The organism is Gordonia sp. NPDC003429, from assembly GCF_053588575.1.
On sequence record NZ_JBSFQF010000008.1, the window covers coordinates 176,494 to 217,978 of the forward strand.

The following is a 41,485-nucleotide window of genomic DNA, read 5'->3' on the forward strand; positions in this document are numbered from 1 at the left end:
GGCGAGCCCCTCGGATGAGTACTGATCCCACCGCTCTGCCCGACACCGAGCTCCACCCGGGCGCGACGTCGCCGTCCCGGTCGGACACCACCACCCTCGCGGAGTTCCTCGACCTCGCCGCCGATCACCGCGTGGTACCCGTCACCCGCAAGGTGCTCGCCGACTCCGAGACACCGTTGTCGGCGTACCGCAAGCTTGCCGGCGACCGGGCCGGCACCTTCCTGCTGGAGTCCGCGGAGAACGGTCGGTCCTGGTCACGCTGGTCGTTCATCGGTGCCGGGGCGCCGTCGGCACTCACCGTGGTCGACGGCAAGGCCGCCTGGTGGGGCACCGTCCCCGCCGGAGCACCCGTCGACGGGGATCCGCTCACCGTGCTGGCCGAGTCGCTGCGCCTGCTGGCCACCGATCCACTGCCCGGCATGCCGCCGCTGACCGGCGGGTTCGTCGGGTTCATGGCCTACGACATGGTGCGCAGGCTCGAACGCCTCCCCGAGACCACCGTCGACGATCTGCGTCTGCCCGATCTGATGATGTTGCTGGCCACCGACCTCGCCGCCGTCGATCACCACGAGGGCACCATCACGCTCATCGCGAACGCCGTCAACTGGGACGGGTCAGATGCCCGCGCCGAACAGGCCTACGCCGACGCCGTCGACCGCCTCGACCGGATGACCGACGCGCTTGCCGCGCCGGCACCGTCGACGGTGTCGCGCTTCGACCGGCCGGCGCCGGAATTCGCCGTCCAGCGCACGCGCGAGGAGTACGGCGAGATCGTCTCCGCTCTGGTCGGCGAGATCGAAGCGGGTGAGGCATTCCAGGTGGTGCCGTCGATGCGCTTCGAGATGGCCACCGACGCCGACCCGCTCGAGGTGTACCGGGTGCTGCGGGCCTCCAATCCCAGCCCGTACATGTATCTGCTGCGGATGCCCGGTGTCAGCGGGCGCGAGCCGTTCACCGTCGTCGGGTCCAGTCCCGAGGCGCTGGTGACCGTGCACGATCGGGTGGCCACCACCCATCCCATTGCCGGCACCCGCTGGCGTGGCGCCACCGAGGAGGAGGATCAACTCCTCGCCAAGGGCCTCGTGGAGGACGAGAAGGAAAACGCCGAGCACCTGATGCTCGTCGACCTCGGACGTAACGACCTGGGCCGCGTGTGTGCTCCCGGCACGGTCAAGGTGAGCGACTATCGCCATGTCGAGCGGTACAGCCACGTGATGCATCTGGTGTCCACGGTGTCGGGCACGCTGCGGTCGGACAAACACGCGCTCGACGCGATCACCGCATGCTTTCCGGCGGGGACGCTCACCGGGGCCCCCAAGGTGCGCGCGATGGAGCTGATCGAACAACACGAGATGACGCGTCGCGGACTCTACGGCGGCATCGTCGGCTATCTCGACTTCGCCGGTGACGCCGACACCGCGATCGCCATCCGCACCGCGCTGATGTCCGACGGCACCGCATACGTGCAGGCCGGCGGCGGTGTGGTGGCCGACAGCGAACCCGATTACGAGTACAACGAGGCACGCAACAAGGCCACCGCCGTCCTCAACGCGGTGGCCGCTGCGGCCACGATGCGCCTTGTCGGCGACCACACCGCCACGGCCGGGCCGGAGGCGACGCGATGACCACTCCCGACCCCGCTGAGCGTGCCCAGAATCCGGTCGAGCGTGCCCAGAATCCGGTCGAGCGTGCCCAGAATCCGGTCGAGCGTGCCCAGAATCCGGTCGAGCGTGCCCAGAATCCGGTCGAGCGGTGGACCACGCGTCGCGTGAAGACACTCGCCGCGGTACTGATGGCGGCGGCAGCGCTGTTCTTCTGGACCGCGTCGCGTCTCACCTGGGCGCGGGTGCTCGCCGCCGACGGCCTCTCGCCCGCACGCACCTTCGACGTCAAGGGTGCCGACTGGAGCCCGTGGCTCACTCCGCTCGCGCTGGTGATGCTCGCGGCCATCCTCGCCGCGATGTCGTTGCGCGGGTGGGGCCTGCGGCTGGTGGCGGTGCTCATCGCCGCCGCCGGGGTGCTGGCCGCCGTGCCTGCGCTGTCGCTGGTGATGGGCGGCACCAACGACCTCTACGCGGCCCGCGCCGCAGGGCTTGCCGACCGCTACGTTGTGCAGCTCGTCACCACGGTGAACTGGGCCGCCGCAGTGGTCCTCGCGGGCTCGGTGTGCGCGGTGGCCGCGGGCGTGCTGCTCGTCCGGGTGGCCTCCGGTGCCGGGATGTCGTCGAAGTACAAGACACCCGCGGCGCGACGTGAAGAACTCGAACGGCAGGTTTTCGCCGAGCACGAACGGAAGAAGCTCGACGACGACCGTCGCGCTGCCTCCGACGATGCAACCACCGACCCCGACGCTCCCTCCGATGATGCGCCGAACGAACGCATGATGTGGGACGCGCTGGACACCGGGATCGATCCCACCGACCAACGGTGAACCGATGAGCCTGCGCCAAGCACAACCCGATCCGCATCGGCCGGAGACGGCCGTCTACCCTGAGACCACGACGACGAAAGGGAATCAGCTGCCGTGAGCACGCCCACCGTCCTCGATTCGATCATCGAGGGAGTGAAAGCCGACGTCGCCGCGCGCGAAGCCGTTGTCGATTACGCGGAGATCAAGGCGGCGTCCCTGGCGGCGCCCGCGCCCAAGGATGCCATGGCGGCTCTCCGGCTACCCGGGATCGGAGTCATCGCCGAGGTCAAACGCGCCAGCCCGTCCAAGGGTGAGCTCGCCGACATCCCCGACCCCGCCGACCTCGCCCGCGCTTACGAATCCGGTGGCGCGCGCATCATCAGCGTGCTGACCGAGCAACGTCGTTTCCACGGTTCACTCGACGATCTCGACACCGTCCGCGCCGCCGTCACCATCCCGGTGTTGCGCAAGGACTTCATCGTCGGGCCGTATCAGATCCACGAGGCACGCGCCCACGGTGCCGACGTCATCCTGCTCATCGTCGCCGCCCTGGAACAGAACGTGCTGGCGTCGTTGCTCGACCGTACCGAGAGCCTGGGCATGACCGCGCTCGTCGAGGTGCACACCGAGGATGAGGCGAACCGCGCGCTGGAGGCGGGAGCCTCGGTGATCGGCGTCAACAACCGCAATCTGAAGACCCTCGAGGTGGATCGTGACACCTTCGCGCGGATCGCGCCGGGATTGCCCACCGAGGTGATCCGAATCGCCGAATCGGGTGTGCGCGGCACCGCCGACCTGCTCGCCTTCGCCGGCGCCGGCGCCGACGCCGTCCTCGTCGGTGAGGGGCTGGTCACCAGCGGCGATCCCCGCGCCGCGGTCTCCGAGCTGGTGACCGCGGGCACCCACCCGTCCTGTCCGAAACCCGTTCGCTGACAGGCCCGTTCGGCACGCGCCGAGCACTCCTGTGCGGACGACGATGTCAGTGAGAAGTCTAGTGACCACCGAACACCACACCGCCGCACCGGCCGCCGACGCGCTGCCCACCGCAAGCGTCGGACTCACCACCCGCACCTCCAACGAGCCCGACGCGGGCGGCCACTTCGGCGTCTACGGCGGTCGGCACGTGCCCGAGGCGTTGATGGCCGTGATCGACGAGGTCACCACCGGTTACGAGAAGATGCGCACCGACGAGGACTACCTCGCCGAACTCGACCGCTTGCAACGCGACTACGTCGGACGCCCGTCCCCGCTCTACGAGGCCACCCGGCTTCGTGAATATGCCGGGGGCGCAAGGATTTTCCTCAAGCGCGAGGACCTCAACCACACTGGTTCACACAAGATCAACAATGTTCTCGGACAACTGCTGCTCGCCCGTCGGATGGGTAAACACCGCATCATCGCCGAGACCGGGGCCGGTCAGCACGGTGTCGCCACCGCAACCGGCTGTGCGCTGTTCGGCATGGAGTGCATCATCTACATGGGGCGCGTCGACACCGACCGTCAGGCACTCAACGTCGCGCGGATGCGACTTCTCGGGGCCGAGGTCATCGCCGTCGACACCGGGTCGGCAACCCTCAAGGACGCCATCAATGAGGCGATGCGCGACTGGGTCACCAACGCGCACAACACGTATTACTGCTTCGGCACCGCCGCCGGACCGCATCCCTTCCCGACGATGGTCCGGGATCTCCAGCGGGTGGTGGGCCTCGAGGCGCGGGCGCAGATCCTCGATCAGGCCGGCCGACTGCCCGACGCGGTCACCGCATGCGTGGGTGGTGGGTCCAACGCCATCGGCATCTTCCACCCGTTCATCGACGACGCCGGGGTGAAGCTGGTGGGCTTCGAGGCCGCGGGCGACGGTGTGGAGACGGGGCGGCACGCGGCCACCTTCACCGGCGGCACCCCGGGCGCCTTTCAGGGCGCCTACTCTTACCTCCTTCAGGACGAGGACGGGCAGACGATCGAATCCCATTCGATCTCTGCTGGTCTGGACTACCCGGGGGTCGGACCCGAGCACGCTCACCTCAAAGACACCGGCCGGGCCGAGTACCGACCGGTGACCGACACCGAGGCCATGGACGCCCTGGCTTTGCTCAGCCGGCGTGAGGGCATCATCCCCGCCATCGAGTCCGCGCACGCGTTGGCCGGCGCGCTCTCCCTCGGCCAGGAACTCGGCGACGGCGCGATCGTCGTCGTCAGCCTGTCGGGTCGCGGCGACAAGGATGTCGATACCGCCGCCCGGTGGTTCCACCTATTCGACCCCCCGCCGTCGGACACCGAGGTCGGCGTGACGGCAGGGGAGGAGATCCGATGACCACCCCGACCCGCGCACACGCCGGACAGTCGCAGCTCGGCCCCCTGTTCGAACAATGCCGCGCCGACGGCCGCGCCGCACTCATCGGCTACCTCCCGGTCGGCTATCCGACCGTGCAGAAGTCGGTGGAGTCGTTCCGCACGATGGTGGCCGCGGGCTGCGACATCATCGAGGTGGGGGTGCCCTACTCCGACCCGGTGATGGATGGTCCCACCATCCAGGAGGCCGCCGACATCGCCCTCACCAACGGCGTGCGGGTACGCGACGTGTTCACCGCGGTGGAGGCCATCGCATCCGCGGGCGGCAAGGCCGTGGTGATGAGCTACTGGAACCCGGTGCTGCAGTACGGCGTGGAACGCTTCGCCGCCGACCTGGCCTCCGCCGGCGGATCGGGTCTGATCACCCCGAATCTGATCCCCGAGGAGGGCGGGGCGTGGCATGAGGCGTCCGATGCCCATCACCTCGACCGCATCTACCTCGTCGCGCCGTCGTCGACAACCGAACGCATCGCACTGACCGTCGACGCATCACGCGGCTTCGTCTATGCGGCGTCGACCATGGGTGTCACCGGCGCGCGGGATGCGGTGTCGGATGCCGCACCCGATTTGTGTGCCCGGGTGCGCGCCTACTCCGACATCCCGATCGGCGTCGGCCTCGGCGTGCGCAACCGCGAACAAGCTGCGCAGATCGCCTCCTACGCCGACGGCGTCATCGTCGGATCGGCGCTGGTCACCGCGGCGCATGCGGGGCAGGACCACCTCGCCGGACTGGTCACCGAGCTCGCCGAAGGCGTTCGTGCGCCGCGACCCGACCTCTGATCCCGGCCACAGCGGAGTCGGTTAGGGTGGCACCGTGACAGCGCCGACGACGACGATGCTCGCCTACATCCCGAGTCCACCCCAGGGTGTCTGGTATCTCGGTCCGGTCCCGATCCGCGCCTACGCACTGTGCATCATCGTCGGCATCATCGTCGCCGTCTGGTGGGGAAACCGCCGGTGGGTGGCGCGCGGCGGACAGCCCGGCGAAGTGCTCGACGTTGCCATCTGGGCGGTTCCGTTCGGCCTCGTCGGCGGACGGCTCTATCACGTTCTCACCGACTGGCAGATCTACTTCGGCGACGGCGGCAAGACCCCGATCGAGGCGCTCTACGTCTGGGACGGGGGTCTCGGTATCTGGGGAGCGGTGATCCTCGGAGGCGTGGGTGCCTGGATCGGAGCCCGGCAACGCGGCATCAAACTCCCGCCGTTCGCCGACGCGATCGCCCCACCCATCCTGCTGGCCCAGGCGATCGGCCGGCTCGGCAACTACTTCAACCAGGAGCTCTACGGCCGTCCCACCAATCTCCCGTGGGGTCTGGAGATCTACGATCGCGTCGACGCGCAGGGCATCGTGGGCCCCTCCCAGATCACCGGACACTCCACCGGCAACGTGGTGGCGGTCGTTCATCCCACGTTCCTCTACGAGATGTTGTGGAACATCGCCGTCGTCATCGTGCTGGTGCTCGTCGACCGACGCTTCCGCATCGGGCACGGTCGGCTCTTCGCGCTCTACGTATCCGGCTATTGCGCGGGTCGCTTCGCGATCGAACTGATGCGCTCGGACCCTGCATTCACCCACATTGCCGGCGTGCGGATCAACGTGTTCACCGCGGCGTTGCTGTTCGTGTGCGGCGCTGTCTATTTCATCGTGGCGCCCAAGGGTCGCGAAACCGGCCTCGAGGTCTATCACCGTGAGCGGGCCGAGGAACTCGAGGCGCTCGGGATGACCGGCTACCAACCCGACAGTGATCTCGACCGGGACGAACCGGTTCGCACCGCGAGCGCCGATGAGAACAGCGACGATGAGAACAGCGACGATGAGATCACAGACGACGGGGTCGACATCGACACCGACCAGTCGGACGACGAGGAGGAACCGGTGAGCGAATCAGAGCAAGCCCACTCCGAGGCCAAGGGACCTGAGGTCACCGACGCCGAGCCGGATGATTCCGACATCGTCGAGGGCACCGGCGAGTCCGCCGACGCCACTGCCTGGACCCCGGGTGCCGAGCAGGAGGGTGAGGTTGCGGAGTCGGAGTTGCTCGCCGACACCGACGACGCTTCTACCGTGGCCTCCGACGAACCGGAGACCGCGGCCGAGGATGCCGAGGGTGTCACCGAGGTGATCGAGGATGAGGCGGTCGACGAGGGCGACACGGATGCGGCCGGGGTCGACGAGGACGAGCCGGAGTTGGCCGACGGGCAGGCCACCGAGGCCGGGGGACCGGTCGACGTCGTCGACACCGACCCGGACGATTCCGACATCGTCGAGGGCACCGACGAGTCCGCCGACGCCACCGCCTGGACCCCGGGTGCCGAGCAGGAGGGTGAGGTTGCGGAGTCGGAGTTGCTCGCCGACACCGACGTTGCTTCTACCGTGGCCTCCGACGAACCGGAGACCGCGGCCGAGGATGCCGAGGGTGTCACCGAGGTGATCGAGGATGAGGCGGTCGACGAGGGCGACACGGATGCGGCCGGGGTCGACGAGGACGAGCCGGAGTTGGCCGACGGGCAGGCCACCGAGGCCGGGGGACCGGTCGACGTCGTCGACACCGACCCGGACGATTCCGACATCGTCGAGGGCACCGACGAGTCCGCCGACGCCACCGCCTGGACCCCGCGCGGAGAGGCGCCGAAGCACGATTCGTAGTCGCGTCGGCTAGAGTGAAAGCTCGCGGTTCGCACCAGTCCCACCGTGCAGCCATTACATGACTCCACCGGGCCAATGTTGTCCCTGAGGACTTCGGCATTTGATTCGGCAGAATCGAGTGGAGGTAGTGATGTTGTTTTCTGCGCTTCCCGCCAAGCAGGGCCTGTACGACCCGGAGGCCGAGGTCGACTCGTGCGGTGTCGCCATGGTCACCCACATCCACGGCCGACGATCGCATTCGATCGTCGCCGACGGTTTGCTCGCGCTGGAGAACCTCGAACACCGGGGTGCGGCGGGCGCGGAGGTCAACAGCGGTGACGGCGCGGGCATCCTGATCCAACTTCCCGACGAATTGTTGCGCGCAACAGTCGATTTCGAGCTGCCGGCACCCACCGCGGCAGGGGAGAACACCTACGCCGCCGGCACCTGCTTCCTGCCCACCGACCCGGGTCTGCGTCACGCGGCGATGGACCGGGTGGCCGCCCTCGCCGAGACCGAGGGAATCACCATCCTCGGGTGGCGGGAACTGCCTGTCGACACCGAGGGCGCCGACATCGGCGAGACGGCGGTGGGCTGCATGCCGTTCATGGCCCAACTGTTCGTCACCGTCGACCCCGGACCGGGCGCCGACCGCATCGGCGGCATCGCCCTCGATCGCTTCATCTACCCCTTCCGCAAGCAGGCCGAACGCGTCACCCCGGAGATCGACGAGGCGGGCACCGGACTGTACTTCCCGTCACTGTCGAGCCGCACCATCGTCTACAAAGGCATGCTGACCACGATGCAGCTGCCGCTCTACTACCCCGACCTGCGAGACGACCGCTGCATGAGCGCCATCGCGATCGTGCACTCCCGCTTCTCCACCAACACCTTTCCGTCGTGGCCGCTCGCGCACCCGTTCCGTTTCCTCGCCCACAACGGCGAGATCAACACCGTGCGCGGCAATCGCAACCGGATGCGTGCGCGTGAGGCCCTGCTCGACACCGATCTGATCCCCGGCGACCTCGCCCGCGCCTTCCCGATCTGCACCCCCGAGGCGTCGGATTCGGCATCGCTCGACGAGGTCCTGGAAATGGTCCATCTCGGTGGCCGTAGTGTGCCGCACGCGGTGATGCTGATGGTGCCCGAGGCCTGGGAGAACGTGCCGTCGATGGACCCGAAGCGTCGCGCGTTCCTGCAGTTCAACGCGTCGCTGATGGAGGCATGGGACGGTCCGGCGTGTGTCACGTTCACCGACGGCACAGTGGTCGGTGCGGTGCTCGATCGCAACGGACTGCGGCCCGGCCGCTGGTGGCAGACCCGGGACGGCCGGGTGATCCTCGCCTCCGAGGCCGGTGTTCTGGACGTGGCCGTCGACGACGTCGTCTCCAAGGGGCGCCTGGAACCCGGACGCATGTTCCTCGTGGACACCGCGCAGGGCCGCATCATTCCCGACGAGGAGGTCAAGGGCGAGCTGATGAACGCCGAGGCCTACGGCGAATGGCTGCACGCCGGGCTCCTCGACATCGCCACGCTGCCCAATCGCCCCGTCTACCAGCCCAACCACGACACCGTGGTGCGCCGACAGGTGTCCTTCGGTTACACCGAGGAGGATCTGCGGGTGCTGCTGACACCCATGGCGGCTTCGGGATACGAACCTCTCGGTTCCATGGGCACCGACACCCCCGTCGCGGTGATGTCACAGCGGTCGCGGCTGCTCTACGACTACTTCGTCGAACTGTTCGCGCAGGTGACCAATCCGCCGTTGGATGCGATCCGCGAGGAGATCGTCACCTCGATGGCGCGCGTGATGGGTCCCGAACAGAACCTGCTGGCACCCACCGCCGCGTCGTGCCGTCAGATCCTGTTGCACTGGCCGGTCATCGACAACGACGACCTCGCCAAACTCGTGCACATCAACGACGACGGCGACAACCCCGGACTGTCGGCGAAGGTGCTGCACGGACTCTACGAGGTGAACCGCGGCGGTGAGGGACTCGCCGACGCGCTCGAGGATCTCCGCAGGCGCTCGAGCCAGGCCATCGCCGAAGGGCACACCACGCTGGTCATCTCCGACCGGCACACCGACCGGGAGCACGCGCCCATCCCGTCGCTGCTCGCGATCTCCGCGGTCCACCATCATCTGGTGCGCACCAAGGAACGCACCAAGGTCGCGCTGATCGTGGAGTCCGGTGACGCCCGCGAGGTGCACCACATCGCACTGCTCATCGGCTTCGGTGCCGCCGCGGTGAACCCCTATCTGGCGCTGGAGACCATCGAGGATCTCATCGGCGAGGGCGAACTCATCGGCGTCACGCCGTCGAAGGCCAAGCGCAACTACATCGAGGCCCTCGGCAAGGGTGTGCTCAAGGTGATGAGCAAGATGGGTATTTCCACCATCAGCTCCTACACCGCGTCGCAGGCGTTCGAGGCGGTGGGACTCTCGTCGGCCGTGGTCAAGGAGTACTTCACCCGCACGGTGTCCCGGATCGAGGGCGTGGGACTCGACGAACTGGCCGAAGAGGTCCGACTGCGTCATCACCGCGCGTTCCCCGAGAATCCCACCGAGCAGGTCTACCGCCGCCTCGAGGTGGGCGGCGAGTACCAGTACCGGCGCGAGGGCGAATTGCACATGTTCACCCCGGAGACCGTGTTCCTGCTGCAGCACGCCACCAAGACCGGGCGCGACGAGGTGTTCGCCCAATACACCGAGAAGGTCGACGCACAGTCGCGTAAGGGTGGCACGCTGCGCGGATTGTTCGATCTCGATCTGTCCCAACGCGATCCGGTACCGCTCGACGAGGTGGAACCGATCGAGGAGATCATGAAGCGCTTCAACACCGGCGCCATGAGCTACGGGTCGATCTCCGCCGAGGCGCACGAGACCATCGCCATCGCGATGAACCGGATCGGCGGCCGATCCAACTCCGGTGAGGGCGGCGAGGACGTCGACCGTCTCTACGACCCGGAACGACGCAGCGCGGTCAAACAGGTCGCATCCGGCCGGTTCGGCGTCACCAGTGACTACCTGATCAACGCCACCGACATCCAGATCAAGATGGCCCAGGGCGCCAAGCCGGGCGAGGGCGGGCAGCTGCCGGCGTACAAGGTGTATCCGTGGATCGCCAAGACACGGCATTCCACGCCGGGTGTCGCGCTGATCTCCCCGCCGCCGCACCACGACATCTACTCCATCGAGGATCTCGCGCAGCTCATCCACGACCTCAAGAACGCCAACTCCGACGCCCGCATCCACGTGAAACTGGTCAGTGCGGTCGGTGTGGGCACGGTCGCCACGGGTGTCTCGAAGGCGCACGCCGACGTGGTGCTCATCTCCGGATACGACGGCGGCACCGGTGCCTCACCGCTGACGTCGCTCAAACACGCCGGCACACCCTGGGAGATCGGCCTGGCCGACGCCCAGCAGACGTTGATGCTCAACGGATTACGCGACCGCATCACGGTGCAGTGCGACGGTGCTCTGCGCACCGGCCGCGACGTGATCATGGCCGCACTGCTCGGCGCCGAGGAGTACGGATTCTCCACCGCACCCCTGATCGTGTCCGGATGCATCATGATGCGCGTGTGTCACCTCGACACCTGCCCGGTGGGTGTGGCCACCCAGAATCCGGTGCTGCGCTCGCGGTTCACCGGCCAGGCCGAACACATCGTCAACTTCTTCCGTTTCATCGCCGAGGACGTGCGAAAGTATCTGGCGCAGCTGGGATATCGCACCCTGGACGAGGCGATCGGACAGTCGCAGCGACTGCACACCGACACCGCGGTGGCGCACTGGAAGAGCAAGGGTCTTGATCTGAGCCCCATCTTCCGCCGCATCGAGGACAAGGGCCCCACCCGCAGGCTGCGTGGCCAGGACCACGGCTTGGAGCGGGCGCTCGACCAGACCCTCGTCCAACTCGCCGAGGGTGCCCTCGAGGATGCCCACCCGGTGACGTTGGAGCTGCCGGTCCGCAACGTCAACCGCACGGTCGGCACCCTGCTCGGTTCCGAGGTCACCCGGCGCTACGGCGCCGACGGGCTCGCCGAGGACACGATCACGGTGAAGCTCACCGGGTCCGCGGGTCAGTCGCTGGGCGCCTTCCTGCCCCCGGGCGTGACGATCCGGCTGACCGGCGACACCAACGACTATGTGGGCAAGGGACTGTGCGGTGGCAAGATCGTCGTCGCACCCGACCCGGACGCCTGGTTCATCGCCGAAGACCAGGTCATCGCCGGCAACACCATCCTCTACGGCGCGACGTCGGGCGAGGTGTATCTGCGTGGCCGCGTAGGAGAACGGTTCTCGGTGCGCAACTCCGGTGCCACCGCCGTCGTCGAGGGCGTCGGCGACCACGCCTGCGAGTACATGACCGGCGGCCGGGTGGTGATCCTCGGCGACACCGGACGCAACATGGCCGCCGGCATGTCCGGCGGTATCGCCTACGTCTACGACCTCGACGCGTCCAAGGTCAACAAGGCGATGGTCGAACTGCTGCGGCCCGACCCCGACGATCTGCACTGGTTGCACGACACCATCAGCAAACACACCGAGCTCACCGGCTCGGCGATCGGCGCCTCGATGCTCGCCGACTGGCCGCGCCGTTGCCTGGCCTTCACCAAGGTCATGCCCAGCGATTACAAGCGCGTACTCGACGCGGCCCGGATGGCCGAGGCCGAAGGACGCGACGTCGATTCAGCGATCATGGAGGCGGCACGTGGCTGACCCACGCGGATTCCTGGAAGTCAACAAGAAGGAAGCGAAGTACCGGCCGATCGCCGAGCGCATCGGGGACTGGGAGGACGTGTACGCGCACGGCCCCGACCCGCTCGGCAACCTGGCCGAGGTGTCCGAGCAGGCGCGTCGGTGCATGGACTGCGGTATTCCGTTCTGCCATTCCGGTACCGCCGGGTGCCCGTTGGGCAATCTGATTCCCGAGTGGAACGATCTGGTGCGCCGGGGTCGATGGGATGCGGCGAGCGCGCGGCTGCACGCCACCAACAACTTCCCGGAGTTCACCGGGATGGTGTGCCCGGCACCGTGTGAGGCGGCGTGCGTGCTGTCGATCTCGGAATCCACCACCGGTGGCAGCGTCACGATCAAACGCATCGAGAAGACCATCGCCTACGAGTCGTGGGCCGAGGGCGTCATCGGTCCCGAACCGCCGGGCGCCACCTCGGGAAAGTCGGTGGCCGTGGTGGGGTCTGGCCCGGCCGGCCTGGCCGCAGCCCAGCAACTCACTCGCGCCGGTCACGATGTCACCGTGTACGAGAAGGACGACCGGCTCGGCGGGCTCCTGCGCTACGGCATCCCCGAATACAAGTTGCAGAAGTCCGATATCGATCGTCGTCTGGCCCAGATGCGTGCCGAGGGAACGCAATTCGTGACCAGTTGTGATGTCGGTATCGACCTGACCGTCGACGAGCTGCGCAGCCGTCACGACGCCGTCGTGCTGGCGATCGGTGCGATGACCGCACGCGACAATCCGGTACCCGGACGTGACCTCAACGGCGTCCACCTGGCCATGGAGCACCTGGTGCCGGCCAACCGGGAGTGCGAGGGCGACGGTCCGTCGCCCATCACGGCCGCGGGCAAGCACGTCGTGATCATCGGCGGCGGCGACACCGGCGCCGACTGTCTCGGGACCGCGCACCGTCAGGGTGCCGCGTCGGTGGTGCAGCTCGACTACAACCCCGAGCTGCCCAGCGACCGCGACGACAATCGCTCGCCCTGGCCCACCTGGCCGCTGATCATGCGCACCTCGAGCGCACACGCGGAGGGTGGTGAACGCAAATACCGGGTGGCCGTACAGCGATTCGTCGGCGACGACGACGGCAACGTCACCGCAATGGTGCTCGCCGAGGTGCAGGTGGTCCGCGAACCCGACGGGCGCCGTGTGATCACCCCGGTCAGTGACGAGTTCGAAATCCCCTGCGAACTAGCACTTTTCGCAATCGGTTTCGCCGGTGTCCGGGACACCGCGTTGCTCACCGATCTCGGTATCGCACCCAACCGCCGTGGCAATCTGAGCTGCGGCAGCGACTGGCAGACCGATGCTCCCGGTGTCTTCGTCTGCGGTGACGCCCATCGGGGAGCGTCGTTGGTGGTCTGGGCGATTGCAGAGGGACGCTCGACGGCACGCTCGGTGGACGAGTACCTCATGGGCGCTTCCGATTTGCCGTCGCCGGTCAAGCCGGCGCAGCTGCCCCTCTCGGTGCGCTGAAAGGGCACGGCCGGTGAGGTGACTGCCGGACCGAGAACAGCGCGTTGACGCGTGATGACAACTGATCGCACCGATGGCCATGCCGACACGACGGGACTAAGGTGAGCACGGTGACACGCCGAACGAAGATCGTCTGCACGCTGGGTCCGGCCACGAGTAGCGACGAGCGCCTCAAAGAACTCGTCGAGGCAGGCATGGATGTTGCCAGGCTGAACTTCAGCCACGGCAACTACGAGGACCATCGTGCCGTGTACGACCGTGTGCGCAAGGCCAGCGACGCCAGCGGCAAAGCCGTCGGCATCTTCGCCGATCTCCAGGGACCCAAGATCCGCCTGGGTAAGTTCGAGGACGACGGCGCCCTCAACGGCGAGGTGATGTGGGCAACCGGCGAGACCGTCAGCATCACCGTCGACGACATCGTCGGCACTCACGACCGGGTATCCACCACCTACAAGCAACTCGCCGAGGACGCCAAGCCCGGTGACCGCCTGCTGGTCGATGACGGCAAGGTGGGTCTGGTGGTGAGTTCTGTGGACGGCAACGACGTCATCTGCACCGTCACCGAGGGTGGACCGGTCAGCAACAACAAGGGCATCTCGCTGCCGGGCATGAATGTCTCGGTTCCGGCGATGTCGGAGAAGGACATCGCCGACCTCGAGTTCGGGCTGAAGCTGGGCGTCGATATGGTGGCGCTGTCGTTCGTGCGCAGTCCCGCCGACATCGAGTTGGTGCACGAGGTGATGGACCGGGTGGGACGCCGCGTGCCGGTGATCGCGAAGCTGGAGAAGCCCGAGGCCGTCGACAACCTGGAGGCGATCGTCCTCGCTTTCGACGCGATCATGGTCGCGCGCGGCGACCTCGGCGTCGAATTGCCCCTCGAGCAGGTTCCGCTGGTCCAGAAGCGGGCGATCCAGATGGCGCGCGAGAACGCCAAGCCGGTGATCGTGGCAACCCAGATGCTCGACTCCATGATCGAGAACTCTCGGCCGACCCGCGCCGAGACGTCCGACGTGGCCAACGCGGTGCTCGACGGAACCGATGCCGTGATGCTTTCCGGCGAAACGTCGATCGGCAAGTTCCCGATCGAAACGGTCCGCACGATGGACCGCATCTGCGTGGCGGTCGAGGGCGGCTCCCGCGACGTGCCACCGCTCTCGCATGTTCCACGCACCAAGCGCGGCATCATCTCCTACGCCGCCCGTGACATCGGTGAGCGACTCGAAGTGAAGGCGCTGGTCGCGTTCACCCAGTCCGGCGACACCGTCCGACGCCTCGCCCGGTTGCACTCGAGGTTGCCGCTGCTCGCCTTCACCCCCACGCAGGCGGTCCGCAGCCAACTGGCGCTGAGCTGGGGTACGGAGACGTTCATCGTCGACCACGTGGACACCACCGATCAGATGATCGATCAGGTCGATCACCAACTCCAGCGGATCAGCCGTCTCAAGCACGGCGACGTGGTGGTGGTCGTGGCGGGCACCCCCCCGGGCACCGTCGGCTCCACCAACATGATCGAGGTCCACCGGATCGGCGAACAGGACCACTGACGCCGTGCCCTAGGGTGGTCACCATGACAGTGGAGGCCACCGGCGACCTCGCCAAACTGCTCGCCCTGCTCGACGTGGAACGTCGGGACGACGATCTGTTCGTGGGCGCGCATCCGGAGCAGAAGACGGCACGCACCTTCGGCGGGCAGATGCTCGGTCAGGGTGTGGTGGCTGCGGCGCGCACCCTGACGCGCGGGAACCCGCCGATCCATGCGCTGCACGCCCATTTCATTCGTGGCGGCGATGTGAGCGAGCCGATGGAATATCACGTCGCCCGCTTCCGTGACGGAAAGTCGTTCGCCAACCGCCAGGTCACCGCCATGCAGAAGGGCGAGGCCATCTTCACGATGCTCGTTGCCTTCCAGGACAACACCGCCGGACTCGAGCACGCCGTGGAGATCCCGCAGGTTCCCTACCCCGAGGAATTACCGCCGCTCGGCGAACACTTCAAGGGGTTCGAGGATCGCATCGCCACCTTCGTCAACGCACTGCATCCCATCGACATCCGGTTCGCCAACGACCCGTCCTGGAAGATGCGCGAAGCCGGAGAAACGTTGCGCGACAACAGGGTCTGGATGAAGACCGACGGGGTGATGCCCGACGACCCGATCATGCATGTGGCCGCGATGTGCTACGCCTCGGACACCACGGTGCTCGATTCGATCATCACCACCCACGGACTGTCCTGGGGTATCGATCGGCTCTTTGCCGCCACGGTGAACCATTCAATGTGGTTCCATCGTGATTTCCGGTTCGACGAGTGGATGCTGTACGCCACCCGGTCGCCGGTGGCCACCGGTTCTCGCGGCATGGGTTCGGGCCGATTCTGGACGCGTGACGGCACCCTGGCCACCTCGGTGGTGCAAGAAGCCCTCATCAAGTATTTCCCGCCCAAGAAGTGAACGTGCAGCCGTACGGCACGGGTCGTCCCGATCCCCAGCACGCGCCGGCAGGGTCGGTCCCCGAATACTGGCTCACGCCCGGACCGATGCTGCCGCGGCGCAGCTGGCAGCACAAGACGCGGATCATCGTCATCATGGTGACCACCATCGCCGCCGCCCTGTTCGCGGCCGTCGCGGTGCTGGCGCTGGGCGTCGGGCACGTCAGCAGGACGCACATCGACGCCAAGGGGGAAGTGGTGGTGGACTGCGGCACCTGGTCGAGCACCGGCATCGCCGAGAACACCCCCGTGCGGATCTACGAGGAAACCGGTGAGCAACTGGCCACCGCCCGCCTCGACCGTCGGGTGCAGGTCTCCGGAGAGTGCCGACTGGCCTTCGAGATCGCCCAGATGCCGGTCAGCGGTTCGGGTTACGTGGTCCGGGTAGGCGACGATTTCAGCCAGCCGGTGAGCTCATCGGCGTTGCGTGACGGCGTGGTGCTGCGGCCGGCGTCTTGACGCAGATCCGTGTTGTCCGTGTCGCCCGGTGACGACGTTGGCCGCGGGTTAGACTTCCTCGATCTCACACGCGATCTGAACTGCCGGTAGCTGCCGGCCGGGGCAAGGACGGGGAAACGGTGACCGAGAGCATCGACTGGGGTAACGAGGTACTGGCCTCGCTGAAATGGATCGGCATCGTCTTCCTGATCTCGCTGGTCGGAATGCTCGTCATCGGATACCTCTTGTCGCACTTCACCACCTGGGGTCGGCAGTACTGGCGGGTGGCCGGCGGCTTCCTCGTCGATCCCACGACGCGAGTGGTCGCCTGGACTCTCGTCGTGGTGTTGCTGGTGCTCGCCGTGGCGGGTGTGCGGCTCACAGTCCTGTTCTCCTACCAGGGCAACGACATGTTCACCGCTCTCCAACTCGGCGCCCAGGGCCTGACCCAGAACAGTTCCGCTGCCGTTGACGCCGCGAGGTCCGCCTTCTGGAAGGCGATGGGCATCTTCGGCATCCTCGCGACGTTGCACGTGCTCCGCACACTGGTCGAGCTGTACCTGGGCAGCATGTTCGAGATCCGTTTACGCGCCTACATGACCCAACAATCCACTGCGGACTGGCTCGAGGGAAAGGCGTTCTTCCGGAACCGATTCGTGCACACGGGTATCCAGGGCGAGGATTCCGGCATCCAGCCGGGCGTCGACAATCCCGACCAGCGAATCGAATCCGACATCACCAATGTTGCGAGCAGCAGCCGACAGTTGGTTTTCGGATACGGCGGGTCGAACACGAACGGGGTCATTCCGGCGATCATCACGATCGTCTCGTTCACCAAGATCCTGTGGGACCTGTCGGGCCCGATGAGTGTCTTCGGCACCGATGTGCCGCGGGCGATGGTGTGGTTCGTCTACGTTTTCGTGCTGGTGGCCACGGTGATCGCCTTCTGGCTCGGACACCCACTGATCGGGCTCTACTTCCTGCGTGAACGCCTCACCGCCAACTTCCGATACGCGTTGGTGCGCGTGCGCGACGGAGCCGAGAACGTGGCGTTCTACAACGGCGAGGGCGCCGAACGTGCGGGTCTACTCGAACGATTCGGTGCGGTTGTCGGAAACTTCTGGCGCATCGTGTTCCGCACCCTGAAGTTCAACGGCTGGAACTTCGTGGTGAATCAATTGTCGGTGGTGTTTGCCTACATCATCCAGGCGCCGCGATTCTTCGCCGGACAGATCAGCCTCGGCGACATACAACAGACCGGGTCAGCGTTCGGCAACGTGCACGATTCGCTGTCGTTCTTCCGCGAGGCCTACGACAGCTTCGCCGACCTTCGCGCATCGCTCTACCGCCTCGACGGGCTCGAAGATGCCAACGAGACGTCCCGGACACTGCCCACGATGACCACGGTCGACCAGGATCGCGCGGTCGGGCTTGCCGACGTCGTGATCTCCACTCCATCGGGTGACGAACTCATCCGCGACCTGACGCTGTCACTCGCGCCCGGACAGGCGCTGGTGATCAAGGGACGTTCCGGATCGGGAAAGACCACCCTGTTACGTGGCCTGGCCGGCCTGTGGCCCTTCGTCGAAGGCGAGTTCAGCCGGCCCGCGGGCACCCAGACGTTGTTCCTCTCACAGATCCCGTACATCCCGCTCGGTGACCTGCGCACCGCGGTCGCCTACCCCCTCGAACCCGACGAGGTGGGCGCCGATGCCATCCGCAGCGCACTCGGCCAGGTGTTCCTCCCACATCTCCTCGACCGGCTCGGTGAGGAGGAGGACTGGGCCAAGGTGCTCTCACCGGGTGAGCAGCAGCGGGTGGCGTTCGCGCGAATCCTTCTGGTGCGGCCGCAGGTGGTGTTCATGGACGAGGCGACCTCGGCGGTCGACGAGGGCCTGGAATACTCTCTCTACCAGCTGATCCGGACCGAGCTGCCGGAGACGATCGTGGTGTCGGTGAGCCATCGCAGCACCACTGATCAGCATCACACCGACCTTCTCGAACTCACCGGCGGAGGCGGGTGGGAACTGCGGGCATTGTCGACAAACTCGTGACGCACTCCACCCGCTCGGTGGTCGACATCCCTGTGGGGGAGAGTGAGGAGTCTAGGGACCGGTGGTGCGGTTGAGCCGCTCGCGCAGCCTGTCGGTCATCCGCTCATCGAGAGTCGGTCGTTCCTTGAAATCCGCGGCGACGAGTTCGCGGCCCAGGCGCACCTCGAGACACCCGATGCAGAGGTGGCCGGCACGGCCGGGGACGACGCTGAGCCACACGTCGTCGCGCAGAAAGTAGTACTCGTCGACCTCGCTCATGTCCTGGCCGCAGTCGAGACAGCGCCAATCGGTGACCTCAAGGGTGATGGCGAAGTCGACGGTGCGCCCGTCGCGGAGCCGAACTCTGCGCGACCACATCGATCCGCTGACGGCCACCACATCCCGAGACGCCAGTTCGTGGGCGATCCGTGTCTCGATGCCCAGCGGACCGTCGGGAACCGCCGTGACGGAGGACTCGGTTTCGTGGCCGTCGACGTCGCGGTGAGTGGTCCACAGTCCCCACAGGACGTCGACTCCGGGAGCCCCGACCTCGTATGCGTAGGAGTCTCCGGCACCGCTGATCAGCATTGTGTCAGGCTATCGTCAGCCCCTTACCCCGACGCTGCCCGGCGCCGCATGTCGTGACAAGGTGAAACCATGTCCAGCACGATTGCGCCGCTGACCGATGCCGACCGCGGCGACTGGGAGCCGCTGTGGGCGGGTTACCTCGAGTTCTACGAACACACTTTGAGCGACGAGCAGACGGCTTCGACGTATGCCCGCATCCTCGACCCGGACGTCGCGATGTACGGGGCCATTGCGCGCGACGATGACGGCCGGGCCGTGGGGATCGTGCACTGGTTGACCCACGCATCGACGTGGAGTGACGACCCCTACGTTTATCTCGAGGATCTGTTCGTCGCCGGCGACGTCCGCGGGACGGGCACCGGACGCGCCCTCATCGATCACGTGGTCGGCTGGGCCCGCGCGCAGGGGCTGCCCAAGGTCTACTGGCAGACCGCCTACACCAATGAGCGGGCACGTCGGCTCTACGACCTCGTCGCCGCCAACGACTTCATCGTCTACGAGATCGATCTCACGTAGCGACCGGCTGGAGATCGACCGCTCGCCGTGACCGGGATCTGGCCACCGACACGCCCCAGGTCACCAGCCACACCGACATCCCACCCACCTGAATGCGTTGGGCCAGCCCGAGATAGTAGTCGCCGGTCAGATTGTCGGCAGCCATCATCCACGCCGTGGTGACGGCGATGATGATGAGAACGGCAAGCCCCACCGTCCGCAATGCCGGCCACAACGGCGCCTGCCGATAGGCCGCCACCACCCCGGCGATCATCGTCGTGAAGATCGCGAATACCGCGACCGTGCTGGTCAGGGCGTGGATGTGGTGGAGCTGGGGGAGCAGGCCGCTCGGTTCGTAGGGGCAGTCCGGATCGATACCGGGGACACACTCGATCGGGGCGAGCGCGTCGGCGATCGTCGCGCCGCCGAAGACCGCGAATGCGATGACGGCTGTGCGCGCATACACCCCCGAGACGATCGATCGCGGCCACAACAGCACTGCAGCGGTGAGTACTGCGAGGATCGACGTGATGATGTCGCCCCACTCGTACACCTCGCGATGCGGCCGATGCGCGGCGTCGAGTTCACTCAGAAAGCTGTTGAGCGGATCGAGCGGACTGTGCCAGAGGAACTCCAGCACCCACGACGAGTAGCAGACACCAGCGAGTGCGATGAGCACTCCCGCGATGATGGCGCGCGCACCGGCACGGTCGAGGCGCGCATCGCGTCCCGACGGCGACGATGGCATCAGGCCAGACTAGTTCACCGGCTGATCGGCTCCGGGATCTCCCCACAGCTTGCGCACGAGTTCCCAGGGGTTCGCATACCGCCCCGGGTACCCGCGGTAGGGGGAGCGCAGTGTCAGGAAGATGCGGGCGGCCGGGACGGCCAGCGGCACGAGGTGACGCAGCGGGCCGATCTGTGCCCGCATCTGGTCGAGCAGTGCGGGGAAGGTGACACGTTGGAACGCCAGGGCGCGTTGAGCGTCGGAACTGTCCATCCAATCGGTGGCGAACCAGGACGAGTCGTCGTCGGGATCGCCCGTGCGGCCGGGCGGAATGCCGCCGATCAAGCCCAGCGCGGAGGCGGCACGCCGGGAGATCTCGCCCTGGGTCAGGCGGTGTGTTTCGTCGCCGCCGATCAAAAAGATCTTGCGGGATTCAGGGGTGATGACGGCGTTGGCGAACGCCGTGGCCACATCGCCGACGACGACGGACTGCAGGTGACCGTCGGTGGGCAGGATGGCCTCGAACGTCATCATCTCCTGGTCCACCCCGAGCGCCTGCCGTGCGCTGAGGACGCCACCGAGACGCAGGATGACCCAGTCGAGACCCGACGCCCGGAGCAGCGCTTCGGCCTCCACCTTGTGCCCGCCGTAGACGTCGACCGGATGGGTCGGCGTTTGCGGGGTGAGTAGGCCGGAGTGGCGATGAGGGTTGCGCGGACCGTACACGGCGATGCTCGACGCCAGCACGAATCGTGGAGGTTCGGGCAAGGCCGCGGCCGCGGAGGCCAGCAGGCCGACGGCGTCGACATTGATCCGGCGCGCCAACTCGGGTCGCGCATAGCAGAAGGGCGGGATCATGGCCGCAAGGTGGATGACCGCTTGCGGTTGCACCGAGGTCAACAGGTCCGACACCTGGTCGGATTCGGTCAGGTCGGCCCACCGGACGTCGACGGTCCCCGTTGACGCGGTCTCGAATGTGGCGAATCCGCCGGCCGTCTTCCGATTGCCAGGGGTGTCCAGATCGGTGGCCACCACGCGGTAACCACGCCGGCACATCGCCTCGACCACGGCCGATCCGACGAGGCCGCACGCACCGGTCACCACAACCGGATTCGACGAGTCGGTCATGGGGTGCCCGTGGTCACCGCGGCCACCACACCACCGTCGACGAGGAGGTCGGTGCCGGTGATGAACGATGCCGCCGGGCTCAGGAGGAAGGCTGCGGCGTCGGCGATGTCGGCGGCGGTCCCGATGCGTCCGGTGCCCGACATCTCGATGAACGAGCGCATGATTTCCCCGCTTGGTCCGCTGAGTTCGGCATTGCCCATCGACGTTCCGATGACACCGGGGCTGATCGCATTGACTCGTGCTCCGCGGCGGCCCCAGGCGACGCTCGCCGCGCGGACCCGGATCTGGTTGGCCTGTTGGCGATCCCGTACGCGGTGCCCGGATCGCCGATCGCCTCGGGCTGCAGGAAATCGAGTCCGAGTAGGTCGGCGGATGGGGTGTGCGCCAGTGCGCCGGCCTGTTCCGCGGTGACGGGCGGGAACAGATGCCCCGCCATGCTGGAGATCACCACGCCCGCACCGCCGTCGGCGATCACCGCACCGAAGGCATCCAGACTCAGCGCCACCCCCAACAGGTCGACCTGCAGAATCGCTTCGGTGGGCGCCTGCACCGGAGACAGACCCGCGGTGTGCACCACGTGCATCACCGGGCCCGACGCCGCGGCGTCGTCGGCGAGTGCTCCCAGCGAGTCGGCCGACGAGACGTCGACGTGGTGGCCGGTGGCCGTGAAGCCCTCGGCAGCGAGCGCATCCACACGGCGGTCGAGTGCCTCCTGGTCGAAGTCGGCGAGGATCAGATGGTGACCGGCGGCCTGTCGGCGCGCGATGGCCTCACCCATGCCGCCGGTCCCCACGATCACGATCACCTGACGCGTCACGATGTCTCCTGTCTCAACAGATGCGCGGAAGCTGTTCGCCGAGTTCACGTTCGATGACGCGTTCGGTGCCGAACGGGGTGCGTCCCACGACCATTCCGGGGTGTTCGTCGGTCACGATACCGCTGATGAACGCGTGCACCACCGCTTCCGGGGGATCTCGCTGAGCACCTGTCGTCACGCCGCGCGGCGGTCCGCGGTGGCGACGTCGGTCAGCAGGCCTCCGGGGTCCACGATCATGATCACCGGGCCCGACATCTCGGTCGCCCGGTCGATCACTTCGTCGATCTGGTCGGGGCAGGCCGGATCGGCGATGGCAACCCAGGTCCGGTCGTGCACGGCGGCGTCGACGTAGGGGAGTAGATCTCGGCTGCAGCTTCCCGTGACGACGAGGTGTTTGCCCGCCGAGAGCACCTGCCGGGCGACGGAGTGAGCGCGGACGCTGCCGTCCATCACGAGCAAGATCGTGTCGGCGTGCTGTGTGCACATGGTCATGACACCATCACAACTCCTGCGGCTGTCATCGTCGTGTGTCCCGACTGGCAGTCGGCTGGGTGATCATCCGACCGCAGGCGATAGGCTGTGCGCGATGAATCCGACGCCCGCCGATGACGATCGGTGCCCCTGCACCTCTGGGTCCACCTTCGGTGAGTGCTGCGGCCCGCTGCTGCGCGGTGAGCGTGACGCACCGACCGCCGAGGCGCTGATGCGGTCGCGGTTCACCGCATTCGCCGTGGGCAACCGCGATCACCTGCTGGCGAGTTGGCACCGCGACACCCGTCCCGCCGAACTCGACCTCGACGAATCGCTGCGCTGGTACCGGCTCGACATCGAATCATGCACTGGTGGAGGACTATCCGATACCAGAGGGACCGTTGCGTTCACCGCCTACTACCGGTCCGATGGCACTCGGGGAGCGCTGCACGAGACGAGCAGGTTCGTGCGGGAGCACGGCCGCTGGTCCTATCTCGACGGTGTCGTGGGCCCGCCTGCCTGACCACCCGGCGTACCCGACCATCAGGGTCAGGTCGCGGCGTCGACCGCGGCCTGTCGCTGCGACTCCTCCTCTTCTTCGGCGCGCAGGATGTTCAGCAGGCTGTGATGGTTGGACAAGAAGGCGGTGCCCGCACGCACGCCCCAGAAATACATGGTGAGTGAACCGAGCGCCACGACGATCGAATCCCAAGGCGCGGTGATGAACTCATGGCCTCCGAACGACCCGAGTGCCGACAGGGCATACACGAACACCAGGTAGGCGACGAGCCACAATCCCGCCGAGATGTCCCCCGGATCGCGCTCACCGCGCCAGTAGGTGATCACGAACCACACGCCGCCCACTGCGACGATCGGAATCGTCTTCCACAACTTGTCCCACGGTTCCCAGAAGATGACCAGTGAACTCACCATGAACGCCAGCGGCGCGATGACTCGCATACCCGGCAGCCGCGCCGATGCGTGTCCGAGCCCCACGTTGCGGAAGACGAACACCGAGACCGAACCGATCGAGAAGGTCAGTGCCGCCATCGCACTCATCACCTCGACGATGGCATGCCAGCTCGGCAACGGAAGCAGGAAGCCGATACCGACGACGAAATTGAGCATCAACGCCCGAACCGGCACTCCGCGCTGGTGGTCCACTTCCATCATCCAGCGGGGAAAGAAGCCGTTCTTGGCCAGTCCGTACACGTTTCGGCTGTTGGCGGCGGTGTAGACGATCCCCGATCCCGACGGTGACACCATCGAGTCGGCGATCAGCAACCAGTACAACCACGTGAAGCCGAGCAGTTGCGCGAGGTCGGCGAACGGCGAATCGAAGTTCACCCCGGACCACCCGTGCAGCAGCGTGCTGTCGGGGACCGCAACCAGAAACGCGACCTGCAGCGCGAGATACAGCACGATGGTGAAGAGGATCGTGACGATCATCGCCGGAGCGAGGTGCTTGCGCGGATTGCGCGCCTCCCCGGACAGCTCGATGATGTTCCGAAAACCGGTGTAGGCGAACACGAGTCCGGCGGTGGCGATCCCGCCGAGCGCCGCTCCCCAGCCGTATGGGGCGAACCCGCCGTGCGAGCCCACCGCATGGCGATGGTCGAAGCCACTCGCGATCAGACACGCCACCGTGATGAGGGGTATGCAGACCTTGACGGCGGTGACCACGTTGTTGGACTTGGCAAACACCGCCACACCGAAATAGTTGATCACCACGAAGACTGCCATCAGCGCGACGGCGAGCAGGATGCCCAACGTGGTCAACTTCTCGTCGGAGAACACCCCGGGCAGATAGGCCGACGCGTACTGCACGACACCGGAGGCCTCGGTCGGCGGATTGCCCACATAGGAGAGCCACATCGCCCAGCCGATGATGCTGGCGGTCATCCTGCCGTTGGTGTACAGCGGGTAGCGAACGAGACCACCGGACTCCGGCTTCACCAGGCCGAGTTCGGCAAAGACCAAGGCGATCAACAACATCAGGCCGCCACCGATGAGCCACGAGACGATCGCCGCCGGCCCCGCGGCCTGGGCGGCATACATCGCGGAGAACAGCCATCCCGACCCGATGACGCTGCCCACCCCGGCGGCGACGAGAGACCAGAAACCGAGATGGCGATGCAGTCGCCGGTCCTGGGAGGATGCGTAGTCCAACTGTTCGGTTCGTGAATCCATTCAATTCATTGTTGCGCGCAATCCGGTGTCGACAAGCCCGTTGTCGCGAATGTCGTCAATGTCGCGAAAGATGTGATGTGCGAGAAACATCGTCAGGCATTGCCGTGTCGAATGATCCAGTCGATGAGGGGACGGGTCTCGGTCCAGTCCGATCGCACCCGGTCGACCAATTCCGAGGAATGGATCACGGAATCGAAGCCGTAATCCCGCATGACGGTCAATGTCTTGTGCCGCAACAGCTCGATGCGCGGATGACCGGTGTCCCATCCGCGAGGCGCCGTCTTGAGCCGATCGCCGCCGAGCTCCCACCCGTGCGACGTCAGATCGTCCAGCGCCCGCTCGAGTTCGCGGCCCGACCGGTTCTGGTCGATGGCTCCACGAATCGCGGCGAGCCGAGCGGCCGACGCCTCGTAGAAGCCGGCGCCCACCCGCACTCCGGCGGCGCCGATCTGGATGTAGTAGCCCGTCGCCGGGGCCACCGCCACGTAGGCGCCCTGATGGGTCTTGTACGGCGACTTGTCGTGGGAGAAGCGCACATCCCGATACGGGCGGAACATCTTCGCCTCGCCGAAGTCATCCGCGAGCGCAGCGGTCAACTCCCGCATCGGTGCGGCGACGGCGTTGCGATAGACCTCCTTGTGGGCCTCCCAGAACACCTTGCTGTTGTCCATCTCCAGGTCGTCGTAGAAGTCGAGGGCGGCCTCGGGGAAACCTTCGAATCCCATCTGCCGAGCATACGGGTGTCGTCACGACGAGCGCTTCGTCCGTCCCGATCCGGGTATGCGACATCGGACCGACACCAAACCGTGTCCTCCGGATCGTTTGTGCAACGAATTTCGGCCGAGGCGGGCGAACCGGACACATGTGTGTGGCGTTCTCGACATAGTGGAGGAGAGGCATCCGACGCGGGTGTCCGGACCACGACGGAGGTATGAGATGGCACTCGACGACGACGACATCACCACATCCAGCGCGGGCGGTGAAGGTCCTGCCGACGGCGGTTCGAACCCCGGTGGGCACGACGGCGGGGCCGATGGCACCGCGAGTGCGGGTGAAGGTCCTGCCGACGGCGGGTCGAACCCCGGTGGGCATGACGGTGGTGCTGATGGCACCGCGAGTGCGGGTGAAGGTCCTGCCGACGGCGGGTCGAACCCCGATGGGCACGACGGCGGGGCCGACGGTACCGCCTGAGTCGCGATGCTGAGTCGTTGTATCGCGGTCGATTCCGACGAATTCGGCCGCGACTACTGGGGGCGGCGCCCCTTGCTCAGTCGTTCCGCCCGGCTTCCCCGCGACTTCGGCGATCTGCTCTCGGCCGCAACGGTCGATGAGCTGATCGCCGAACGCGGGGTGCGGGCGCCGTTCATCCGGATGGCTCGCGAGGGTGGGTTGCTGGCCCGCGACGACTACCTCGGGCCGGCCGGTCTGGGTGCCGAGATGCCCGATCAGGTCGACTCGGCCAAGGTGCTCGCGCAATTCGCCGCGGGCGCAACGATCGTGCTGCAAGGCCTGCACCGGTTGTGGCCGCCGGTGATCGAATTCGTGGGCGCCCTCGTCGACGACCTGGGCCACCCCGTGCAGGCGAACGCCTACATCACACCCCAGAGCAATCGCGGTTTCGACCCGCACTACGACGTCCACGACGTTTTCGTGTTGCAGACCGCCGGGCGCAAGCACTGGACGGTGCACCCGCCGGTGTTCACCGATCCGCTGCACGATCAGCCGTGGACCGACCACCGGGCGGCCATCGATGCCCGGGTGCGCGAGCGCCCCGTCATCGATACGGTGCTCGAACCGGGCGACGCCCTCTACCTGCCCCGGGGGTGGCTGCATTCGGCGAAGGCTCTCGGAGAGACGTCGATCCATCTCACGATCGGCGTTGCCGCGGTCACCGAGTTCGACGTGGTGACCGCCGTGATCGAGGAGATCGGGAAGTCCGTCCCCGAACTGCGTGCTGCATTGCGTATGACACCCGACCTCACCGATCACGACGAGGCGGCCGCCATCGCCGGCAAGACGTTGTCGGTTCTCGCCGACGTGCTGCGCGACCGTGGCCGGGAATTCGCCGACGCCGCCGCAGAGCGACTCTCCGCCCGATTCGCCAACCGCACACGGCCGACAGCCGTTCGACCCCTATCGACCGTCGATGCGATCGCTGCGCTCGACGCCGAGACTGCGGTGCGCTGGCGGCACGGCCTGATCGCGACGGTCACCGAGACCGGTGGTCGGGTGGAACTGCGCCTGCCCGACCGCACGATCGGATTCCCCGGCTTCTGTGCCGGTGCGGTGACGGCACTGCACTCCGGACAGCCGCACACCGCGGGCGCGTTGCCCGGCCTCGATGAGGCCGACGGCATGGTGCTGGTGCGTCGGCTGCTGCGCGAAGCGGTGATCGTCGTCGATCGCACCTCGTAGAGTTCGGAGATGACCGACCGCACCCCGTGTAGTGATCAGTCGCTGATCCGCGGCGACCCCATGTTCGGAACCGCCTCGCCCGGGACGGACTGGGTGTTCTTGGAGCTCAGCGGCGCTTGGGGGCCTTCGGCGTTCCTGGAATCGCCGCGCATCCTCGACACCGGCCTGGGCCGGGAGATCGTGCGACGGGTGGAGTCGGCCCGGATGCGGATCGTGGCGATCAGGCGGCCCGGCAAGCGGCCCGAAACCCCGCGGTGGCGGTGGTTCATCGCGTCGGCGACCCCGGGGTCCGAACGTGTCGTGGGTGGCGAGGTGGCCGGCCCTCGCGACTATCTCGACCTGGCGCTCGACGGGTCCGACGGCGCGCAGTCGGATACGCCGCTGGTGGTGGTGTGCGCACACGGCAAGCACGACCAGTGTTGCGCCGTGCGTGGGCGGCGCGCCGCTGTTGCGGTGGCGTCGATGTACCCCGATTGGACGTGGGAAAGCTCCCACCTCGGTGGTGACCGATTCGCCGCGACGATGCTGATCATGCCGCACGGCTTGAGCTACGGCCGCGTCGACACCGTTGCCGACCCGGCGACTCTGGTCGCCGACTACCTGGCGGGCAGGGTGAACGATTCCCGGCTGCGCGGCCGGACGTCGTTGGCCCCTGCGGTGCAGGCCGCCCAGCATTTCGCGCGGGAGCGCTTCGGCGACAACCGCCTCGACGCGTACCCCCCGCTCGAGATGGATTCACGTGACGGCCGGGTTGTGGTGGTGTTGGAGACGTCGGGGCAGCCGGTGGAGGTGATCGTCGATGAGGTGATGTCGGAGCCGCTGCTGTCCACGTGTGCGGCGCGCATTCCGGGTGCGGTGCGCCAGTTTTCGCTCGGATCGATCCGTACCATCGGGTAGGCGCCAGCCGGTATTTGTCAGGATGTAGAGATGTCGATGTTGAGCTACGAGGAGTTCGGCCGACGATTCTTCGAGGTGGCCGTCACCGAGGAGCGTGTGGCTGCGGCGTTGGCGCCCATCACCGGAGACTCCTTCGAGGTCGGCCCCATCCCGTCGGGGCCCCGCGGGATCGCCCGGGTGTCGGCTCGCGTCGACATCGACGACCTGCGCATCACGCGTGAGATCGGTGACCTGATCACCTTCACCGTCGACATACCGCTGGCCATCGGCCTGCACGTGGACCTGCGGGTCGACAGTGTGGTGTACGACGTGCGTGGACTGGTGACCTTACCCATGGTCGTGCACGCGGCCGAACCTCTGATGCTGCGCATCGACGTGGACCCGCCCTCTCCCGGTGACGTGATCGTCGGCGTCTCCTCCCGCAACCTGCGCGGGGAGATCATCCGCATGGTGGCCCAGGTCGACGACGAGATCCGGCGCTTCATCGCTGCCCACGTGGCCGATCAGATCTCAAGCCCGGAGACCCAGCAGGCACGCATCATCGACGTCGCCGCCGAACTCGGCAGGGCGTTCGAGTCGATGTAACCCGCCGCCGGTTGAGCCGCCCCCCGCTGGTTGAGCCGCCCCTTCGCTGGTTGAGCTCGTCGAAACCACCCCGCCGGCCGGTTGAGCCGCCCACCGCTGGTTGAGCCGCCCCCCGCTGGTTGAGCTTGTCGAAACCACCCCCCGCCGGTTGAGCCACCCCGCCCGCCGGTTGAGCCGCCCCCGCCGCTGGTTGAGCTTGTCGAAACCACCCCGCCGCTGGTTGAGCCGACCCGCCGCTGGTTGAGCCGACCCCCGCCGGCCGGTTGAGCCGCCCCCCGCTGGTTGAGCGTGTCGAAACCACTCCGCATTATCTGACCGATTTACGCCGTATTTACTATTCGGGCACGAGAACGAGATCGTTGCCCACCTAGAGTCAGACTCGCGTACACCGTCGGTGCGCATTGAACACTCGTGTGAAACTCTTCTTGTCATAGCGGAGGTCCCTCTCGTGCCACCTGAAGTCGATGACGCCATCACCACGATGTCGTCGGTCAACAACGAATTCTTCTACTGGGTGTCGATCGCCCTGATGATGCTCATCCATGCGGGGTTCCTCGCCTACGAGGTCGGCGCGTCGCGCTCCAAGAACGTTCTCGCCACGGCGATGAAGAATCTGCTGGCATTCGCGACGATCGTGGCGTCGTTCTACTTCGTCGGATGGTTCCTCTACAACGCAATGCCCAGTGGCTTCATCGAATTCAACGACGCCGCGAAGGCTGCACTGCCGTGGAGCGACAACATGGGCCCCAACGTGCAGGATTCGTCGAGTGGCATCTTCTGGGGTGCGTTCGCGCTGTTTGCCGCCACCACCGGTTCGATCATGTCCGGTGCTGTGCTGGAACGGATTCGGACGAGCGCGTTTCTGATCCTCACCGTCCTGGTGGGTTCGGTGGTCTGGATCATCGGCGCCGCGTGGGGCTGGCACGGTGCCGGGTGGATGCTCACCAAACTCGGGTTCCACGATGTGGGTGCGGCCGGATGTGTGCACACCATCGCGGGATTCGCGGCGCTCGGCATTTTGATCAACCTCGGTCCGCGCATCGGACGCTTCCGCCCGGACGGCTCGGCCGTGACGATCCGTCCGCACAACCTGCCCCTCACCATGGTCGGCCTGATGCTCATCTTCGCGGGCTTCTTCGGCTTCCTGATGGGCTGTGTGATCTACGGGCCGGGCGGCTACGCGACCATCTACGGAAGCCCGACAACCCTGTCGGCGTTCGCATTCAACACCCTGATGGGTCTGGCCGGTGGCATCATCGGCGCCTACATGACCTCGCGCGGTGAACCGTTCTGGACCATCTCCGGCGGGCTCGCGGGCGTGATCGGCGTCGCCTCCGGCATGGATCTCTACCACCCCGCACTGGGCTTCATCATCGCGCTCGTCGCCGGGGCACTCGTGCCCTACATCGGAAAACTGTTGGAGAAGTTCAAGATCGACGACGTGGTGGGCGCGGTGGCCGTCCACGGAGGCATCGGTCTGTACTCGGTGGTCATGGTGGGCATCTTCTTGGCCGGATACCCCAACACCGATGGCAACCCGAGCATCTCGTTCTGGGGCCAGATCGTCGGCGGGATCATCTTCGTCGCCCTTGGCTTCATCCCGGCGTATCTGGTTTCGCTGGCGCTGAAGAAGATCGGCATGCTGCGGATTCCGGCCGAAGTCGAAGAGCACGGCCTGGATCTGACCGAGGTCCCTGCAACGCCGTACCCGGAGGGTATCCCGGTGACCATGATGCGTACGGAGAAAGCAATTCTGATCGCCGAGGAGGCACGCTGAGATGTTCAGTCCGATCGACTCATATGACAATGCCGATGTGGTGTTCACGTTCGGCGGCAACTCGGTGGGCGTGTGGGTGGTGTTCATCCTGGCCGTGGTTCTGTTCATCGCCTTCTTCGCGCGCATGATCACCCACGAGAACCACGCCTACAAGGCGATCATCGAGCACACCCCGGTCGAGCCGGGGCCCGCAGCCGAGGGCGAACCGCCGGTGTACTGACGGGTTCCGGCGCGGCGCCGCTCGGGACACGCACGCGGCCGACTCCCGATCAGTCCTCGTACGAACTCAGCGAGGACGGTCGGGAGTCGACCGGTGTGATCTGTGTGCGTGGACGATCGCTCATGTGCCAGTGCAGGATTGCCCCCTCGGTCAGAACCGTGTGCGCCATCACCAGGTTGCGGTGTGAGTCCGGGGCTGCGTCGCGCGGGGTCGAGACCGTGATCGCGTCGACAAACGGTCGGCTGCTCGAATTGCGGGGTGCATCCATCACCAGGTCGCGGCCATTCGCGAGGTGAATGATGCTGCGGCGCATCAACGGTGAACCCAGGACCCATTCGGGACGGCCGGGGCAGTGTGGGTAGAAGCCCAACGCGCTCAGCACGTACCAGGCGGCCATCTCGCCGTTGTCCTCGTCGCCGGGAAATGCGGTCGGGGAGTACATGGTGTCGAGCACGCGGCGCACCTCCTGTTGAGTACGCCACGGTCTGCCGGCCGCGAGGTAGAGGTAGAGGGCGTTGTGCACCGGCTGATTGGAGTGGGCGTACTGACCGTGGTCGGCCATCGCCATTTCCGTCATCTCGTGGATCTCGGCGCCGTAGTCGCCGACCTCGAAACGGGGCGGCGTGGTGAGCATCTGGTCGAGTGTGCCGGCCATGGTGGCGGCGCCTCCGAACAGTGTGGCCAGTCCGGCCGGATCGTGCGGCACGGCCCACGAACTCTGCCAGGCACCTCCTTCGCAGTAGGGTCCGCCCCACTCGAACGGGTTGAACGGCGTGCGCCACGATCCGTCGGCGTCGCGGGCACGCATGAAGCCGACTCCGGGGTCGAACACATGGCGGTAATTCCTGGCCCTCTGCAACATACGGGCGCGGGTAGTGTTGTCGCCCAGATGATCTGCGACCACGGCGATGGCCCAGTCGTCATAGGCGTAGTCGAGTGTTTCGGCGACCGATTTCCCGAATGTGCGGTAGCCGTGCTGCAGGTAGTCCTCGATGCCGCGACGCCCTGCGCCGGGCGGTGCGCCCTCACCCGCCGGTGTATCCGCATGCCGCAGCATCAGTCGGTACGCGGTTTCGACATCGAAGCCGTTCACGCCCTTGGCCACCGCGTCGGCGACGATCGCATCCAGATGGGTGCCCGGCATCGACGTCCGGTGCCCGGGAGACGGCCATTGTGGCAGCCACCCACTTTCGATTCCGGCGTGCACGAATCCCTGGAGGACCTCGCCCACGAACCCCGGATCCAGCAGCGTGAGGAGGGGGAACTGGGTCCGGTAGGTGTCCCAGGTACCGGTGTCGGCGAACAGGACGCCGGGGTGGACGCCGCCGTCGTACGGGCTGTAGTGGACGGTGCGCCCGTGGGCGTCGACCTCGTGGAGCGCACGGGGGAAGAGCTTGGTGCGATACAGGCACGAGGCGAACGTCGCGATGGTGGTGTCGGGATCGGACGCGGCGTCGTCGAACGGTTCCACCTCCAGCTGGTCGAGCACGAGATCCCATGCGGCGGCCGCATCGGCGGCGATCCGGTCGGGGTCACGCGTGCCGAGTTCTCGCTGCAGGGTGACTGCGGCCTGCTCGGCGCTGATGAACGAGGTGGCGATGCGCACGGTCACCTCCGTGACGGTGTTGCCGAGGTCGGCGACCACGCCTAGGCCCTCACCGGTGTCCGGCGTCCGTGGCGTCCCGACGGCATCGTCGCGAAAGGTGTTCCAGTCGAGCACATCACGGTCGATCACGGCGACGAAGTGGTGAGCGAAACCATCGGGCACCCCACCGGAGTTGCCGCGGGTGTATCCGAGGATGGTTCGCCGTCGGGTCGTACTTGAATGTGGCTTTCACCTCGCGTGCATTCGAGGATGATCCTGGCGTCGCAGCCGGCAGGAAACCGGAAACGCATGATCGCGCAGCGCGCGGTGGGTGCGACGTCCACCCGAATGCCGTCGGCCACCAGGTCGAGGGACATACGGTGTGGGGCAACGACGGAACGGTCCCGTCGCCAGGCGGTGGCGCGGCGGTGCGCGGAGAGGCGTGGTGGTCCCGTCTGCGGGAGCACGGCGAACGATCCGTAGTCGCCCATCCACGGACTGGGCTGGTGGGTGCACCGCACCCCTTGGAGCTTCGGATTGTGCGGGTTGAACATCCACCCGCCGTGGCGCTGCGTCTGCAGTGTCCAGTGCGCCATCCCGAACGGCAGCGACGTGATCGGCAGCGTGTTGCCTGTCGACACTTCCGGAATGCTGTCGGTTCCCTGGAAGGGGTTGACGTGATCGCGCAGGGCCATACCTCTACGCTCTAACACGTCGCACCCCGGGTGCGTGAACGACGCGCAACAGGAAGTCGAGACCAGATGAGCACGAGCGCCACCACCTTGCCTTTCCTGCTGCTCTCCGTCCGCGCCGAACCCGAGGCGGCCGACGACGAGGAGCGCTCGGTGAGTCGACTCGGCGGACTCACGCAGAACGAGTTGGTCACCGTCAATCTGACGCGGCGCCCACTCGGGGCGGTCGACCTCGACGACTGGTCGGGAATCATCCTCGGCGGCGGGCCGTACAACGTGAGTGATCCCGCGGACTCGAGATCGGCAACTCAGGAGCGCGTCGAAAACGAGCTCCTCGACCTTGTCGGCCGGATCGTCGACGCCGACTTCCCCTTCCTCGGATGCTGTTACGGGGTCGGGACGCTGGGCTCGGTGATCGGTGCCACGATCGACCGCACCTATCCCGAACCCGTCGGATCCATGTGCGTGACGCTGACCGACGCCGGCCGGCGAGATGCGCTGTTCGTCGATGTACCCGACACCTTTGATGCCTATGGGGGACACAAGGAGTCGGCAGCAGCGCTGCCCGACACCGCCGTTCACCTCGCGTCCTCACCCGGCTGCCCCGTGCAGGCGTTCCGGGTCGGCGACAACGTCTACGCAACGCAGTTCCACCCGGAGCTCGATGCCGACGGGCTATCGACGAGGGTCGACGTGTATCGCCATTTCGGCTATTTCGAACCGCACGAAGCCGAGTCCATCAAGGCCGCGGCCCGCGAACTCGATGCCAGGCACGCGCCGGCGATCCTTCGCCGTTTCGTCGAGCGTTACCGGCGCGCCGCAGGGTAGTTCTGCGTCTGCGGTCTGATCAGCCGGCTCCACCGATCACCGAGTAGCGGCCCGCCGTTGCGCCGTCCTCGGATGCGGCCACTACGGTAATGATCGCGCCGTACGGCGCACGCCATTGTGAGTGCCGACGTTCGAGCTCCGATGTCGGGATCTCCGCCGAGGCCGACCAGGTGGATCCGCTGCGGTCCACCGGCACCCCGATCCCGTTGACGAACACCTGCAGCAGATGCGCAGTCGTGGAACCCGACACGACGATCCTCGACACCGGGTTCGTTGCTGTCGGGGTTGCCGTCACCGGATTCGCCGGCACAGTTGTGCCCGTATGTAAGGACACCTCCACGGTCAGCTCCGGTGTCCGAACCCCGGTCACTGTGCCGACCCGCATGAGCGGCGGCAACTCGGGGGTCGAGGCCGGGGCGTGCCGTCGGCGCGCGGCTTGCTCGTAGGCCCAACCGCAGGCCAGCAGGGTGTTGTCGTCGTACGCGCGGCCGGCAAACGTCACGTTCACCGGCATGCCGATGTCGCGCATCGTACCCATGGGCAAGTTCACGGTCGGGATGCCGTAGTGCCGGATCATGGTGTTGCCGGTGGACACCCACACGCCGTTGGCCATCGCCCTCGCGTGTGCGTCGGGGTCGGTATCCGCGTCGGCGGCGCCGACGTCGAGCGCCGACGGGAACACCAGTGCGTCCAAGCCGAGGTCGTCGAGCCACTGCTCGAAATCCACCCGACGCAGTTCCTCGAGGCCGCGCACGCCCGCGGCCAGGTCGGGGATTTCCTCGAGCGTCGGAATACCGCGCGCGGCGCGGGCGGGGTATTCGCTGATGTCGAGGTTGTAGCGCGCATAGTATCCGTCGAGTTCGTCCGGGATGGCGCCATCGGGCAGCGGGAAGATGAGGTCACCGTCGACGTCGGCGAGCCGATGCAACGCCGGATCGCCGGTGGCCTGCAGATAGTCATCCCACGACCACATCGTCAGATCCCACATCTCGGCGTCGAAGTAGCCCGCGGGCAGTATCCCGCGCGCATAGCCGTCACGGGCGCCGGGACGATCGAGTTCGTAGTTGGTCAGGGCGGGGAAGTCGACGTCGATCACCTCGGCGCCGGCGTTGACCAGATCGGCACGCGCGCGGTTCCACAACTCGATCACCGACGGTCGCGGTGTGATCGGCCACCCGGCGTGCGGGTCCTGGCCGAGAATGATCCGCGGCACACCGAAACGTTTGCCACGCAGCGCATCCGGGTCACGCAGCGACAGATACGACGACGGCCGCACCGTCGATGCCGTGGGGAGCGTTACCCACGGCTGGGTGCGCCAGAAATCGCCGCGCGTGTCGGGATCGTCGGCCACGAGAACGTCGAGCAGGGTCAGCATGTCGTCGACGGTGCGGGTGTGCGGCACCACCACATCCATCGTGGGGGTCAGTGGCCAGTTGCCGCGCACCGAGATCACCCCGCGCGATGGGGTGTAGGCCACCAACGCGTTGTTCGACGCCGGCGAACGTCCACTCGACCACGTTTCCTCACCGAGGCCGAAGGCGGCCATGCTCGTCGCGGTCGCCACGCCCGAACCGTTCGACGATCCCGACAGGTATGCAGCCGCGAGATAGTTCCGGTTGTAGGGACTTTCGGCACGTCCGTATACCCCGCGTTGCATACCGCCGTTGGCCATCGGGGGCATGTTGGTCAGACCCAGACAGATCGCGCCCGCCGCACGCAGGCGTTCGATGGCGAAGGCGTCCGACCCGGCCACCAGATCGGCGAACGCCGGCGAGCCGGACGCCACGGTCATTCCGCGAATGCGGTAGCTGTCTTTGGCGGTGTATGGGATTCCGTCCAGCGGGCCGCGCGTCTCACCGCGAGCGCGGCGCTCATCCGAGGCGCGGGCCTCGACGAACATGTCGGGGTTCAGCACGGGAATCGCGTTGAGCGCCAAGCCGTGCCGGTCGTAATAGGCGATGCGGTTGAGGTATCCGGCGACGAGTTCCACACTTGTGACCGCGCCACTCGACAGTGCCGCACCCAGTTCGGCGATGGAGGCTTCGACCAGGGGTGGGGTTGTGGTGGTGCCGGTCATGAGTGGTTCTCGACTGCGGGTTGCTGCTGTGTGATGCAGTGGATGCCACCCCCGCGGGCGAGGATCTCGCGAGCGTCGATGCTCACCACGCTGCGACCCGGGTAGGCGGCGGACAGGATGTCGGCGGCCCGCGCATCGGCCTCCGGTTCACCGTAACCGCAGGCGATCACGCCGTCGTTGACCACGAGATGGTTGATGTAGCTGTAGTCGACGAAGCCCTCGGAATCCCGGATGGTCTGCGGTGCGGGGAGATCGATGATGTTCCAGGAGCGACCCGCGGCGTCGGTGGTGGTCGCCAGGAAGTCGCGCAGTTCCCGGGTGACGGCGTGATCGGGATGGTCGGGGTTCGCCTGGTGGTGCAGGAGAAGGGTTCCGGGGGAGGGGATGGTGGCAACCATGTCGACGTGGCCGCGGGTACCGAAACGTTCGTAGTCGCGGGTCAATCCGCGTGGCAGCCAGATCACCTTGCGGGCGCCGATGGTGCGTTCGAGTTCGGCCTCGACGGTCTCGCGGGTGGCGTACGGATTGCGTCCGGGATCGAGTTGCACGGTCTCGGTGACCAGGACGGTGCCTTCGCCGTCGACGTGGATGGCGCCGCCCTCCTGGACGAGCATCGAACTGACCACGGGCACCCCGGCCTGCCCGGCGACGAAACGACCGATCCGGCGGTCGTTGTCCCATTCGGCCCATTCCTGGGCGCCCCAGCCGTTGAAGGTCCAGGTGACCGCGGCGAGGTGACCCGAGTCGTCGGTGACAAAGGTCGGTCCGATGTCGCGCATCCAGGCGTCGTCGAGTGGGGCCTCGACGATGTCGACCGCGCCCGCGAGCAGGCCCCGGGCGCGCGCCATCTCCGTCGGATCGACGACCACGGTGACCGGCTCGAAATCGACGACGGTGTTGGCCACCTCGCTCCACGCCGCATACGCGGTGTCGGCGTCGGCGGCGCTCTCGGCCAGTGTGGTGTTGATCCGGGGGAAGGCCATCCACACGCGGTCGTGCCGAGCGGTCTCGGCGGGCATTCTCCAGGCCATCGGGCTACCTCTCTGAGTTATTGATCAGATAATCAATAACTAAGACCGTAGGTTGGTTGGCGCCCGTCGTCAAGGGTTACGGAAGAGATATTGATTCGGCGATCAATAGTCCTTGACGTGATGACCACCCCGCGTGATGATCGCTGATGTGACGGTGTCAGGGAGTAGGCGAGACGAGTGGGCCGCGCAATCGCGAGGTCTCCGGCGGTCATGAGCGGCGGGTCGGGCGGGTCGCGTGTCCGTGCGCCACGCAAGTCGCCGGCCGAACGTGCCCACGAGATCCGTTCGGCGGCTTGTGAAGTCGCCCTGTCGCAGGGGCTTCCCACGTTGACGCTGCGCTCCATCGGAGCCCATGTGGGCGTCGCGCCGGCGCTGGTCGCGCACTACGAACCCAACATGGAAGACCTGATCGCGACGACGTTCGCGGCGATCGCCGGGACCGAGGTCGCCGAGATCGGCGACCTCCTCGGATCGGAATCTACGCCCACGGACAAGTTGCGCCGACTCATCGCAACGCTCACCGAACCGGGCCGTGACGAGGTCACCGTCGTCTGGGCCGATGCGTTCAGTCTCGGGCGTACCAACGAGCCGTTGGCCGCGGCCGTACGTGCCGCGATGGACGAGTGGCAACTGTTGGTGGCCGAATTGATCGGCGAGGGAATCACCGCAGGCGAGTTCACAACCGACGACGCTGCCGACGTCGCCTGGCAGTTCCTCGGCATGATCGACGGGGTGAACTCACACGCCCTGGTGCACTATGCGCCCACCGCCGACCGGGGTCGGCTGGTACGACGAGCGATGGAGAACGAACTCGGGCTGACGCGGGGGACGTTGCAGTAGGGCCATCGTGATCTCGTGATGTGGCGGAGCAGCCGACGACGGCGATCAGAGACGGAATCAACCGAGCTGGTGCAGTCCGATCGCGAGCACGACTCCGATTGCGGTCGCGAACCCGGTGGCATAGCTCTCTTCTTTGAATGCTTTCGGGAAGACCTCGGTGGCCAAGGACGCGACTACCGCGCCGCCGGCCACGCACCGCACCAGCGACAGGACCTGCGTCGGCACGCCACTCAAGAGCAGGTTTCCGATCAGCGCGGCGGCAGAGAGCAACAGTGCGGTCGCCGTCCACAGTCCCAGCACCTTGGCGTTGGAACGCCCCTTGGCCATTTCCTGCGCGCCGCCCGCGGCTTCGGGCAGGTTGGAAAGAAAGATCGAGCCCGATAGCGAGGCCACCTGTAACGGGCCGGCGCCGATGAGTGCGACACCGAGCGCGAGGTTTTCCGGAATTCCGTCAAGTGTGATGGCCGCGAGCAGACCGCCGCCGCTGTCGGCCCCGAGCTTTCGTTTCACGACCTTGTCGAGGAGAACGAACATGCCGGCCCCAGCCAGGGTGGATAGGCCGACAGCCCAGAAGGGTGCCACGTTTGTGGCCGGGTCGATGAGTTCGAGCACGCTGGACACGATCAGCGCTCCACCCGCGAGGGCGACAATGAAACCTTCCAGCTTGGTGGGCAACCGGCCGTACACACCCCAAGCCGCGCCCAGGACGAGTGCAGCCGACACCACCACGATCACGGCGACGGTCAACAGCATGGGCTCCTCCTGGACTTGGTTTCCTGGAGTTGTTGTCGCGTACGCGAACCGCCATCATCGACGCCCCCGGGTATCGACGTCGGCCGCGGAGAATCTCGAGCAGGAACTCCCTTACAGCGTAGGACTCTGCCAGGGATCTAGGCCAACCCTGTCGTCTGTCAACCCCGTCATTCTGGCGAGAACCGCTGCGCCTCTGCTGGTTTCACGTCAGCTGAGTTCAACGCACGTCAAAGAGTCGCAGCGCAGGCGGTAGTCAAACGGTGGTCAGTCGTTGGTTAGTCGAACGGGTTGTCGAGCTGCACGAGTTTCGTTCCAATTCGTCGCCCGGGGTACCGCATGCCTACCGCAAGTCGGGTTCGTCGCATGGCGCTGTCGTAGTCCCGTGTGATAGCGAAATCCCGTTGCATTCGAACCGCAATCGAGAGCAGGGTGACGGCTATGTCGTCACTCGATCTGCCACGTATCTACACCATCCGCGAAAGTGGTCACCGCATTCACAACCCGTTCACTCCGGAAAAGCTCGACACCCTCGGCCGAGTACTACGACTCGAACCCGGAACCCGAGTGCTCGACCTCGCCAGCGGGTCGGGTGAAATGTTGTGCACCTGGGCTCGCGATCTCGGCATCACCGGAACCGGAGTGGACATCAGCGCGATGTTCACCGAGCAGGCACGGGCACGCGCCGTCGAGCTCGGCGTCGTCGATCTGGTGACCTTCGTTCACGACGACGCCGCCGGTTTCGTTTCCGACGAACCGGTCGACGTCGCTGCGTGTCTCGGCGCCACCTGGATCGGAAACGGGGTGGCCGGCACCGCCGAACTGCTCGGACGAAGCCTGCGATCCGACGGGATCATGCTCATCGGCGAACCGTACTGGCGGCGGTCGCCGAGCGAGGAGGCAGCGCGAGGCAGTGGTGCCGCCAGTGCATCCGACTTCCGGCTGCTGCCGGAGCTGATCGAGGAGTTCGGTGCACTGGGCTACGACACCGTGGAGATGGTGCTGGCCGACGAGGGCAGCTGGGATCGGTATGTGGCCGCGCAATGGCTCACGATGCGTCGCTGGCTCGACGCACACCCCGACGACGAGATGTATGCAGAGGTACGCGAAGAACTCACCACCGAACCTGGAAAGTACGCGCGGTACGGCCGCGAATACCTCGGGTGGGGCGTCTTTGCACTGATCGCGCGATGACTTCTCGGTGGCCGTCGACGGCTCGGGTCGGCCGGCGCCGACAGCAGAAAACCCCGCCGATCAGGGTTTCTCGTGGTGCCCTCGGTGAGACTCGAACTCTGAACGTGTTTCGGGGTGCTGCGGCGATGCGCCGGATAGGTGTTGTGACCTGTGGTGACTCATCTTGCCATTTGATTCGTGCTCAATCCGATTCGCGGTCGTTTGTTGTCGATCTGTTGTCACGGCGCGGGCGGCGCAGTCGTCTACGAGGCAGCACGAAAGCGCTGGGCGGGTGAGTCGACGGCTGGCTGGCGGCGACCTCAACCTCGAGGGCCACCGATGACACGATGACCATAACTGCGGTGATCGCGAAGACCATCGCGAAGATCGCCCACCCGTTTAGGTTCATGAGTCCGGGGTGGCCCTGTGGCAGGACTTCCGGATGCAGGCGGCGGAACACGGCGCTGCCGAGGAACAGGCCAACCGAAAGTGCTGCGAATGCTGGCACCAACGCGCGCAGGGTCCGACCGACGGTTCCCCATCGTGTGGAGCCGCGAGGGAAGTTGCCCCATTCTCGGAACGGCTCGGGCCGGTAGACGGTCCCGGTTCGGTAGAAGCGCCTGACGATCGACGCCCGCTGTGTCAGTGACCATTCCAACGAGGTGAAGACGGGCATGAACAGAATCGGTCCGATCACCACTGCCATTATCGCGAACGGGCCGTCGTCGCCGGTGAAGACTCCGAACACCTCACTCGGCGGCGTGGGTTGTGACCTGCTGAGGCGTTCGGCGAGTACGTAGCTCGACTGGGCGGATGTTGCGACCATCCCTGCCCAGACGAGCCACGGCCACGTGAATCTCCACCACCCGCACACCTGTCGGGCCAGGATCCGGGCGAGTACCCAGCGGTGCAGATCGTCGAGCGCCGCGCGCTGCGGTGACTCAGTCGACTCGGCTGCCTCCCGTAACAGTTCTTCCTGTCGGCGAAGACGGGCCGTCGTGGTCGCGCTGACGATCAGGGCGATGAGCGCGGCGCTTCCGGCGAGGAATGGGCCAATCTTGAGGGTCACATCGAGCATCCTCTACGAGTACCGCAAGCAGCGAGGTTGTCCGAGCGATGCCGCGGCTTTTCGTTCAGTAGTGGTGGCGTGGATGATCAATCGCCTGGGTGCAAGGTTTCCAGCGCCGGCCTTGCACTGTGTCGGCCAGGATCACGAGAATATTCCTGATTCTCCGAATCCGCCCGATTGACTTCGCGCAAATGCCGCCATGTATCCGCGCGTGGCATTATTGGGATACGAAACTAACCGGAACTCGTGTCCATAGTTATCGACCTTCACGGTTTGACCGAAATCGAAATCTATTTCGAAGTGATAGTGAACATCGGAGTTGTTAGAAATAGTTGTTACGGCTACAAGTCCAACGGTCTCGTTCTTTGACAGTGTTGGCAGGTCCCCGATAACCAGTCCAGGCAGTTCTAGAGCCAGTTCCTTGTTGTGATCGTCAGTCGATCTCGCAGCCCACAGGGTGATGTTGGTTGAACCGTCCTGGGTCTGGTGGAGACCGTGATCTCACCAGGAGAATACGGATATGGGAGCACCACGGAAGTTCGACCAGGAGACCCGTGAGCGGG

Annotated in this window: 37 protein-coding genes and 1 pseudogene (1 of these 38 cut by a window edge); 24 read left to right on the plus strand and 14 right to left on the minus strand. The window is 66.4% G+C overall.

Annotation, left to right across the window (positions count from 1 at the left end; all coding sequences use genetic code 11):
* The 13 genes from ACWDSI_RS12145 to ACWDSI_RS12205 all read left to right on the plus strand — a co-directional run.
* Positions 1-18, plus strand: the end of a protein-coding gene (locus ACWDSI_RS12145) for a tautomerase family protein (protein WP_005179191.1). It extends 162 nt beyond the left edge of the window; only the last 18 of its 180 coding nucleotides appear in the window; its start codon lies off the left edge, out of view; its stop codon occupies positions 16-18.
* Positions 15-1,625: an anthranilate synthase component I gene (locus tag ACWDSI_RS12150; RefSeq protein WP_449756672.1), complete on the plus strand. Its 1,611-nt coding sequence runs from the start codon at positions 15-17 to the stop codon at positions 1,623-1,625. Before ACWDSI_RS12145 ends, ACWDSI_RS12150 begins: the two co-directional genes overlap by 4 nt.
* Complete coding sequence (locus ACWDSI_RS12155) at positions 1,622-2,431, plus strand: TIGR02234 family membrane protein (RefSeq protein ID WP_449756673.1); 810 nt, start codon at positions 1,622-1,624, stop codon at positions 2,429-2,431. Before ACWDSI_RS12150 ends, ACWDSI_RS12155 begins: the two co-directional genes overlap by 4 nt.
* A 93-nt stretch (positions 2,432-2,524) precedes the next feature.
* Positions 2,525-3,343 (plus strand): indole-3-glycerol phosphate synthase TrpC, encoded by an 819-nt coding sequence (gene trpC / locus ACWDSI_RS12160; protein WP_449747065.1) that lies wholly within the window; start codon positions 2,525-2,527, stop codon positions 3,341-3,343.
* Positions 3,344-3,404: 61 nt separating this feature from the next.
* On the plus strand, positions 3,405-4,724 hold the full coding sequence (gene trpB / locus ACWDSI_RS12165; protein WP_449756674.1) for a tryptophan synthase subunit beta: 1,320 nt from the start codon (positions 3,405-3,407) through the stop codon (positions 4,722-4,724).
* Positions 4,721-5,542 (plus strand): tryptophan synthase subunit alpha, encoded by an 822-nt coding sequence (trpA, locus tag ACWDSI_RS12170; protein ID WP_449756675.1) that lies wholly within the window; start codon positions 4,721-4,723, stop codon positions 5,540-5,542. The genes trpB and trpA overlap by 4 nt, the downstream gene beginning before the upstream one ends.
* A 34-nt stretch (positions 5,543-5,576) precedes the next feature.
* On the plus strand, positions 5,577-7,412 hold the full coding sequence (gene lgt, locus ACWDSI_RS12175; protein ID WP_449756676.1) for a prolipoprotein diacylglyceryl transferase: 1,836 nt from the start codon (positions 5,577-5,579) through the stop codon (positions 7,410-7,412).
* Positions 7,413-7,542: 130 nt separating this feature from the next.
* Positions 7,543-12,114, plus strand: coding sequence for a glutamate synthase large subunit (gene gltB / locus ACWDSI_RS12180; protein WP_449756677.1), 4,572 nt, complete (start codon positions 7,543-7,545; stop codon positions 12,112-12,114).
* Positions 12,107-13,612, plus strand: coding sequence for a glutamate synthase subunit beta (locus ACWDSI_RS12185; protein WP_449756678.1), 1,506 nt, complete (start codon positions 12,107-12,109; stop codon positions 13,610-13,612). The genes gltB and ACWDSI_RS12185 overlap by 8 nt, the downstream gene beginning before the upstream one ends.
* Before the next feature lie 110 nt (positions 13,613-13,722).
* Positions 13,723-15,156 carry a pyruvate kinase gene (pyk, locus tag ACWDSI_RS12190; protein ID WP_449756679.1) on the plus strand — a complete coding sequence of 478 codons (1,434 nt, stop codon included), beginning with the start codon at positions 13,723-13,725 and terminating at the stop codon, positions 15,154-15,156.
* Positions 15,157-15,179: 23 nt separating this feature from the next.
* Complete coding sequence (locus ACWDSI_RS12195) at positions 15,180-16,058, plus strand: acyl-CoA thioesterase (protein ID WP_449747059.1); 879 nt, start codon at positions 15,180-15,182, stop codon at positions 16,056-16,058.
* 2 nt (positions 16,059-16,060) lie between these two features.
* Positions 16,061-16,555, plus strand: a complete 495-nt coding sequence (locus ACWDSI_RS12200; RefSeq protein WP_449756680.1) for a hypothetical protein — start codon at positions 16,061-16,063, stop codon at positions 16,553-16,555.
* Between the two features lie 119 nt (positions 16,556-16,674).
* Complete coding sequence (locus ACWDSI_RS12205) at positions 16,675-18,588, plus strand: ABC transporter ATP-binding protein/permease (protein ID WP_449756681.1); 1,914 nt, start codon at positions 16,675-16,677, stop codon at positions 18,586-18,588.
* Between the two features lie 51 nt (positions 18,589-18,639).
* Here the strand turns inward: ACWDSI_RS12205 and ACWDSI_RS12210 are convergent, their stop codons facing one another.
* On the minus strand, positions 18,640-19,155 hold the full coding sequence (locus ACWDSI_RS12210; protein ID WP_449756682.1) for a hypothetical protein: 516 nt from the start codon (positions 19,153-19,155) through the stop codon (positions 18,640-18,642).
* Positions 19,156-19,224: 69 nt separating this feature from the next.
* Here ACWDSI_RS12210 and ACWDSI_RS12215 point away from each other — a divergent pair, with 69 nt between their 5' ends.
* The gene (locus tag ACWDSI_RS12215) at positions 19,225-19,671 is read left to right on the plus strand and encodes a GNAT family N-acetyltransferase (RefSeq protein WP_449747055.1); all 447 of its coding nucleotides are present in this window, start codon (positions 19,225-19,227) and stop codon (positions 19,669-19,671) included.
* Here the strand turns inward: ACWDSI_RS12215 and ACWDSI_RS12220 are convergent.
* From ACWDSI_RS12220 to ACWDSI_RS12240, 5 genes and pseudogenes are all read right to left on the minus strand, one after another.
* Positions 19,664-20,398 (minus strand): DUF998 domain-containing protein, encoded by a 735-nt coding sequence (locus ACWDSI_RS12220; protein ID WP_449756683.1) that lies wholly within the window; start codon positions 20,396-20,398, stop codon positions 19,664-19,666. The two genes, ACWDSI_RS12215 and ACWDSI_RS12220, sit on opposite strands and share 8 nt — an antisense overlap.
* 9 nt (positions 20,399-20,407) lie before the next feature.
* Positions 20,408-21,505 (minus strand): NAD-dependent epimerase/dehydratase family protein, encoded by a 1,098-nt coding sequence (locus ACWDSI_RS12225; RefSeq protein WP_449756684.1) that lies wholly within the window; start codon positions 21,503-21,505, stop codon positions 20,408-20,410.
* A pseudogene (locus ACWDSI_RS12230) lies at positions 21,502-22,322 on the minus strand (SDR family oxidoreductase). Before ACWDSI_RS12230 ends, ACWDSI_RS12225 begins: the two are co-directional and overlap by 4 nt.
* Before the next feature lie 13 nt (positions 22,323-22,335).
* Entirely contained in the window at positions 22,336-22,500 is a 165-nt protein-coding gene (locus ACWDSI_RS12235; protein ID WP_449756685.1) for a hypothetical protein, read from the minus strand.
* Positions 22,497-22,814 (minus strand): hypothetical protein, encoded by a 318-nt coding sequence (locus ACWDSI_RS12240; RefSeq protein WP_449756686.1) that lies wholly within the window; start codon positions 22,812-22,814, stop codon positions 22,497-22,499. The genes ACWDSI_RS12235 and ACWDSI_RS12240 overlap by 4 nt, the downstream gene beginning before the upstream one ends.
* 94 nt (positions 22,815-22,908) lie before the next feature.
* Between ACWDSI_RS12240 and ACWDSI_RS12245 the strand changes: the two genes are divergently transcribed.
* Positions 22,909-23,316: a YchJ family protein gene (locus ACWDSI_RS12245; RefSeq protein WP_449756687.1), complete on the plus strand. Its 408-nt coding sequence runs from the start codon at positions 22,909-22,911 to the stop codon at positions 23,314-23,316.
* A gap of 26 nt (positions 23,317-23,342) precedes the next feature.
* Here ACWDSI_RS12245 and ACWDSI_RS12250 read toward each other — a convergent pair whose 3' ends face one another.
* Positions 23,343-24,983 carry an APC family permease gene (locus ACWDSI_RS12250; protein WP_449756688.1) on the minus strand — a complete coding sequence of 547 codons (1,641 nt, stop codon included), beginning with the start codon at positions 24,981-24,983 and terminating at the stop codon, positions 23,343-23,345.
* A 92-nt stretch (positions 24,984-25,075) separates the two neighbouring features.
* Positions 25,076-25,708 carry a DUF2461 domain-containing protein gene (locus ACWDSI_RS12255; RefSeq protein WP_449747048.1) on the minus strand — a complete coding sequence of 211 codons (633 nt, stop codon included), beginning with the start codon at positions 25,706-25,708 and terminating at the stop codon, positions 25,076-25,078.
* A gap of 211 nt (positions 25,709-25,919) precedes the next feature.
* Between ACWDSI_RS12255 and ACWDSI_RS12260 the strand changes: the two genes are divergently transcribed.
* The 6 genes from ACWDSI_RS12260 to ACWDSI_RS12285 all read left to right on the plus strand — a co-directional run bounded on the left by ACWDSI_RS12260 (position 25,920) and on the right by ACWDSI_RS12285 (position 30,877).
* Entirely contained in the window at positions 25,920-26,174 is a 255-nt protein-coding gene (locus ACWDSI_RS12260) for a BatC protein (RefSeq protein WP_449747047.1), read from the plus strand.
* A gap of 6 nt (positions 26,175-26,180) precedes the next feature.
* The gene (locus ACWDSI_RS12265; protein ID WP_449756689.1) at positions 26,181-27,398 is read left to right on the plus strand and encodes a cupin domain-containing protein; all 1,218 of its coding nucleotides are present in this window, start codon (positions 26,181-26,183) and stop codon (positions 27,396-27,398) included.
* Positions 27,399-27,407: 9 nt separating this feature from the next.
* Positions 27,408-28,295: a sucrase ferredoxin gene (locus ACWDSI_RS12270; RefSeq protein WP_449756690.1), complete on the plus strand. Its 888-nt coding sequence runs from the start codon at positions 27,408-27,410 to the stop codon at positions 28,293-28,295.
* A gap of 30 nt (positions 28,296-28,325) precedes the next feature.
* The gene (locus ACWDSI_RS12275; protein WP_449756691.1) at positions 28,326-28,880 is read left to right on the plus strand and encodes a hypothetical protein; all 555 of its coding nucleotides are present in this window, start codon (positions 28,326-28,328) and stop codon (positions 28,878-28,880) included.
* A gap of 448 nt (positions 28,881-29,328) precedes the next feature.
* Positions 29,329-30,657 (plus strand): ammonium transporter, encoded by a 1,329-nt coding sequence (locus ACWDSI_RS12280; RefSeq protein ID WP_449747043.1) that lies wholly within the window; start codon positions 29,329-29,331, stop codon positions 30,655-30,657.
* Position 30,658: 1 nt separating this feature from the next.
* A complete protein-coding gene (locus ACWDSI_RS12285; RefSeq protein ID WP_449756692.1) occupies positions 30,659-30,877 on the plus strand; it encodes a hypothetical protein in 219 nt (72 codons plus the stop codon).
* A gap of 49 nt (positions 30,878-30,926) precedes the next feature.
* Here ACWDSI_RS12285 and ACWDSI_RS12290 read toward each other — a convergent pair whose 3' ends face one another.
* The gene (locus ACWDSI_RS12290; RefSeq protein WP_449756693.1) at positions 30,927-32,645 is read right to left on the minus strand and encodes a GH92 family glycosyl hydrolase; all 1,719 of its coding nucleotides are present in this window, start codon (positions 32,643-32,645) and stop codon (positions 30,927-30,929) included.
* Positions 32,609-33,157, minus strand: a complete 549-nt coding sequence (locus tag ACWDSI_RS12295) for a hypothetical protein (protein ID WP_449756694.1) — start codon at positions 33,155-33,157, stop codon at positions 32,609-32,611. The genes ACWDSI_RS12290 and ACWDSI_RS12295 overlap by 37 nt, the downstream gene beginning before the upstream one ends.
* Positions 33,158-33,223: 66 nt before the next feature.
* Between ACWDSI_RS12295 and ACWDSI_RS12300 the strand changes: the two genes are divergently transcribed.
* Positions 33,224-33,982: a glutamine amidotransferase gene (locus tag ACWDSI_RS12300; RefSeq protein ID WP_449747040.1), complete on the plus strand. Its 759-nt coding sequence runs from the start codon at positions 33,224-33,226 to the stop codon at positions 33,980-33,982.
* Between the two features lie 19 nt (positions 33,983-34,001).
* Here the strand turns inward: ACWDSI_RS12300 and ACWDSI_RS12305 are convergent, their stop codons facing one another.
* Positions 34,002-36,059: an amidase gene (locus tag ACWDSI_RS12305; protein ID WP_449756695.1), complete on the minus strand. Its 2,058-nt coding sequence runs from the start codon at positions 36,057-36,059 to the stop codon at positions 34,002-34,004.
* Entirely contained in the window at positions 36,056-37,090 is a 1,035-nt protein-coding gene (locus tag ACWDSI_RS12310; protein WP_449756696.1) for an agmatine deiminase family protein, read from the minus strand. The genes ACWDSI_RS12305 and ACWDSI_RS12310 overlap by 4 nt, the downstream gene beginning before the upstream one ends.
* A 210-nt stretch (positions 37,091-37,300) precedes the next feature.
* Here ACWDSI_RS12310 and ACWDSI_RS12315 point away from each other — a divergent pair, with 210 nt between their 5' ends.
* Complete coding sequence (locus tag ACWDSI_RS12315) at positions 37,301-37,930, plus strand: TetR/AcrR family transcriptional regulator (protein ID WP_449756697.1); 630 nt, start codon at positions 37,301-37,303, stop codon at positions 37,928-37,930.
* 57 nt (positions 37,931-37,987) lie between these two features.
* On the opposite strand, the gene ACWDSI_RS12320 is transcribed toward ACWDSI_RS12315, so the two are convergent.
* Entirely contained in the window at positions 37,988-38,683 is a 696-nt protein-coding gene (locus ACWDSI_RS12320) for a ZIP family metal transporter (protein ID WP_449756698.1), read from the minus strand.
* A gap of 438 nt (positions 38,684-39,121) precedes the next feature.
* On the opposite strand from ACWDSI_RS12320, the gene ACWDSI_RS12325 reads away from it, so the two are divergent.
* Positions 39,122-39,874, plus strand: a complete 753-nt coding sequence (locus ACWDSI_RS12325; RefSeq protein ID WP_449756699.1) for an SAM-dependent methyltransferase — start codon at positions 39,122-39,124, stop codon at positions 39,872-39,874.
* 181 nt (positions 39,875-40,055) lie between these two features.
* Here the strand turns inward: ACWDSI_RS12325 and ACWDSI_RS12330 are convergent, their stop codons facing one another.
* A complete protein-coding gene (locus ACWDSI_RS12330; RefSeq protein ID WP_449756700.1) occupies positions 40,056-40,922 on the minus strand; it encodes a hypothetical protein in 867 nt (288 codons plus the stop codon).
* Positions 40,923-41,485: the final 563 nt, after the last annotated feature.

Excerpts from the sequence above, each read along its gene's own strand:
- ACWDSI_RS12150 (WP_449756672.1), top strand. The coding sequence starts at position 15 with ATGAGTACTGATCCCACCGCTCTGCCCGACACCGAGCTCCACCCGGGC.
- ACWDSI_RS12155 (WP_449756673.1), top strand. The coding sequence starts at position 1,622 with ATGACCACTCCCGACCCCGCTGAGCGTGCCCAGAATCCGGTCGAGCGT.
- trpA (WP_449756675.1), top strand. The coding sequence starts at position 4,721 with ATGACCACCCCGACCCGCGCACACGCCGGACAGTCGCAGCTCGGCCCC.
- gltB (WP_449756677.1), top strand. The coding sequence starts at position 7,543 with ATGTTGTTTTCTGCGCTTCCCGCCAAGCAGGGCCTGTACGACCCGGAG.
- ACWDSI_RS12195 (WP_449747059.1), top strand. The coding sequence starts at position 15,180 with ATGACAGTGGAGGCCACCGGCGACCTCGCCAAACTGCTCGCCCTGCTC.
- ACWDSI_RS12210 (WP_449756682.1), bottom strand. The coding sequence starts at position 19,155 with ATGCTGATCAGCGGTGCCGGAGACTCCTACGCATACGAGGTCGGGGCT.
- ACWDSI_RS12215 (WP_449747055.1), top strand. The coding sequence starts at position 19,225 with ATGTCCAGCACGATTGCGCCGCTGACCGATGCCGACCGCGGCGACTGG.
- ACWDSI_RS12220 (WP_449756683.1), bottom strand. The coding sequence starts at position 20,398 with ATGCCATCGTCGCCGTCGGGACGCGATGCGCGCCTCGACCGTGCCGGT.
- ACWDSI_RS12225 (WP_449756684.1), bottom strand. The coding sequence starts at position 21,505 with ATGACCGACTCGTCGAATCCGGTTGTGGTGACCGGTGCGTGCGGCCTC.
- ACWDSI_RS12240 (WP_449756686.1), bottom strand. The coding sequence starts at position 22,814 with ATGACCATGTGCACACAGCACGCCGACACGATCTTGCTCGTGATGGAC.
- ACWDSI_RS12245 (WP_449756687.1), top strand. The coding sequence starts at position 22,909 with ATGAATCCGACGCCCGCCGATGACGATCGGTGCCCCTGCACCTCTGGG.
- ACWDSI_RS12250 (WP_449756688.1), bottom strand. The coding sequence starts at position 24,983 with ATGGATTCACGAACCGAACAGTTGGACTACGCATCCTCCCAGGACCGG.
- ACWDSI_RS12255 (WP_449747048.1), bottom strand. The coding sequence starts at position 25,708 with ATGGGATTCGAAGGTTTCCCCGAGGCCGCCCTCGACTTCTACGACGAC.
- ACWDSI_RS12260 (WP_449747047.1), top strand. The coding sequence starts at position 25,920 with ATGGCACTCGACGACGACGACATCACCACATCCAGCGCGGGCGGTGAA.
- ACWDSI_RS12265 (WP_449756689.1), top strand. The coding sequence starts at position 26,181 with ATGCTGAGTCGTTGTATCGCGGTCGATTCCGACGAATTCGGCCGCGAC.
- ACWDSI_RS12270 (WP_449756690.1), top strand. The coding sequence starts at position 27,408 with ATGACCGACCGCACCCCGTGTAGTGATCAGTCGCTGATCCGCGGCGAC.
- ACWDSI_RS12275 (WP_449756691.1), top strand. The coding sequence starts at position 28,326 with ATGTCGATGTTGAGCTACGAGGAGTTCGGCCGACGATTCTTCGAGGTG.
- ACWDSI_RS12285 (WP_449756692.1), top strand. The coding sequence starts at position 30,659 with ATGTTCAGTCCGATCGACTCATATGACAATGCCGATGTGGTGTTCACG.
- ACWDSI_RS12295 (WP_449756694.1), bottom strand. The coding sequence starts at position 33,157 with ATGGCCCTGCGCGATCACGTCAACCCCTTCCAGGGAACCGACAGCATT.
- ACWDSI_RS12300 (WP_449747040.1), top strand. The coding sequence starts at position 33,224 with ATGAGCACGAGCGCCACCACCTTGCCTTTCCTGCTGCTCTCCGTCCGC.
- ACWDSI_RS12305 (WP_449756695.1), bottom strand. The coding sequence starts at position 36,059 with ATGACCGGCACCACCACAACCCCACCCCTGGTCGAAGCCTCCATCGCC.
- ACWDSI_RS12310 (WP_449756696.1), bottom strand. The coding sequence starts at position 37,090 with ATGGCCTGGAGAATGCCCGCCGAGACCGCTCGGCACGACCGCGTGTGG.
- ACWDSI_RS12315 (WP_449756697.1), top strand. The coding sequence starts at position 37,301 with ATGAGCGGCGGGTCGGGCGGGTCGCGTGTCCGTGCGCCACGCAAGTCG.
- ACWDSI_RS12320 (WP_449756698.1), bottom strand. The coding sequence starts at position 38,683 with ATGCTGTTGACCGTCGCCGTGATCGTGGTGGTGTCGGCTGCACTCGTC.
- ACWDSI_RS12325 (WP_449756699.1), top strand. The coding sequence starts at position 39,122 with ATGTCGTCACTCGATCTGCCACGTATCTACACCATCCGCGAAAGTGGT.